Below are 57,671 nucleotides of genomic sequence, written 5' to 3'. Positions count from 1 at the left end.
GGATGTGAGCAACGTTAGTACGCATCTGCTTATCAACGTTGATGAAACCGCGCTCATCAACTTCGATGCCCGCTTTCTCTGCGTCGATCAGCTTACCGTTTGGTACACGGCCGATAGCAACAAGAACAGCGTCGTAACGTACGGCTTCAGAAGGTGCTTTCTTGCCTTCCATTGACACGTAGATACCGTCTTCTTTCGCTTCAACTGCCGTGACTTTCGTCTCAAGCATCAGGTTGAATTTCTTCTTGATGCGTTTTGTGAAGACTTTGATGATGTCTTTGTCAGCCGCAGGAATAACCTGGTCAAACATTTCAACCACGTCAACCTGAGAACCCAGTGCGTGGTAAACCGTACCCATTTCTAGGCCGATGATACCGCCACCCATGACAAGTAGCTTCTCTGGTACTTCTTTCAGCTCAAGTGCGTCAGTTGAGTCCCAGATGCGTGGGTCTTCGTGCGGGATAAACGGTAGCTCGATAGGACGAGAACCTGCCGCAACGATAGCGTTGTCGAAGTTAACAGTTGTTGGACCGTCTTCGCCTTCAACAACGATAGTGTTAGGGCCAGTAAATTTACCGTAGCCGTTAACAACGTTAACTTTACGCATCTTAGCCATGCCGCCAAGACCGCCAGTAAGCTGGGTAATTACTTTTTCTTTCCAAACACGGATCTTGTTGATATCGGTTTGAGGTTCACCGAATACAACACCGTGCTCAGCCATTGCTTTAGCTTCTTCGATCACTTTAGCAACGTGAAGCAGCGCTTTAGATGGGATACAACCCACGTTCAGACATACACCACCAAGTGTGCTGTATTTTTCGATTAGAACCGTATCCAGACCTAAGTCGGCGCAACGGAACGCCGCAGAGTAACCAGCAGGGCCTGAACCCAACACCACTACCTGGGCTTTAATTTCTTTACTCATCATGACCTCGTTGTAAGTCTTTTATCCCTAACAGGCTAAGTATTCGTGTTCTACTTCTTGTTTCAGCTAGCTAACGATTTTACAGAGGTGTTAACAAACTGAAAAGAAAATTACCATAGCCTGTGAGCTACACAACACTTCCATGCCCGCTTTTACGGGCATGGAGGTTGGGTTAGGAAACCTTAAAGTACCAGACGGCGAATGTCAGACAGACACGCGTTCAGGTATGTAATGAAGCGAGCACCTTCCGCGCCATCGATCACACGGTGGTCGTATGATAGAGACAGTGGAAGCTGTAGGCGTGGTTCGAACTCTTTGCCGTTCCACACAGGCTTCATTTCAGACTTAGATACACCCAGGATACCCACTTCTGGTGCGTTCACGATTGGCGTGAACGCAGTACCGCCGATACCGCCAAGGCTTGAGATAGTGAAACAGCCACCCTGCATATCAGAAGCCGTCAGCTTACCTGCACGTGCTTTCTTAGAAATGGCTTTCAGCTCATCAGATAGCTCGTAGATACCTTTCTTGTTCACGTCTTTGAAGACTGGAACAACAAGGCCGTTTGGCGTATCGACTGCGATACCAACGTTCACGTACTTCTTCAGAATTAGGCTTTCACCGTCTTCAGATAGAGAAGAGTTGAACGCAGGGAAAGCTTCAAGTGCTTTCGCTACCGCTTTCATGATGAACACAAGTGGCGTGATCTTCATGCCAGTGTCTTTCTTCGCTTCAATCGCGTTCTGCTCTTTACGGAATGCTTCCAGAGCTGTGATATCGGCGTTGTCCCACTGTGTAACGTGAGGGATCATTACCCAGTTACGGTGTAGGTTGGCACCAGAGATCTTCTTGATGCGAGAAAGCTTCTGAACTTCGGTCTCACCGAACTTGCTGAAGTCAACTTTCGGCCATGGTAGTAGGCCAAGCGCAGAACCGTCGCCGCTGCCAGATGCTGCTGCACCAGACTCAAGACGCTTAAGTGCATCTTTAACGAAGGTCTGAACGTCTTCTTTCAAGATACGGTTCTTACGACCAGTACCTTTAACCTTAGATAGGTTAACGCCGAATTCACGAGCTAGGCGGCGAACAACTGGAGACGCGTGTGCGTACTCGTTGTTTTCCTGGAAATCACCCGTTGAAGCTGGAGCTGCCGCCGCTGCTGGAGCAGGAGCCGCTGCAGGTGCTGGAGCTGCTGCCGCTGGTGCAGGAGCCGCTGCAGGTGCTGCACCCGTTACTTCGAATACCATGATTAGTGAGCCAGTTGACACTTTGTCGCCAGCTGCAATCTTGATTTCTTTAACCGTACCCGCGAATGGTGCAGGAACTTCCATAGAAGCCTTGTCACCTTCAACAGTGATCAGAGATTGCTCTTCTTCCACTGTATCGCCAACAGCAACCATGATTTCAGTAACTTCTACTTCATCACCGCCGATGTCTGGAACGTTTACTTCTTTTGCTGCTGCCGCCGCAGGAGCCGCCGCTGGCGCTTCTACTGCTGCTGGAGCTGCTGCCGCAGGTGCTGAACCTGCAGTTTCGAAGATCATGATTAGAGAGCCAGTCGATACTTTATCGCCTGCTGCTACTTTGATCTCTTTTAGCGTACCGGCAAATGGTGCTGGTACTTCCATTGATGCCTTGTCGCCTTCAACAGTAAGAAGAGACTGCTCTTCTTCGATGCTGTCGCCAACTGCAACCATGATTTCAGTTACTTCAACTTCGTCGCCACCGATATCCGGTACGTGAACTTCTTTCAGTTCAGCCGCTGCTGCTGGAGCTGGAGCAGCAGGTGCTGCTTCAGCCGCAGGAGCAGGTGCTGCAGCTGCAGCACCCTCGGCTTCGAAAATCATGATTAGAGAACCGGTAGAAACAGTGTCGCCTTCAGCAACTTTGATTTCTTTAACGATACCCGCCTGAGAAGCTGGAACTTCCATAGAAGCCTTGTCGCCTTCTACAGTGATCAGTGACTGCTCTTCTTCAACCTTGTCGCCAACGCTGACAAGAATCTCAGTTACTTCAACCTCATCCGCACCGATGTCAGGTACATTAATTTCGATTGCCATGTTTAATTTGCCTCTTACGCGTATAGCGGGTTGATCTTGTCTGCGTCGATGTCGAACTTAGCAATTGCTTGTGCAACTACTGATTTCTCAACATCACCACGCTTAGCCAGTTCAGTCAGTGCAGCAACAACTACGTAGCCAGCATTAACTTCGAAGTGGCGGCGTAGGTTCGCACGGCTGTCAGAGCGGCCGAAACCGTCAGTACCAAGTACTTTGAAAGACTCAGAAGGCATGTACGCACGAACTTGTTCTGCGTAGTTCTTCATGTAGTCAGTCGCAGCGATAGCTGGCTCAGTACCCATCACTTCAGTGATGTAAGGTACTTTAGCTTCCGCTTCTGGGTGAAGCATGTTGAAGCGCTCAGCGTCCTGACCGTCACGTGTTAGTTCGTTGAACGAAGTCACAGAGTAAACATCAGATGCAACACCGTAGTCATCGCTCAGGATCTGTGCAGCTTTGCGTACTTCGTTCATGATAGTACCAGAGCTCATCAGCTGAACTTTCTTATCGCCCGCGTAAGATTCTAGCTTGTAGATACCCTTACGGATGCCTTCTTCAGCGCCTTCCGGCATTGCTGGCATGGCGTAGTTTTCGTTCATTACCGTTAGGTAGTAGAACACGTTCTCTTGGTTCTCGCCGTACATGCGACGGATACCGTCTTGCATGATTACCGCTAGCTCGTAAGCGAACGTTGGATCGTAAGAGATACAGTTCGGGATAGTGTTCGCTTGGATGTGCGAGTGGCCATCTTCGTGCTGTAGACCTTCACCGTTCAGTGTTGTACGACCAGCTGTAGCACCTAGTAGGAAGCCACGAGCTTGTTGGTCACCTGCTAGCCATGCCATGTCGCCAATACGTTGGAAACCGAACATTGAGTAGTAGATGTAGAACGGGATCATTGGCAGGTCGTTGGTGCTGTATGACGTTGCAGCAGCAACCCAAGAAGCCATTGAACCTAGTTCGTTGATACCTTCCTGAAGAACCTGACCAGAAGTCGCTTCTTTGTAGTAAGAAACGATGCCTTTATCTTCAGGTGTGTATTCTTGACCGTGTGGGTTGTAGATACCTACCTGGCGGAATAGACCTTCCATACCGAAAGTACGCGCTTCGTCACAGATGATAGGCACGATGTTCTTACCGATGCTCTTATCTTTCAGAAGGATGTTTAGCGTACGTACGTAAGCCATTGTGGTAGAGATATCACGCTTCTGCTCTACAAGTAGAGAAGAGAATGCGTCTAGCTCAGGCACTTTGAACTCTTGAGTGAACTTCGGCAGACGCTTAGGCGTGTAACCGTGCAGCGCGTTACGACGAGCGTGCATGTATTCGTACTCAGGCGTACCTTCTTCCAGTTTCAGGTAAGGAAGCTCTTTGATCTTCTCGTCTGAAAGGATGTCTTGAAGGCCCAGGCGATCACGTAGGTGCTGAACATGGGTCATGTCCATTTTCTTCACACCGTGAGCGATGTTCTTACCTTCAGCTGCTTCACCCATGCCGTAACCTTTAACAGTCTTAGCTAGGATCACAGTTGGCTTGCCGCCTGTTTCTTTAGCATTGTTGAATGCCGCGAACAGTTTAGATGAATCATGACCACCACGCTTAAGTGCGAAGATTTCGTCATCAGTCATGTCTGCAACAAGTGCTGCTGTTTCTGGGTACTTACCAAAGAAGTGCTCACGTACGTAGGCGCCATCTTTAGACTTGAATGTCTGGTAGTCACCGTCGATAGTTTCATTCATTAGCTGAAGAAGCTTACCGGAAGTGTCTTTAGCTAGCAGCGAATCCCAGTTGCTACCCCAGATAACTTTAACAACATTCCAACCTGCGCCTTTAAATAGGCCTTCAAGTTCTTGAATGATGCTGCCGTTACCCATAACAGGGCCGTCTAGGCGCTGTAGGTTACAGTTGATTAGGAAACATAGGTTGTCTAGCTTCTCACGCGCAGCGAAAGAAATAGCACCGCGAGATTCTGGCTCATCCATCTCACCATCGCCAAGGAACGCGTAAACGCGTTGCGCTGAAGTCTCTTTCAGGCCACGGCCTTCAAGGTACTTAAGGAAGCGCGCTTGGTAGATAGCAGAGATTGGACCCAGACCCATAGATACCGTCGGGAACTGCCAGAATTCAGGCATTAGTTTAGGGTGCGGGTATGAAGGGATACCTTTACCGTCTACTTCTTGGCGGAAGTTGTCTAGCTGCTCTTCAGTCAGGCGGCCTTCAACAAATGCGCGAGAATAGATACCTGGAGAGATGTGACCTTGGTAGTAAACCAAATCGCCGCCATCAACATCGTTTGGTGCACGGAAGAAGTGGTTAAAACATACTTCGTAGAATGCAGATGCAGACTGGTAAGAAGCCATGTGGCCACCTAGGTCCAAATCTTTCTTAGAAGCACGCAGTACGATCATGATTGCGTTCCAACGGATAATGGAACGAATACGGCGCTCAAGCGTTGTATCACCTGGGTATGCAGGCTCTTGTGCTGCTGGGATCGTATTGATGTAGTTGGTCGTCATGCCAGTTGGCATATCTACGCCATCAAGACGAGCCTTGTCCAGTACTTGCTCAAGTAGGAACTGGGCGCGTTCTACACCTTCTTCACGAACCACTGACTCTAGGGCTGCTAGCCACTCTTGAGTTTCCAGTGCATCCACGTCATTTTTCATGACTTCAGACATGCGATCTATCCTTTCGTTGATAATCTACAAAACTAACAATGTCGCGACTGTTTACTAGCGCCCTCGGCTTATATGAGAGGTGCTAATCCAGCCCGTCCTTGCGTTGTTGAATGCGTCGAAGAGAGCGTTCTCGTCTACTGTCTTCACGCGATAAATCCAACAAGGTTTCCTCTATATAAGCCAAATGTGCATGCGATGCTTCGCGGGCCTGTTCGGGCTCACCCGAAACAATCGCCTGGACAATGTTGGCTCGATGATTGCGCACCTTTTCCACCACATCGGGGCGACGGTTCAGGAGCTCAAAGTTTTGTAATACGTTTTGCTCCAGCAAAGGGGCAAGGCTACGGATGATATGGAGCAATACCACGTTGTGTGCGGACTCGGTCACCGCTATCAGGTATTGCATCACAGCGGCGGCTTCGGCCGGCATATCACCTTGCTGCTGGGCTTCCTGTATCCGCGTATGGCAGTCACGGATACGGGTAAAATCTTCAGAATTGCCGCGCAGGGCAGCATAGTAAGCAGCCAGACCCTCAAGGGCGTGGCGCGACTCCAACAAGTCTAGCTGGGTCTCTGGGTGGGCGGAGAGAAGTTCCAACAGTGGCTCGGAAAAGCTCTGCCATAGCTTTTCGGTCACAAAGGTTCCGCCACCCTGGCGGCGCGTGAGCAGTTTTTTTGCCTCTAGGCGCTGGATAGCTTCACGGACAGATGGGCGAGAAACATCGAATTGCTTGGCCAGCTCTCGTTCAGGCGGCAGCTGCTGACCCGGGGATAGGATTCCCTCTAGGATCAGGTGCTCCAGTTCCTGCTCGATAGCATCGGAGAGCTTGGGTTGGCGAATTCGTTTATAAGTCATTAGTTATTTATTCTTGGTTGCACTTATTGCGTTTCAAGGGTGTCCGGAATGCGGATAATTGGTATTACCAATTTAACTATAGATGGAAATTTTACAGAAATAATTGAGGATGTCTACCGACAACTTGACTGAAATCATAGAACGAGGGGTGATTTAACAAAAATTTCAAATTATGAAAACTTGTTAAAACATGACAAACACTAGTCATCAACAGGGGTTAGGGCAAGTCTTGGCGAAAAAACAAACAATGGTCAGACCAATTGTTTGTTACACTTTCCCGCCAATTTCTTCATCAGCAACGGTGCTAACCGGCGATTATTTGAGCAAAATTGAAGATTTATAAGCAAGCCAATCAAATGCCAACCCTGGGTCGGTTTTTCGCCCGGGGGCAATAAACTCGTGGCCGGTGATCCGGCTGGCGTCCATGCGGGGATAGTTATCAAGCAGCACCAGGGTCAGTGCCGCGAGGGTGTCATACTGGGCCTGGGTATATGGCAGGGTGTCCGTTCCTTCCAGTTCAATTCCGATTGAGTAGTCATTGCACTTGTCACGGCCTGCAAATGTAGACACACCCGCATGCCAAGCCCGACTATCAAACGGAACGAACTGGATAATATCGCCATTTCGCATAATTAGACAGTGGGCAGATACCCGAAATCCGGAAATTAACTCGAAATAGGGATGCTCGTCAGGTTTTAGGGTACCGGTAAACAGCTGTTCGATGTACGGGCCGCCAAACTGGCCCGGTGGCAAGCTGATATTATGTACAACAAGCAGCGAAATATCGTCACCATCCGGCCTGGCATCGTGAAACGGTGAAGGGACATGCTTGACCCCTTCCAGCCAATGGTCTTGGTTTATAACTAACATTGTTTAGTCCTGGGGATGTGTTAGATCCTAGCTTCTAGATCCTGGCTCCTGGAGTGGTCCTTGGTCCTTGGTCCTTGGTCCTTGGTCCTTGGTCCTTGGTCCTGCTGAAGCATTTACTGATAGCGATAACACGTCAAGCTCTTCGCTCTTATTTTTTGCTCTTCCTGCTTTTCCTAGGAACTGCTCCTCCTAGGGCCTCGAACCATCTTTCCCATAAACAAGACACTCTCACCTAGGATCTCCGTCCGCATCGCGGTATGATCAGCACCAGTTAACCCGGGAGCGCCTCCCGCCCCGATTCAGCAGCCAAACCTTGCTACGGATTTGTCATGACTCAAATGGAAAAGAAGCACGACAGCGAATCGCGCTTGAATTACCTCAAACAGCAGCTTCCCCTCGAAATTACCCGTGCCGTTGCCGACACCCTGCGTGAAGATCTCGGCGGCGAGATTGATGCCGGCCGCGATATCACCGCCAGCCTGATCCCGGCGGACGCCCAAGGCATCGCCACCATCATTACCCGTGAGCACGGTGTTTTCTGTGGCCAGCTATGGGCCGAGGAAGTGTTCCGCCAGTTGGGTAGCGAAGTGAGCATTAAATGGCATGTTGAAGACGGCGACAACGTCGAGCCGAACCAGACCCTATGCACCCTGCGCGGCCCGTCTCGTATCCTGTTAACGGGTGAGCGCAATGCGATGAACTTCATCCAGACCCTGTCTGGTTGTGCCACCACGGTTGCCGAGTATGCCAAACAGCTAGAAGGCACCGATTGTCGCCTGCTTGATACCCGCAAAACCATTCCGGGCCTGCGCAGCGCACTGAAATACGCCGTGACCTGCGGTGGTGGCTACAACCACCGTATCGGGGTATTCGATGCCTACCTAATCAAGGAAAACCACATCATTGCCTGCGGTGGCATCAAGCAAGCTATCAGCACTGCCAAGCAGCTAAACCCGGGCAAACCGGTAGAAGTGGAAACCGAGTCACTGGACGAGCTTCAGCAAGCCATTGATGCCGGTGCCGATATTATCATGCTGGATAACTTCACCACCGACATGATGCGCCAAGCCGTGACAATCAACGCTGGCCGTGCCGCGCTGGAAAACTCCGGCAACGTCACGCTGAAAACGATTCGTGAGTTTGCCGAAACCGGTGTGGATTACATCTCTGTCGGCGCGCTGACCAAGCACCTCAAGGCGATGGACTTGTCGATGCGGTTTAAATAGGCGGTTTAAGTAACTCAGGCTAGAGGCAAGTGGCTATTGGCGCTCGGCGTCGCAGCACTGAACTTGGTATGAAGTCCTTGCCTCTGGCTTTCACTGTTATTTAAGAGACTCTAGTCTCACCTTCCATAACCATCAGCCCTCCCCTTACCTGATATTTTTCTCATTATTCCGGCGACTCTAAGCTCTTCTCCCCTGGCTCTTCTCCCCTGGCCCATCGCCACGCTCCTTCTCGCAAAATTTCCTGCAACCAATGTAAACCTCTGATCATTTTTTCAAAGTATTTCCAGCAACCTCTCGCATCCATTAAAACCCGTTTTATATCAAGCGTATGCTGAAGCCACAGAAAAATCATGGCATTAAACAAGGAAAAACAATGAAAGGACAAAAAGGCTTTACGCTGATTGAGTTGATGATAGTGGTGGCAATTATTGGTGTTTTATCGGCGTTTGCTATGCCTGCTTACCAAAATTACACCAAGCGAGCACATGCAACTGAGATGTTGAATGCAACCACAGCAATGAAAACGGCAGTGGGTGTTTGCTTACTTAGCGGAAGTATTAGTGTTTCAGGTTCGAATACAATAATTGACTGTAGTAGTGGTAGTAATGGTGTACCTTCCCTCCAAACATTTAGCAAAAATACGAATGATGCATTCCAAGTCGCTTCAGATGTAACAGGATTGATTAGTGCTAGCGGAGCCGTTTCTGTGCAATCAGGAAAGGTACTTGCTGACATTCCTTCAGGTAGCACTAAAGGCCCTCTTACAAATGCAGCAGTGCTCGTAACACCCACTGCAGATACAAGTGGTGTTATATGGAAAATCACTTGTACTGGTGACGGTAATACTGACTTCTGTCCTAAGAGCTAGTTAATGCACACCAACCTCGCATCTATCCTGCACCAGGCTGAGCTGATCAGCCCGGTGCAGTTGCAACAGGTGGTTGATCAGGTACAGGCAGAGAAACTGTCTGTACCTGCTGCCTTGATTGGGCTGGGTATCATGACCAGCCAGGACTTGGCACGGCAGCTGGAAGTGATTTTTTCTGTTGCGCTGGTCGATGCCCACCAGTACGACTATGCCGAATGCTGCAAAACCCTCAACCTGCGCGACTTGATCCTGCGCCATCGGGTGCTGCCACTTAGCGCCACCGACAATACCCTGTTTATCGGCCTGTGCGATCCGACCTACCTCGATGCCCTTGATGAATTCCGCTTTGCTACCGGCAAGCATGTCGAGCCAATGCTGCTCGAATACAAGCAGCTCGAAGCAGCCATACGCCGGGTGTACGGTAGCGAGCTCAAGGGCACCGAACAACATGCGCCGCAGCGCGGGATCAGCGACAGTGAACTGACCGAGCTGGTCGACCTCAGTGATGGCGAGCTGGTCGATGACACCACGGATCTCAGCAGTGACAGCGCCCCGGTCACCCGCTATATCAACCAGACCCTGCTCGATGCGCTGCGCAAACACGCTTCGGATATCCATTTCGAACCTTACGAGAAGCATTTCCGGATCCGCTTTCGTTGCGATGGTATCTTGCACCAGTACGCCACTCCGCCGGCCAACCTGTCGCGCCGGCTATCGACCCGACTCAAGGTGATGTCGCGACTCAATATTGCCGAGCGGCGGATCCCACAAGATGGCAGGATCAAACTCAAGCTGTCCGACACCGTCTCAGTTGACCTGCGGGTCTCTACCCTCCCCACCATGTGGGGCGAGAAAATCGTATTGCGGATCCTCGATGCCAGTAGCAGCAAGCTCGACATTGATCTCCTCGGTTACAACGACAGTCAGAAAAAAGCGTATCTTGATGCATTGAGTCAACCCCAGGGCATGATCCTAATGACCGGACCAACCGGTAGCGGTAAAACCGTATCACTCTATGCTGGTTTGCGGATCCTCAATACCGAAGCGCGCAATATTTCCACCGCCGAAGATCCGGTTGAGATCAACCTGCCGGGGATCAACCAGGTGCAGATAAACCCTGCAACTGGCTTGGGTTTTGCCGAAGCGCTGCGGGCTTTCCTGCGCCAAGATCCGGATGTGGTCATGGTCGGCGAAATTCGCGATATCGAAACCGGCGGTATAGCGGTCAAAGCGGCCCAGACCGGTCACCTAGTGCTCTCCACCCTGCATACCAACTCGGCCGCCGAAACCATCACCCGTCTGACCAACATGGGGATCGAGGATTTCAATTTGGCCTCATCGCTCAGTCTGATCATTGCCCAGCGCCTCGCTAGGCGGTTGTGCTCGCATTGCAAAGAACCGGACGACATCGAGCCATTGCTGGGTGCCAAGCTCGATATACCGCTGGATGTCGAATTGTTCAAGGCCAGCCCGAACGGCTGTGATGAGTGCAACAAGGGTTATTTGGGCCGAGTCGGTATTTATGAAGTCATGCCCTTCTCCCGTCCGCTGTCCCAAGCCCTGATGCAAGGTGCCAGTACGTTAGAACTCGAAGACATCGCCTGCCAGCAAGGCATGATCACCCTCCAGCAGGCTGGGATAGAAAAACTATGCCAAGGCACCACCAGCTTGGCTGAACTACAGCGTGTACTCCATTTTTCTTGAGTCCACTTTGCCTGATCGCACCTTGAACAGCTAGAGAGTAAGCCATGGCCCTGGAAAGAAAAATACGCTACTACCGCTGGCGCGGGATCAACCCTACCGGCAAGCGCCTGTCCGGCATCATGGTCGGCTACCAGGAGCAAGAAATCCGCGCCAAGCTCAGTGAGCAACAAATCCAGGTCAAGAAAATCAAGCGCTACAAACCCTCGACGCTGAGCAAGCGGCGCAACCAATTTACCGCCAAGGATGTCACCGCCATCACCCGCCAACTGGCAACCATCGTCAACTCGGGAGTCCCGGTGGTTCAGGCGCTCAAGCTGATTGCCCATAGCCACAACAAAGCCGAGGCCAGAGCCACGCTAAGCATGGTCAGCAACCAGGTTGAAGCGGGCTCAAGCCTGGCCAGAGCCTTGAATACCAGCTCGCCGCTGTTCGATAACTTCTATTGCGATCTGGTCGCTACCGGTGAGCAAACCGGTCATTTAGCGCAAGCCTTTGAACGTCTTGCGACCTATCGGGAAAAAAGCGAAGCCATGCGTAAGAAAGTCATCAAGGCGATGATTTACCCCACCACGGTTACCTTCACCGCCATTCTCGTTACCTTGCTGATGCTCATTTTTGTGATCCCGCAATTTGCCGCCATCTTCAAAGGTTTTGGTGCCGAACTACCGTGGTTCACCCAGAAAATCATTGATGTATCTAACTTCTTGCTTAGCGACGGTCCCCTTCTCGCGCTAGGCATGTTGGTAATATCCATGCTTGCCGTGATGGCTTATCGCAAGTCAGAGCGAAACAAGCTACGGGTACACCGCGTCATGCTCGCCTTCCCCATCGTCGGGCCGATCATGCTCAAGGCAGCTATTGCCCGTTTCGCCCGTACCCTTGCCACCACCTTCTCTTCGGGGATCCCGCTGCTGTCGGGTATAGAGGCGGCGGGCAAGACCGCGGGTAACCGCTTTATCGAGCAAGCAATTAAAGGCGCACACGGCAATACTGCCGCAGGCATGCCGCTTCACCTCGCCCTGCGCCACAGCGAGGTTTTTCCCGAACTGATGCTGCAGATGGTGATGATTGGCGAAGAGTCAGGCTCCATTGACGATATGCTCAACAAAATTGCTTATACCTACGAGAGTGATGTCGACAACACCGTTGATAATCTGGGCAAAATTCTCGAGCCCCTGATTATCCTATTCCTCGGCGGGGTCATCGGCGGACTGCTGATTGCCATGTATATGCCGGTGTTCAAGCTAATGAGTGCGGTTGGGTAAAACCTAGATCCTGGATCCTAGGTCCTAGGTCCTAGGTCCTAGGGCCATATCCTCCTAGGACCCGTCTTTGCCAGCATCTAGGATCTGGACTCTAGGATCTAGGCTCTGCTTTTCCTCGGATCTGCCTTTATCCTCCGGCATGATTCCCCTACAATATCCCCATTGAGTAATATGAGAGTTTTTTCATGACGCTGCTGTCTGTATATCCGTGGTTATTTCCTGTTTTTGCTGCAATTTTCGGATTGCTGGTAGGTAGCTTCCTCAACGTGGTGATCTACCGCCTGCCAATTATGATGGAGCGCCAATGGAGAGCCGACTGCAGTGAGTATTTTCCTGAACTCGGCCCGCAACAAGACACGGGAACCTTTAACCTCAGTATCCCGCGCTCGCGTTGCCCCCATTGCCAGCAACAGATCAGCATTTGGGATAACATCCCGGTTATCAGCTGGCTGCTGCTTAAAGGCCAGTGCCGCCACTGTAAGGCCAGTATCAGTGCCCGCTATCCGGCCATCGAAGTATTGACCGCCGTAGTAAGCACTACCGTCGCTCTCTACCTTCCTCCCACGGTATGGGCGCTAGCTGTGATCCTGTTCAGTTTTGCGCTTATCGCCCTGACCTTTATCGATATCGACAAGATGTTACTGCCGGATCAAATCACCCTGCCCCTGATGTGGGCGGGTTTGATGCTGTCGCTACTGGGGATCTCCCCTGTGAGCCTGCAAGATGCCATTATTGGTGCCATGGCGGGTTATTTATCGCTATGGAGTCTGTACTGGACCTTCAAGCTACTGACTGGCAAAGAAGGGATGGGATACGGTGATTTCAAGCTACTGGCTGCGCTCGGCGCTTGGCTGGGTTGGCAATTGTTGCCGTTTGTGGTGCTGTTTTCCTCTCTGGTCGGTGCCATCTGCGGGATTATCATGATGCGCCGCCAGCAGGCAGATGGCCAACAACCCTTTTCGTTCGGTCCTTATCTGGCGATTGCCGGCTGGGTGGCGATGCTATGGGGCGAGCCGTTGCTCAACTGGTATTTAACCTCGTATCTAGGGCTTTGATCTATGTCTCTTGTAATCGGATTAACCGGCGGGATCGGTAGCGGCAAAACCACCGTGGCCAATTTATTTGCCGCCCAGCACATTGATATCATCGATGCTGATATCGTTGCCCGCGAAGTGGTAGAGCCCGGTAGCGCCGGTCTGCAAGCCATTGTTGAGAAGCTGGGTTCTGACATCTTACTGACAGATGGGTCGCTCAATCGCAGTAAGCTGCGTGAAGCTATCTTCAGTGATAGTCAATTAAAAGAGTGGCTTAACCAATTATTGCATCCGATGATCAGGGAAAAGATGCAGCAGGATATCGCTGCCACCCAATCACCGTATTGCTTGCTGGTTGTCCCGCTCATGGTAGAGAATAACCTTCAGGCAATGACCAACCGCCTGTTGGTGGTCGATGTCGATGAAGAGATCCAGATCGCCCGGACCCAGCAGCGAGACAATGTCCCTGCCGATCAGGTTCGTCGCATTCTTGCTTCTCAGGCCAGTCGTGAACAACGTCTTGCTGCTGCCGACGATGTTATCTGCAATAATGGCAATGGTGACAACCTCGAGCAGCAAGTGGCCAAACTGCACCAAGAATATCTGGCGCTGAGCCGCCAGCAAAACAATACACCGCAGTGCTAACTAATTTGGGTAGGTTGATATGCAAGTAAACCGCTTTGAACACCCGTTGAACGAAAAAGTACGGATTTACCTTCGTTTGGAATACCTGATCCGTCAAATGCACCATGCCAGCGCACTCAGCGATCCTTGGCAGTATCAGCTCTTCTTCCGCGCTCTGTTTGACTTGCTGGAAATTCTCGATCAGATCCAACTCAAGGCAGAACTCGCCAAAGATCTTGAAAAGCAACGCGGGCGACTCAAGCACTGGCTCAACATTGACGGAGTGGATCAAACCGCCCTACTGGCCCTGCTAGACCAGTTGGAGCAGGCTCAACACCAATTGTTGACCGCCAACCGTCTGGGCCAGGCCCTGCGCGAAGACCGCTTCCTCGGCGGGATCAAACAACGCCTATCGATCCCGGGAGGTAGCTGCTGTTTTGATTTACCGGCCCTGCACCACTGGCTGCATTTGCCGCTTGCCCACAAGCAGAACGATCTGAACAACTGGCTACTGCAAATCAAAGAACTCAGTGTGGCCCTGAATCTCTGGCTCAAACTGGTGCGCGAAAGCGGCCAGTTCCAAAACCAGATCGCCCGTGGCGGTTTTTTCCAGCATGAAGCAGATGAAGCCAGCCTGATCCGACTGGATATTTGCCCCAGCCATGGTGTCTACCCTATGATATCAGGACACCGCAGCCGGTTTGCCATTCGCTTCATGCCATTTGAAGAAGGTACCGGTATTGCCGAAACAATTGAATTTAAACTAGCGATTTGCTGAGGTAACTAGTGACGCAATCCAACACACCAACCACACCGATCACCGTGGTGAAATGCCCGACCTGCCAAACCGATGTTGTGTGGGGAGAGCAGAGTCAATACCGTCCGTTTTGCTGCAAACGCTGCCAGCTAATCGACTTGGGTGAGTGGGCTGAAGAAGAGAAAGCGATCCCGGGTGCACCGGACATGTCAGATTCCGACGGTTGGTCGGAAGATATGGGGTATTGATGTCTGGCGAGGGCTAGAGGAAGAGCCTATAGAAGCATTACTCACTGATTAAAAAAGGGTGGCTTATCTTTTGATAAGCCACCCTTTTTACATCGAACTCACTCGCCAATCGCCTTTAGCCACTTGCCTCGCAAAGTCCCATCAACTTCTCTAGTACAACATCGTTAGCTTCCGGGAAGGCGTAATTGGTCAACTCGTCCAACCTAACCCACTCGCTTGGCTGGCCTTCTTTACCGAATGCCTTGCCTTCAAATGCGCGTACCAAGAAGAAATCAAACTTCAACGACTTCTCTGGGTAGTCATGTTCCAGTGCCATGAAGTGCTCCAGCGCTGTTGCCTGGATACCCACCTCTTCATACAGCTCCCTGACAACCGCCTGCTCGGCCGTTTCACCCACTTCGACCTTGCCGCCGGCAAACTCCCAGTACCCGCCCTTGTGAGCTTTGGCGGCGCGCTGGGTAATGAAAACTTTATCTTGTTCGGCATTGAGGATGATCCCCGCCGAGATCCATACTTGTTTCTTTTCCAAAGCTGTACCTTTTACTTTCTCATTGCCTGATCAACAGGTCTCTTTCTTTAGCATAATAAAAAGGCCGCGAATGCGGCCTTTTGTATGGGTTAAGCAGCCCGGTTAGTTGATTTTACCGTGGCATTGCTTGTACTTCTTGCCAGAGCCACATGGGCAAGGCTCGTTACGGCCTACCTTGCGTTCTTCACGCTGGTATGGCGCCGCTTCGTCGCTCTCCTGGCTTTCGTCGGCAATTTGATTTTCCGCATTCTGGTGCTGGAATTGCTGACGGCGAGCAAGCTCTTCGGCCTGACGGCGTCGCTCTTCTTCAACCCGCTCAACTTCTTCCTGCTGCTGAACACGGACCTTGCTCAAAATGGCAATAACGTCAGACTTCAGGCTCTCCAGCATACCTTCAAACAGTTCAAACGACTCACGCTTGTATTCCTGCTTCGGGTTCTTCTGGGCGTAGCCACGCAGGTGGATACCCTGTCGTAGGTGATCCATTGCCGCCAAGTGCTCTTTCCACAGCGTATCAAGGTTTTGCAGCATTACCGTTTTCTCGAAGTTACGCAGTACTTCCGCACCCACAACCTCTTCTTTATGACGGTAAATTTCAACAGCTTGCTCTACGATGCGCTCACGCAACGCTTCTTCGTAAAGCTTCTCTTCGCTGTCCAACCACTCCTGGATAGGCAATTCCATATCGTAATCGGCTTTCAGGCGCTCTTCTAGGCCCTGGATATCCCACATCTCTTCCAGAGACTGTGCAGGGATATAGCCATCAATAACGCTTTGGATAACATCTTCACGGTTCTGCTCGATCATTTCGCTGATGTCTTCTGCATTCATCAGCTCATCGCGCAACTCGTAAACCACCTTACGCTGGTCGTTTGCCACGTCATCGAATTCAAGCAGCTGCTTACGGATATCGAAGTTGCGGCCTTCAACCTTGCGCTGGGCGTTTTCAATCGCTTTGGTCACCCATGGGTGCTCAATCGCTTCGCCTTCTTCCATACCCAGCTTCTTCATCATGTTCGAAACACGATCCGAGGCGAAGATACGCATCAGGCCATCTTCCATCGATAGGTAGAAACGCGATGAACCGGCATCACCCTGACGGCCAGAACGACCACGCAGCTGATTATCGATACGGCGAGATTCATGGCGCTCGGTACCGATAATGTGCAGACCACCAGAAACCAGCACGGCATCGTGCAGCTGCTGCCAATCGGCTTTGATCTTGGCAATCTGATCGTCAGTTGGATTGTCCAGCTTCGCGACTTCGCTCTGCCATGAACCACCCAGTACAATATCCGTACCACGACCTGCCATGTTAGTTGCGATAGTTACCGCACGAGGCGCACCGGCCTGGGCAACGATATCGGCTTCACGCTCGTGGAACTTGGCATTCAAGACTTCGTGCTTGATACCTTGCTTCTTCAGCGCTTTGGAAAGTAATTCAGATTTTTCAATCGAAACCGTACCCACCAGTACCGGCTGGCCATTCTCGACACGGGCTTTGATGTCTTCACTGATCGCAGCAAATTTCTCTAGCTCGGTCATGTAAACCAAATCACCCATGTCATCACGGATCATCGGCTTGTTGGTTGGCAGAACAACCGTTTCCAGACCGTAAATAGACTGGAATTCGAACGCTTCGGTATCCGCCGTACCTGTCATACCTGACAGCTTGGAGTAAAGGCGGAAATAGTTCTGGAACGTGATAGACGCCAGCGTCTGGTTCTCGTTTTGGATCTTCACCCCTTCTTTGGCTTCAACAGCCTGGTGCAGACCTTCAGACCAGCGGCGGCCCGGCATGGTACGGCCGGTGTGCTCATCAACGATGATCACTTCGTCGTCTTTCACAATGTAGTCAACATCACGCTCAAACAGCACGTGGGCACGTAGGGCAGCATTGACGTGGTGTAGCAGGCTGATATTGGTTGGCGAGTAAAGCGTATCGTCCTCTTCCATCATGCCGTTTTGCTTAAGCAAATCTTCGACAAACTCCTGACCGTTTTCGGTAAGGTGGGACTGCTTCGACTTCTCGTCAACCGTATAGTGGCCTTCGCCGCGGAATTCTTCGCTGTCTTCCTGATCCTGCTTCACTAGCTGCGGGATCAGTGTATTGATCTTGGTGTATAACTCCGAGCTATCTTCGGCTGGGCCAGAAATGATAAGCGGAGTACGGGCTTCATCGATAAGGATGGAGTCGACTTCATCGACAACCGCAAAGAAGCGCTCGCGCTGTACGCGGTCTTCTGGGCGGAACGCCATGTTGTCACGCAGGTAGTCAAAACCGAATTCGTTGTTTGTACCGTATAGGATGTCGGCAGCGTAAGCTTCTTTCTTCGCCTGAGGCGGCATGTTTGGCACGTTAACGCCAACGGTCATACCGAGGAATTCAAATAATGCACGGTTGGTTTCGGCATCACGTGCAGCTAGGTAGTCATTCACCGTAACAATGTGCACGCCTTTACCGGTCAGGGCATTGAGGTAAGCTGGCAGGGTCGCAGTCAGGGTCTTACCTTCACCAGTACGCATTTCCGCGATCTGGCAAGCATTCAGTACCATACCACCGATCAGCTGAACGTCGAAGTGGCGCATGCCAAACACACGCTTAGACGCTTCACGTACGGTAGCAAAGGCTTCAGGTAGTAGCTCGTCAAGGTTTTCACCTTGCTCAATACGCTCACGGAATTCAACCGTTTTGGCCTTTAGTTCTTCGTCCTGCAAGCTTTCGAATTGAGGTTCAAGCTTGTTGATCTGGTCAACAATTTTGCGCATACGACGCAGTGTGCGGTCGTTACGGCTACCGATAACTTTGGTCAGTAGTTTTGATAACATGGCGTTGCCGTTTTCTCTTAGTTAGTTCAGCCCATCAGGCTGAATTCTTAATTTGAATTTTTCAACCGGGATTATATCAGCAAGACGCTAGGCTTAGACTTGCGATTAATCATCCCTGTCCCGTCTAAATTCGCCACTGGTGTGACTACGGAAGCCGATACGAAAAACAATGGTTAATGATGATATTGTGGTACGAGTTGACCATTTCAAGGGATAAATGAAAACAATACCAGAAATTGAGCACCATCGGCTATCCATGGAGGGGAAACCCAAGCAGACCTCAATCAGCCAAATACACTTGGTCCAAGCCTCTCCCAAGCTAGCTATAATAAGCCATATTGGCGGTGCCGCCTATGGCAAATGCCCTGACGATGTTTTTCATATTCGAAAAATTAGAACTTACCCGCCACTTTTAACCCAGAAAGCCAGGTGATGCGCGATCAACGCACCAAATACCGTTAGCCGAATAAAACCGAGGCATAAAAAAACGCCGGACAAGGTCCGGCGTTTTTAAAATCTTTGAGCGGGTGCAAGGCAATATTACGCCAGTACCATACCTGGTTGAGCAAAGGTAACAGGCACCTGCTGCTCGTCGGTGAAGGTTGACCATTCATACGCTTCTTGATCAGCAAGTACTGCACGCAGCAGCATGTTGTTAAGCGCATGGCCTGACTTGTAAGCCACCATTTCACCAATGATGTTATGGCCACACATGTAAAGATCACCAATGGCGTCCAATACTTTGTGGGTCACAAGCTCGTTGTCGAAACGCAGCCCTTCATCATTTAGGATACGGTAATCATCAAGCACGATAGCATTGTCAAAGCTACCACCCAGACACAGGTTCTGTGACTGAAGGTATTCAATATCACGCATGAAGCCGAAAGTACGGGCACGGCTGATATCTTTGACAAATGACTGGCTGGAAAAATCCAGAACCAAACGCTGCTGCTCTGATTCAATCGCCGGGTGATTAAAATCGATAGCGAAATCCAGACGGAACCCGTTATAAGGACGTAGTTCAGCCCATTTATCCCCATCTTCGACGCGAACAGTTTTCTTGATACGCAAGAAACGCTTAGGCGTATTCAAGGTATCGATGCCAGCAGACTGCAGTAGGTAGATGAACGGGCTCGCACTGCCATCCATAATCGGGATTTCAGGTGCATCAACCTCGATAATGACATTATCGATACCCATTCCCGCCAAGGCAGCGTTAAGGTGCTCAACCGTTGAGATACGTACGCCTTGCTCATTAACCAAGGCGGTACACAACATGGTGTCGCGAACCGAGTCTGCGTCTGCTGGAAAATCAACAGGCGGATTCAAATCGGTACGGCGATAAATCACACCAGTGTTAGCAGCAGCAGGACGAAGAATAAGCGTCACTTTACGGCCAGAGTGAAGTCCCACCCCAGTCGTTTGCACAATGCTTTTCAGTGTACGTTGTCTTATCATCTGCTTGTCTCAACTATAAAATTGCCATGATATCGGCCCCTACCCTTCGTCAAAAAAAGGGCAAGGACGAATATCTTATCACTTTTTAACCAGTTTCCCAAAATAATTTGCGCGCTTAGTCAGCTTGCTTGCGCAAAAATGCTGGGATATCCAGGTAGTCGTGATCCGCCTGAGGCTTAGGATTTGCCGCTGTAGCCGCCTGCTGGTTGGCAGAATCAGCTGCCGCAGCAGGCTGGTTCAATGGCGCAGCTTTGGCTTCTTCTGCCGGTGCAGGAGTTGCCGCTGGCTTCTCAGCTGCCACTGCCTGTACAGGCTTCGCAGTCCCCGTCACCAAAGTGATGTCAGGCTTGCATTCTTTGCCAATACCCGTTGCCACAACCGTTACTCGTAGCTCGTCAGACATTTCAGGGTCAAGCGAGGTACCGATAACAACCGTTGCGTTGTCAGAAGCAAACGCCTTCACGGTATTACCGACCGTTTCGAACTCATCCAAACGCATGTCCAGACCCGCTGTAATGTTAACAAGAACACCACGCGCGCCAGCCAGATCGATATCTTCCAGTAGCGGGCTTGAAATTGCCATTTCCGCGGCTTCTTCAGCACGGTCATCACCGGTTGCTACACCGCTGCCCATCATGGCATGACCCATTTCAGACATAACAGTGCGTACATCCGCAAAGTCGACGTTGATCATGCCCGGACGGGTGATCAGCTCGGCAATACCCTGTACCGCATTTTTTAATACGTCATTTGCTTTGGCGAAGGCATCCAATAATGTGATACCGCGGCCAAGCACTTTCAGTAGTTTTTCGTTAGGGATAGTGATCAACGAGTCAACGTGCTTTGACAGTTCCTCGATACCCTGCTCGGCAAACGCCATGCGCTTTTTGCCTTCAAAGCTAAATGGCTTAGTCACCACCGCAACGGTCAGGATCCCTAGTTCTTTCGCCACTTCGGCAATGATCGGGGCTGCACCAGTACCGGTACCGCCACCCATGCCAGCTGCGATGAAAATCATGTCAGAGCCATCAAGCTCTGCCTTGATCGCTTCGCGATCTTCCAATGCCGAGTCGCGGCCAACCTGTGGGTTAGCGCCCGCCCCCAGACCTTTGGTGATAGCCCCACCGATCTGGATCACTGTACTTACATTGGTTTTACGAAGTGCCTGAGCATCAGTGTTTACACTGATAAACTCAACACCCTCGATTGATTCACGTACCATGTGATCGACTGCGTTACCACCGCCGCCGCCAACGCCTATGACTTTAATTACTGCTTCGTCAGACATTTCCATCATCGGTTCAAACATGTGTTCTCTCCGTCCATCCTGTTCGCATCAGGTTTAAAATTCTTTTCTTAACCAGCCACTAAGCTTAGAGAAAAAGCCAGAAACAGAACGTTTCTGCTCAATTTCACTGTCGTCAAATGTCTGACTATCCTTTCCGTAATGCAGTAAGCCTACTGCAGTCGCATAATGTGGGAATTGCACATGTTCGGTTAGCCCTACCACGTTAAGCGGTAAGCCAACACGTACCTGGTTGCTGAATACGCGCTCGGCGCACTCCACCAAGCCTTCCATCTGTGCCGCACCACCGGTCAGGACAATGCCTGCTGCCAGTTGATGCTTCACGCCTGCATTACGCAGTTGATCTTGTACTTCTATCAGCTTCTGATTAACCAGACCCAACAGCTCGCTGTAGCGGGGCTCTATCACTTCGGCCAATGTTTGACTTTGCAGGCTGCGCGACGGACGACCTCCGACACTCGGTACATCGACCTTGGCATCTTTGCTGACCAGCTCGCTCAATGCACAGCCATATTTTACTTTAATTTCCTCGGCATCACCCAACGGGGTACCGAACGCATAGGCAATATCACTGGTCACGACATTACCCGCATAAGGAATCACGGCCGCATGACGCAAAGCGCCGCCGGTCCAGACAGCAATATCCATCGTACCGCCGCCAATATCAACCACACAAACACCCAGCTCGCGCTCATCAGGTGTCAATACTGCGTGGCTGGCAGCCAAACCGGAGAAAATGAGCTGATCGACTTTGAGATCACAGCGCTCTACCGCTTTGACGATATTTCGCGCCATGTCGTTATGGCAGGTGATCAAATGAACACTGGCTTCCATGCGTACCCCAGATAAACCAACAGGGTTTTTAATTCCCTCTTGATAATCAATAGCAAATTCCTGAGGAATTACATGTAAAACTTTATGTTCGTCACTAATTTTTACCGATTTAGCGGTGTGAATGACGTTATCAACGTCATCCTGAGTCACTTCTTTGTCGGAAATCGGCACCATGCCTTCTTCCGTCTGGCAGCGGATATGCTTACCTGACAGAGACAGAAATACCGAAGAGATCTGGCAATCCGCCATCAGCTCTGCTTTGTAGATCGCGCCCTGTACCGATTTGACTACAGACTCGAGATCATTCACTCCGCCCTTGTCCATCCCGCCGGACGGACTGCTACCTTCCCCGATGACGTTAACTTCGCCATCCGGTAGCACTTCACCGACTAAAGCACTGACTTTGGACGTACCAATATCCAGGCCTACTATCAGTTTTTTATCTGCCGCCTTCGTCATAGCGCCTACTCTTATAGTTCTCTTAAGCCAAACAGGCTGCGGCCGAGCCGATCTATTTGGTTTTGCTTCGATCTGGATCGGTGACCCAGCCTACAGCAGCCCCGGTATCATAGCGCAAGTCTATGTACTCGATAGCCTGTCCTTGCTGTTCTAATTGCGGGGATAAGGCAATGAAACGTTCGATCCGCTCCATTCGCTCCTTACGCCCTAATTCAAGCCTGACGCCGTTGGTTAACCAAACCCGCCAAGCCCGACGTTCATTTAATGCCAGCGTAGCAATTTCAAAGCCTGCATGCTGTAACCTCGGTTGCATTTCGCGCAACGCAGACAATACTTCCAAGCTGGTCCCGTCTGGTCCGGCTAAGCCCACCAGCAATTGGCCAGCCTGTTCAGGCGATGCCTCGAACACCTCACCGTTATGGTTGACCAAGTCACGGCCATTCCAAGACGCAGCAGGATCTTGCTCGACAAGAAATACCTTGAGGGTATCAGGCCACTGCTTGCGCACCGCTGCCCGTGCCACCCATGGCATGGCCTCTAGCGCATGCTGAATGTCATCAACATCCTGGGTCATGAAACTGCCAAGCTGCTCAAGGTGCATAATACCTTCCCGAACATCGCCGGGAGTCAGGTAGTGTAACTCACCTTGAATCACCAACTGTGACAACGGCAGCCGGTTGGCATCTGTCATCCAGTTAATTGCCGCGCTGAACAGCCAGACAACAAACCCGATCACAAAGAGAAAAAAAGCCAAGCCCCCGCGGTTGTGTAACGATGCCGCAGGAGAAAACGATATTCTTTTTAGGACACTATCAGCCATAAATAGTTTAATCCTGATGTCATAGCCGATACCTAACCAGCAAAAGCGGCAAGGTCATTCCCTCACCCCTTTCCGCTTTTCACGTAAAGTTGACAGATTATAGCGAGCAAGATGCAGCTCTCCAACATCTGATAGCCGATTCCTCGCAGATCCTTGGCTATAAGCTTAAATCAAAGCAAAAAACAAGCCAAATATATATTTTTTATACAGCCAAAAATTACTGTTGGCTCATCTGCTCAATATTCAGTTGCATATCTGCTAACTGACGAGCAATTTTGCCAACATCACCCGCCCCCTGTGTCAGAACCAAATCATCATTTTGTAGAATATTGGCTAAAGCAGACGGCAATGCATCGATATTCGGGACAAAAATCGGATCCAATTTACCACGACCACGAATAGTACGGCACAAAGCGCGGCCATCCGCGCCAGCAATTGGCACTTCACCGGCAGAATACACGTCCAGCATGACAAGTACATCCACTTGCTCAAGAACATGGGCAAAATCGTCATACAGATCACGGGTACGGCTATAGCGGTGCGGTTGGAACACCATGACCAGACGCTTGTCTTCCCAGCCTGCACGGGCAGCCTGAATGGTCACATCCACTTCGCTTGGGTGGTGGCCGTAGTCATCAACCAGCATCACTTTACCGTTACCTGTCTCGAAGTCACCGAGATGATCAAAACGTCGGCCTGTTCCTTCAAACTCAGCCAGAGCCTGAATAATAGCTTCATCGGCAACGCCTTCTTCAGACGCGACAGCGACAGCTGCCGTTGCGTTCAGGGCGTTGTGCTTGCCTGGAATGTTCAATTTAATTTCCAGCGCCGGCTTGCCTTTACGTAGTATCGAGAAATGTCCCTGCTGGCCGCGCTGATCATAATCAACCAAACGCACATCAGCGTCTTCTGAGAAGCCATAAGTGATAACCTGACGGCCAATTCTTGGAAGCAGCTCACGCACCACAGGATCATCGATACACATCACTGCCAGACCATAGAACGGCAGGTTGTGAAGAAAATCAACAAATGTCTGCTTCAGCACTTCAAAATCACCACCGTAGGTATCCATGTGATCAGCTTCGATATTCGTCACCACGCACACCATCGGCTGCAAGTGCAGGAATGATGCATCACTTTCGTCAGCTTCGGCGATCAAGTAACGGCTCGAGCCTAGACGGGCATTGGTACCGGCACTTTTGACCAGGCCACCATTGACGAACGTTGGATCCAAACCGGCTTCAGAATAAATCTGGGTAACCAGTGCGGTGGTTGTCGTCTTACCATGGGTACCCGCAATCGCGATACCGTGGCGGTAGCGCATCAGCTCCGCCAGCATTTCCGCACGACGAACCACTGGGATACGCAGTTCACGGGCAGCCGCCAATTCTGGGTTGCTCTGGTCAATGGCGGTCGAAGCTACCACCACACTAGAGCCTTCGACATTGCTGGCAGCATGGCCGAAGAAGATCTCCGCCCCTTTTGCTGTCAACCGGTTGGTCACCGCATTAGGTGCCAAGTCTGAGCCACTGACATGGTAGCCTTCGTTAACCAATACTTCCGCGATACCGCTCATGCCGGCACCGCCAATTCCAACAAAGTGGATACGCTCTACGCGGCGCATCTCTGGCACCATGGTTCTAATTTTTGCTAATTGCTGGTTATCCAGTTTACTCATCACTTTGTCTCGTCTTATTGCTTTGCCAGCGACTTGATCACTTCCGCCACCCGGCGGTCGGCATCGACAATCGCTGCGTCACGTGCAGCCTGTGCCATCTTGGCCAGCTGTGCACGATCTAATTGTTGTAAGGTGTCGGCCAGTCCTTCTACGGTCAATTCTGGCTGCTCAATCATTTTCGCGGCACCGCATTGAACCAGATGGTCAGCATTCAACGCCTGCTGGCGATCCTTGTGCATGAAAGGCACAAACACCGCGCCAAGGCCAGCTGCCGATAGCTCAGAGACCGTCAGGGCACCCGAGCGGCAAACAACGATGTCGGCCCAAGCATAGGCTGCCGCCACATCGTCGATAAATTCTGTTACTTGGTAATTGATGGCCGGTCCATTGGCATACTGAGCATAATCCTGTTCAGTCTGGGCCTGGGCACCTTTACCCGCCTGGTGCCACACTGTGACGTTATCGCCCAATAGGCCCGCAACTTGAGGCAAGGTTTGATTGAGGATCCGCGCCCCTTGGCTGCCGCCCATGACCAATACCCGAATCGGGCCATCACGCTCAGCAAAACGTTGCGCAGGCGCTGCCAGTGACACGACGTCCTGACGCACAGGATTACCGACAACCTCACGGTTCGGGAAGGCACCGGGGAACGCCTGCAGCACAGTGGCTGCAATGCGGGACAACCATTGGTTGGTCAAGCCAGCAACAGCATTTTGCTCATGCAGGATCACCGGTACACCAGCCAACCAAGCGGCAACACCGCCCGGGCCACTGACATAGCCGCCCATACCCAGCACGGCATCTGGCTGCCACGCCTTGATGTATTTCCTTGCTTGCATAATCGCGCCGACAATTTTGAAAGGCGCAGCCAACAAGCGGGAAATTCCTTGGCCTCGAAGGCCTTTGACCTTGATAAAATCGATATCAATGCCGTGTTTCGGCACCAATTCTGCTTCCATACGATCGGCAGTGCCTAGCCAGCGGATGTCCCAACCTTCTTGTTGTAACCGCTTGGCGACCGCCAGCCCCGGAAAGACATGTCCCCCGGTACCGCCCGCCATCACCAGCAAGCGTTTATTCTTGTTCATTGTCATTTTCTTCTACTTCCGGATCCGGCATCGCTCTAGCAGCTATCCGCTGCTCATAATCAATCCGGATCAAAATGGCAACCGCGGTAGCCATAATGAATAAACTTGAGCCACCGTAACTGATCAGCGGCAGGGTCAGGCCCTTGGTCGGCACCATCCCCGCGGCGGCACCCACATTAACCAGTGTCTGGAAGGCAAACCAAAAGGCAAAACCAAAAGCCAGAAAACCGCCAAACAGCTGTTCAGTCTGCAGGCAGCGTCGGCCAATCATCAGGGCTTTGAAAACCAATGCGAAGATAAGCAGCAAAACGACCGTGACCCCAATAAGACCAACTTCCTCGGCCAGTACGGCAAATACAAAATCGGTATGCGCCTCGGGCAGGTATTCCAGTTTCTGGATTGAATTACCAAGGCCTTGCCCTAGCCACTCACCGCGACCGAAGGCCATCAGGGACTGGGTCAACTGGTAACCACTACCAAATGGGTCTTCCCACGGATCCATAAACGAGGTCACCCGTCGCAAACGGTAGGGCTCGAAGACGATCAACAGGCCGATGCCAAAGCAGGCCGAACCGATCATCACAATAAACTGCCACAATTTGGCGCCGGCAATGAAAAGCATGCCGACCGTGGTAACGAACATCACCACGAATGAGCCGAGATCCGGCTGCTCAAGCAACAACACCCCCAGCAAGGCCAAGACCACCAAGGGCTTGGCAAAACCGACAAACGACTGCCGAACCTGTTCGTACTGGCGAACCAGATATCCCGACATGAAAAGGAACAAGGAAAGCTTGGCCACTTCGGCTGGCTGAAGGTTGAAAATCCCCAGCGGGATCCAGCGCGATGCACCATTAACCGAGCGGCCAATCCCGAGCACCACCACCAGCAGCACAATGGAAAGGATCAGCATCGGCACACTGTACTGACGCCACTTTTCGAGCGGGATCATCAGGACAAAACTGGCCAAGACCAGCGAGCAAAAGAGGAAAAAACCATGGCGTAGGGCAAAGTAGAACGGCATTTCCGTCAAACGGGTCGCAATCGGCACCGAGGCAGACGTCACCATCACCAAACCCGTCACCATCAGGGCCAACGCAATCCAAACCAACTGTCTGTCATACGGGCTCTGTGCCGCCGGCTTTGTCATCCAATCAAAAAACTGCCCCATCCCTTCCTTTACCGCTCCTGCCATCAGCTATCCTTGCCTACTTGGTGCTGTAACGATTGTGCCAATTCGACAAACGTATCACCACGTACCATAAAGTTAGCAAATTGATCGAAGCTCGCACAGGCCGGTGATAACAAGATCATATCTCCAGCTCGGGCTGATTGCGCAGCGTGTGACATGGCTTGCTCCATGGTCTCGACCATTACCGGTTGGGAGACTAGCGGGGCAAACTGATCGCCATCACGGCCAAAACAATATAATTGGCTATCTAATGTAGCCAAGATCGGGGCCAACTCGGAAAAATCCGCCCCCTTACCGTCACCACCGACCAGCAAGTGAAGCTTGCCGTTGAGCTGCAAGCCGTTAAGGGCTGCCAGGGTGCTGGCTAAGTTAGTCGCCTTGGAATCATTGACCCACTTCACGCCATGTTGCTCGGCGACGAGCTGGCAGCGGTGGGCCAGACCGTTATAGCGGCGTAGCGCTCGGCAGGCGGCCTCGCGTTCGATGCCAACAGCATCGGCCAACGCCAGTGCGGCAAGGCTGTTAGCCACATTGTGGCGCCCCACCAAGGCGATATCGTTGCTTGGCATAATCGGCTCACCCGCCACGGCCAGCCATTCTTTGTCTTGGTGCATCACCAAGCCATAGCGGTCGGTGTGATTTGTTTGGCCACCATTGAGACCAAAACTCACCAGCTCACTGCTGAAGGCTTTCGATTCAGCGGCTAGATTATCAAGATCCGGCTTGGTCGCCAGATCTTCGCGGTTGAACACCGCCAACTCGGCGTGATCAAAGATGCGCATCTTAGCCGCACTGTACTGCACCAAGCCGCCTGGGTACCGGTCCATATGATCTTCGGACAAGTTCAGGTATGCCGCAGCGTTGAGAGATAGGCTAGAGGTGGTTTCCAACTGAAAGCTGGAAAGCTCGAGCACATAAAGATCATGATCTTGGGCCAGCATATCCAGCGCAGCGAAGCCGATATTGCCGCCGACACCGACGTTAATACCCGCTTCTTTAGCCATTTCACCCACCAAACTGGTGACGGTACTCTTGCCGTTGGAGCCAGTGATCGCTACCACGGGCTTATCGACCGCACGGGCAAACAACTCAATATCACCGACAATCTCTATACCGGCAGTAGCCGCTTGCTGCAGCTGCGGGGTCGCCAAGGCAATCCCCGGGCTTGAAACAATCAAGTCTGCTGCCATCAGCCAGTCCATCTGCCAATGGCCACTGCACAGTGCAACGGATTCGGGTAAGTGCTCGCGGCCTGGAGGGTGCTCGCGGGTATCAATGACCTTGATGTCCAATGGCTGAGGATTCCTCAACAAATGGTTTACCACCGACAGGCCGGTCATACCCAGCCCGATCACCACAACCTGTTTTACGCCTTCCAAGCCTTTCATCCTATCGTACCTTCAGGGTCGCCAGCGCGATCAATACCAGCATCAGGGTAATGATCCAGAAACGCACGATAACACGCGGCTCTGGCCAGCCTTTCAATTCATAGTGGTGGTGGATCGGTGCCATGCGGAAGATCCGCTGGCCACGCAGTTTGTATGAGCCAACCTGTAGGATCACCGATACGGTTTCCATCACGAATACACCGCCCATTACAACCAGTAACAGCTCTTGGCGAACCAAGACCGCGATGGTACCCAGTGCGCCGCCCAAGGCAAGCGAACCGACATCGCCCATAAAGACTTGTGCCGGATAGGTGTTGAACCACAGAAAGCCCAGACCAGCACCGACAATTGCGGTGCAGACGACAACCAGTTCGCTGGCGTCTTTCAGGTAAGGGATATGCAGGTAGTTCGCAAAGTTAACATTACCGGTCGCCCAAGCAATGAAAGCCATACCACCCGCGACCATGACGGTCGGCATAATCGCCAAGCCATCAAGGCCATCGGTCAGGTTTACCGCATTACTGGTACCGACAATCACGAAATAGGTAAAGACGATATAGAACAGCCCAAGCTGCGGCATGACATCCTTGAAGAAGGGCACCACCAACTGGGTTGCAACGGTATCTTGACCGTGGATATACAGAGCGAAGGCCACGCCCAGCGCAATCACTGACTGCCAGAAATACTTCCAGCGTGCGATCAAACCATCGGTGTTCTTACGTACCACCTTGCGGTAGTCATCGACAAAGCCAACCGCGCCATAGCCCAGCATGACGGTAAGCACCGCCCAGACATACGGGTTGCTCAGATCAGCCCACAGTAAAACGGTAATCGCAATCGCAGCCAGGATCATGATCCCGCCCATCGTCGGGGTGCCACGTTTGCTAAAGTGCGACTCAGGGCCATCATGGCGGACCACCTGGCCGATCTGCAGCATCTGCAGGCGGGCGATCAGGCGAGGTCCCATCCACAACGAAATCATCAATGCAGTCAAGATACTGATGATGGCGCGGAAAGTCAGGTATTCAAACAGTCGAAAAAATGGAAATGTCGATTCCAGTAAATCAGCTAACCAGTAAATCATTATTTATGTTCCTGCAGTGCAACAATCACATCTTCCATGCGGGAGCTACGCGCTCCTTTTGCCAGCACTGTCACTTGGATGTTGTCTTCATTGAGCAAAAGATCAAGCTGCTGCTGCAGCGTCTCAATCAATGCTGTTTTATCGTTAAAATGTTGGCCATTGTTCAGCGTACTGACGATTTGGCTGGCATTACCAAAGGTCATAACCTTATCGAGGTGACGTTCAAGGGCATACTCTGCCACTTCCCGGTGCAGTAATGCACTGTCATCGCCCAGCTCGGCCATATCCCCCAACACGAACCAGCGCTGACCGTCAAAGCCAGCCAGCAGATCGATAGCGGCCTTAACCGACGCGACGCTGGCATTGTAGGTATCATCAATCAACCTTAAGTTGTGGCACGGCTCAGTGACATCAACACGGCCCTTAACATTGGCCACTCCGCCCAAACCAGCTTGTACCTGCTCCGGCGTCGCCCCCATAGCCATTGCCAGTGCTGCGGCGGCAAGGGCATTGGCAACATTATGGCCACCAGCCAGCGTCAAGCTAACCGGAAATGTTGCGGTGGGGGTGCGCATTGTAAAGCAAGCACGGCCCATACTGTTAATACTTATGTCAACCGCGTGAAAATCTGCTTCAGGCTGAGTGGCAGAAAACGTCTGCAATTGATGCTTTTCCAGCATTGGGTGCCATTTTTCCTGGGCATTAGAGTCAAGGTTAATAATGGCGACCGCCTCTTTACCACGCTCCTCCAAGCCTTCGAAGATTTCCCCTTTGGCCTTCGCCACCCCGTCCAGCGAGCCAAACCCTTCAAGATGGGCAGCAGCTAGGTTGTTAATCAGTGCTACCTGCGGCTTGACCAAGTTGCTGGTGTAGGAAATTTCCTGCTGATGATTGGCACCCAGTTCAATCACCGCAAATTCATGCTCAGGTTCAAGTCGAAGCAAAGTCAGCGGCACACCAATATCGTTATTGAAATTGCCCGCCGTCGCCAGCACCTTGCCTTTTTGCAACAAAATAGCAGCGACCATTTCCTTCACCGTGGTTTTACCGCAGCTGCCGGTCAGCGCTACCGTTTTCAAACCATGATGCTGCTCCATCTCTGCCTTGAGCCATGCGCCAAGCAAGCCAAGCGCTTTGTGGGTATCGTCAACCACTAACTGAGGCAGTTCAACCGGTAAGTGCTTGCTCACCAACAGGGCTGAGGCGCCTTGTTGTTTCGCGTTTTGGCAGAAGTCATGGGCATCAAAACGTTCGCCAATCAGGGCAATAAACAAGGTATCATCCGCGATTTGGCGGGTATCGGTCGATACCGCTGAAACGGTGGTGTCATCACCGATCAGTTTGCCACCCAATACCTCGGCCAATTGGGATAGTTGTACCGGGATCATGCCTTTGCCTCCAGCAGTTCGGCGACCGTCTCGCGGTCAGAATAATGAATAGTGCGGTCAGCCAAAATTTGATAGTCCTCATGGCCTTTACCCGCCACCAGCACGATATCATCGGAACCCGCTTGGGTAAGTGCCCACTGACACGCCTCACGGCGTTCATGGATAGTCTTAGCCTGCTCCGGTTTTGTCAGCCCAGCCAGCATATCCGCCATGATTGCCAACGGCGACTCGCTACGCGGATTGTCATCAGTCAGGATCACCCGATCAGCCAGGCTTTCCGCTGCAGCCGCCATCAACGGTCGCTTGCCGCGGTCACGATCGCCACCACAGCCGAAAATACACCAGAGTTTGCCGTGGCAGTGCACTCGCAATGCCTGCAAAGCCTTCTCCAGCGCATCGGGGGTGTGAGCATAATCAACAACCATCATAGGTTTGTCAGGCGTTTGAAAAACTTCCATCCGGCCAGTAACGGCCTGCAACTGCGGCGCAACGGCCAGCAACGCTGGCATCTGATGGCCTGTCGCCAACAGGGTGGCCAGTGATAGCAGCAAATTGGTGACATTAAACGCCCCAACCAACGGCGCGGTAAACTGTCCTTTCCCCCAGCTTGAATCAAAGGCCACGCTCACGCCCTGGGCGCTGTACTCAACCGATTCCAGCCATAACTGCTTGCCTTTATGGGTCGCTAGGTGCTTCTGCTCCATAGCAACCGCTACAGCATTTGGTAGATCTGCCAACCATTCACGGCCAACGACATCATCAGCGTTAATCACCGCTACACCACACTGGTGCTGGGTAAACAGGGTTTTCTTGGCCTCGGCATAGCTGGCCATATCACCGTGGTAATCAAGATGATCACGGCTGAGGTTGGTAAAAATACTGGCTTTGAATGCCAGCGCTTTCACCCGCCCCTGTACCAAGCCATGGGAAGAAACTTCCATCGCCGCAAAGCGGGCTCCCTGAGTCGCCATCTGCTGCAGTACACAAGGGATTTCAAGCGCACTGCCGGTGGTATTGGTCGCCGGTTGGATTTGATCTAACAGGCCATTGCCCGTTGTTCCCATCACGCCTGCCGGCTGACCCAGCAGCATCGCCCATTGGGCTAGCAATTGGCTGATGGTGGTTTTGCCGTTAGTGCCTGTTACGGCTACAACATCTATCTGCTCATCCGGTGCTCCATAGAAGCGCTTGGCAATGGCCGACAACAGGTCACCAAGGAGAGGGAGATAAATCACGGCACCATCTGTGCATTGTTCGATATAAGGCTGTTTGGTGTCTGCTTGTGCCAACACCAATGCCGCACCGGCCTGCTGCGCCTTGGCAATAAACCGCCGGCCATCGACACTGTGGCCCTTAACGGCGACAAACATCTCACCCGGCTTGATCTGCCGGCTATCGAGGGTCATCCCCGAAATGGAAACAGCGGCCAATGATTCCGGTAGGCAAAGGCCCTCTAGCCATGGCGATAATAACTCGCCAACAGCGTGTAATACTTTAGGTTCCGGCATGGGTATTGCCTCTGTGGTTCACAACGTTTAATTCTTCAAGCGTTCCCGCATCCGGCGGGATATTCAAAATCTGCAATGCGCTCTTCATCACTTCGGAGAAAATCGGCGCAGCAATGGCACCACCATAGTAGGCATCGCCCTGAGGTTCGTTGACCACCACCACCATCGCCAACCTTGGGTTGCTGATCGGCGCCAGTCCAGCTGTCATCGCCACATATTCATCACTGTAGCCACCTGCAACCGCTTTTTTCGCCGTACCCGTTTTCGCCCCGACACGGTATCCCGGTACCGCAGCACGACGGGCACTGCCCCCTTTGTGGGTGACCAGTTCAAGCATATTGAGTAATGCGCGGGTGTTCTCGGCCGAAACCACCTGACGTCCAGGTACAACCGCTTCGGTCTTCAGAATAGAAAGCGGTCGGTTGACGCCCATCGCGCCCAGTGTGGCATAAGCGCGCACTAACTGGATTGGGGTGACCGAGATGCCGTAGCCGAAGGAGAGCGTCGCCCGTTCAAAGTCGGACCAACGGCGGCGGTCGGGGAAGAAACCTTGCGCCTCACCGATCAGGTTGATCCCCGAGGCATCGCCCATTCCAACACTGCTGTACATACCCAGCACCGCATCGACCGGCATCGCCAGCGAGAGCTTACTCACCCCGATATTACTGGACTTTTGTAGGATCTTGGCGAGGTTCGCCTTGCCAACCCGCGAGACATCTCGTACTCGGCTACCACCGATTTGCATCAGACCGTTGCCGGTGTCGATAACGGTATTTTCATCCGCAACGCCATTTTCCATCGCTGCCAGTACCACAAATGGCTTGATGGTCGAGCCCGGCTCCATGGCATCGGTGATCACCCGGTTACGCATCCTAAAGCTTTGCAGCTGATCGCGGTTGTTCGGGTTGTAGGAAGGGGCGTTAACCATCGCCATTATTTCACCGGTTCGTACATCAACCATCACCACCGATGCTGATGTGGCCTGATAATCGGCAACCGCTTGTTTCACTGCGCGGTAAGCAACAGCCTGAAGGCGTTGATCGATACTTAAGCTGAGCGGCTTACCCGGTTCACGTTTTTTAAGGGAGATATTCTCAACAACTCGGCCGTAGCGGTCTTTGCGCACGGTACGGCGGCCCGGTTCACCGGTCAGCCAACCATCATAGGTTCGCTCGACACCTTCCAGACCGTGACTGTCAATGCCGGTCACACCGATCAGGTGCGCACTGACTTCACCGGCCGGGTAGAAGCGGCGGGATTCGTCTTTCAGGCCAATGCCGGGTAGCTTGAGCTTACCGACATAGGCGGCCATGGCCGGACTCACCTGCCGTTGCAGATAAATAAAGCGGCGCTTGCTGTTTTTCTCGAGGCGTGCCAGCAAGCCCTGACGATCAATACCCAGTACATCGGCAAGGGCATACCAGCGCTCGGGCTGGGCCAAGCCATTATTTTTGAAGATCTGTACCGGGTCAGCCCACACAGCCTGAACCGGCACACTGACAGCCAGCTGCTCGCCATTGCGGTCGGAGATAATGCCGCGGGCAGAAGGCAGAGCCTTGACCCTGAGCGAACGTAAATCCCCTTCCTGGATCAACTTGCCGGGCTCGAGGACCTGGATATAGGCCGAGCGTCCGACAAGGGCTACCAGAGCCAATAAAATACATCCGCAAATAACACCAAAGCGCCACGGGATAAATGCCGGTGGCGCTTTCTGTCGACGTTGATTCTGCTTATCAGAACGCTTGATAGGTTTTGTTTTTTTCATTATTTAACAATAACTTCGCTATCACGTGATGGACGTTGCATGTCCATATCCTGTTCGGCTAAACGTTCAATCCGGCTGTGCTCGGCCAGTGAGCTCTCTTCAAGGATCTGATTGCGCCACTCGATATCGAGCTGATCCCGCTCGATCAGCAGCTGCTCCTGCTTGGCAATCATTTGCCGGGAATGGTGGGTGATCAAGACCACCCCCAGTGCAGAAACCAGCACCAGAACCAATAATATCATCGGAATACGACCGACAGATAACAGATCCCGGCCGATTATCTGGGCCAGGTTATCTGTTGGTTCCGGTTGTTGCTTCATAGGCGTTCGGCCAAGCGCAGTACAGAACTGCGGGAACGAGTATTACCGCTCACTTCATTTTGCGACGGTTTGATTGCCTTGCTTACCGGCTTAAGATCTGCACTACCCAGCGCCTTGATCTGCTCTTCGGTCAACGGCAAACCTGCCGGCACTTCCGGCCCTTTGCTCTGTTTGCGGATAAAGCGCTTGACCATACGGTCTTCCAACGAGTGGAAGCTAATCACCGACAATCGGCCACCTGTAGCCAGAATACTGACCGCCCCTTTCAGCGCAGTCTCGATTTCTTCTAACTCACTGTTAATATAAATACGGATAGCCTGGAAGCTACGCGTTGCTGGGTGCTTGTGCTTATCCTTGAACGGCGAAACATTGGCAATCAACTTCGCCAGCTGGGTCGTACGGGTCAGCGGCTCGTTCTCCGGATCCTCTCGGTATTCCACAATGCCACGAGCGATACGCTTGGCAAAGCGCTCTTCCCCGAACTCTTTCAGTACCCAGGCAATATCATCAGCCTCTGCTTCAGCCAGCCAATCCGCCGCCGAGATCCCTGATGTTGGGTCCATACGCATATCAAGCGGCCCATCACGCATAAAACTAAAGCCGCGTTCGGCATCATCCAACTGCGGGGAAGACACACCCAGATCCAGCAGGACGCCGTCCACACGGCCGATCAAGTCACGCTCTTCCATATATTTTTCCATGCCAGAAAACGGGCCATGGATAATATTGAACCGAGGATCATTAATTTTCTGGGCTTCGGCAATCGCCTGAGGATCACGGTCAATACTGTAAAGGCGCCCGTTTTCACCTAGCTGGGAAAGGATCAGACGGCTGTGTCCACCACGGCCAAATGTCCCATCGATGTAGATACCATCTGGTTTGATGGCCAAACCATCAACAGATTCATGAAGTAAAACCGAGACGTGCTCAAACTGTTCAGACATAAGTATTTATTCAGCTCTTGTGAAACCGTACAGTCCGTTATCAACGAACTGGCATAAAATCCAGTAACAGTGGAAATTCATCGACTTAGGTCATTAAAACACTGTTTTAAAAGCCTTTTCTGAAAATTCCCACTGCAAAGTGTACGTATTTGATAAAAAAGATGTCAAGCCGAGGGCCGCAATTCTAACAATCACTTGATATTTATTGCGGGGCTAAAACGACAAAAGGTGATGCAAAGCCTCGCAAGAGACCTCACATCACCTTTTATACTAAAGGGGGTGAGTTGGCCGATGAGCCGGGTTCTGTCCCGCTTACGCGGTGGTAACCATTCCTCTAGGCCTGCAATCACTCACAGGCTCAAGCAACCTACCCGTCCCCAACGCGGGCCACGCCATTAGGGACCTATTTGGTCTTGCTCCGGGTGGAGTTTACCGTGCCACGAACTATTACTAGCCGCGCGGTGCGCTCTTACCGCACCCTTTCACCCTTACCTGTGCACCACTCCGAAGAATGGGCCATCGGCGGTTTGCTCTCTGCTGCACTGGTCGTAGGCTCGCGCCTCCCAGACGTTATCTGGCACCCTGCCCTGTGGAGCCCGGACTTTCCTCCCCCCCGTCAGTATCCCGAAGGACATCAACGAGGCAGCGATTACCTTGGCCAACTCAGGCGGGCGATTGTATAGGACTTGGCTCACAGTTACCAGTGAAAAATCCTACAAACTCCAGAAGCGGTGGAAATAGCAACAGCGTGGCTATGGGCGATTGGCATGGGGCACTAGGCGAAGAGCACAATCCGCCTAGCCTCTAGCCTCAGTCTAGATTTTCTAGGCCCCACTTATACAGCGCGTTCTTCTTCACGCCGTGGATTTCTGCGGTCAGAGCCGCGGCCTTTTTCAATGGCAGCTCTTTGACCAGCAGGCCCAGTGTACGCAGGGCATCTGCCGGCAGTGCTTCTTTCTCGGCGCGGTGACCGGCAACCAGCAAGACCATCTCACCACGGGTACGGTTGCTGTCTTCACCCAGCCAGTCAATCAGCTCACCCAGCGGGGCGCCGTGGATTGTCTCGAAGGTTTTGGTCAGCTCACGGGCCAACACCACCTGACGCTCAGGGCCCAGCACGGCCAACATATCGGCCAGAGAGTCCGTGATGCGGTGCGGTGATTCATAAAAAATCATCGTACGCTCGTCATCAGCCAGCTCCTGGAAGCGGTCACGACGGCCCTTGCTCTTCGGTGGCAGGAAACCTTCGAAGCTAAAACGATCAGATGGCAAGCCAGCACCGCTAAGCGCAGTAACAACGGCACAAGGACCCGGAAGCGGGACAACTTTAACACCCGCCTGACGACAACGATTGACAAGATGGTATCCTGGATCACTGATCAGCGGCGTACCAGCATCGGACACAAGTGCGATACTGGTACCGGCCTGAAGTTTTTCGATCAGATAATCAGCTTTTTGCTGTTCATTGTGATCGTGAAGCGCAAAGGTGCGGGTCGAGATCGAAAAATGGGTCAGAAGGCGCGATGTATGTCGCGTATCCTCGGCGGCAATCAGATCGACATTTGCCAATACGTCCAATGCACGCTGCGTAATGTCCGCCAAATTACCGATTGGAGTAGGTACGATGTACAAAGTTGCGACATCTACCGTGCATGAATTGGTCTCACTCATTTGTCTAAGATCTCATCTGCAATTAATATAGAGAGTAATTTGTCACAGTTGAATGAATTCAATGCTCAATTTTACCCATAAGCGTAAAAGTGTATCACGACTGTTAGCCCCTGTAGCCCTTGCCGTGCTTCTGGCAAGCTGTAGTACCTCTAACCAGCCTGTCGTGGCCACCGATATTACAGCTGCCGCTACTGATAGCGCAGCCAATTATCTGATCAAAGCCGAGTCAAGTGAAGGTGCCGAGAGCATCAACTGGAATATCCTGGCGCTCAAGGCGCTAATCAAGGAAGGCCAGTGGAGCCAAGCCGAACAACTTGCTACCCGCCTTAGCCGGATGAACATGGATCCGCTGCAGATGGCAGAGTGGCAGTTGGCACGGGCGACCCTGCGCTACCAGCAAGGCCAGCCTAAAGCCGCACTTGATTCACTCAACTTCCAGCCATGGTGGACACTGGCCGACAGCCAGTACCTGCGTTACCACATGCTGCGTGCTGAGCTTTACCGTCAGACCAACCAGCCGCTTAACGCAGCCCGCTCGCGTACCGCTCTGGATCAGTATCTGAACAATGACCAGAAAGCCGCGAACTGGCAGAACCTGTGGCAGGACTTGTCCAACTACAGCAATAACCAGCTCCAATCCGTTACCCTTGCTGGTGACGAAGAGGTTCTGCGTGGCTGGATCCAGCTGGCGGTATTGAAAAACACCTACTCCCAGCGCCCGGCTAAGCTCAAGGGCATGGTTGAAGATTGGCTGGCCAGCAATCCTTACCACCCGGCGAACCAATATCTGCCAACCGATCTGGACAGCATTATGTCGCTGGAAATTGCCCAGCTCGATAATGTTGCTCTGCTACTGCCGTTAACTGGCCGTTTCGAGCAATCAGGCAAAGCAGTCCGCGATGGCTTTATCAATGCCATGCTCGACGACACCGGCCGTGAGGCCCAAACCGAGCTGACCGTCTACGATACGGAAGCCGAAAGCATGGCGACGATTATGGCCAAGCTCGAGCAAAGCGGCGTCGAGATGGTGATCGGTCCTCTGCGCAAAGACAAGATTACCGAATTCCAGCGTTCCAACAGCAGCAATATTGCCCTGTTAGCGCTCAATGAGCCGGAACCAAGCCAACTGACCCAGGATAATGCCTGTTATTTCTCGCTCTCGCCTGAGCAGGAAGCCGAGCAGGCTGCTCGCCACCTCTTTGCCAAGGGTCACCAATACCCAATGGTATTGGCACCGGGCAACAGCTTTGGCGGACGTGTCAGCAAAGCCTTTATCGAACAATGGCAGCAACTGACCGGTAAGACACCGGCCACCCGCCAGTTCAGCTCACGCAAGCAGATCCAGCAGGAAATTGCCGCGGTATTCGGTTTGACCGAGAGCCAAGCCCGCATCAAGCAGATGCAGCAGGTGCTGGGAATGGAGCTCGAAGCCGAACCACGTAGCCGCCGTGATACCGACGCGGTGTACCTGATCGCCAATGTCAACGAGCTGACCCTGCTCAAGCCGTTTATCGAAGTGGCCATCAACCCGGATGCCTCGCAACCGAAACTGTACGCCAGCTCACGCAGCTACCCGGATCGTGATGCCAACACATCTGAAATCCGAGGTATCGAGTTCAGCGATATCCCGTTGCTTATCGATGCCAACCACAACTTCATGAACCGCTATGAAGAACTGTGGCCGGATAGCAAGAATACCGACGTTCGCCTCCATGCCTTCGGAATGGATGCCTACAAAATGGTGTCCGAGCTGCCACAGATGCGTGTCGTCGACAATTATTCGACCCAGGGCAATACCGGCCAGCTCAGCCTCGATGACCAGTGTGTGATCCAGCGTAAGCTAAGCTGGGCTATCTATACCGGGAACGGTATTGAGCCCGCTCAATAGGCGCCAGCAAGGGCAAACCTACGAGGCCATGGCCGAGCAGTATCTCTGCCGCCATGGCCTGCAATCCCACACCCGTAACTTCCAGTGCCGCAGCGGTGAAATAGACCTGATCATGCGTCATCAGCAGTGCTGGGTCTTCGTTGAAGTTAAATTCCGCAAAAACAACCATTACGGTTCGGCCGCAGAAGCGGTAAACTGGCGCAAACAACAACGCGTTAAACGTGCAGCCTTGTTTTGGCTAAAGAAAAATGGCTTCGCCATTGAACACACAGAGTTTCGATTTGATGTGGTATCGCTCGAAGGCACACCCCCACAGATCGAATGGTTTACCAACACCCTAGTAGAAGGTTAATCCATGCTAGAGAGCATCAAAGAAAGTTTCACTGAAAGCATCCAAACCCAGATTGCCGCCGCCGAGGCCCTGCCAGACGCAATTTCCCAGGCAGCCCAGGTCATGGTGCAAAGCCTGCTCAACGGCAACAAAATCCTCTGCTGCGGTAATGGTGGTTCGGCTGCGCACTCGCAGCATTTTGCTTCCTGCCTGATCAACCGCTTCGAGACCGAGCGTCCAAGCCTGCCAGCCCTTTCCCTGACGGCTGATACCACCACCCTGACGGCAGTGGCGAACGACTATCACCACGATGAAATTTTCTCCAAGCAAGTCAGGGCTCTAGGCCAAGCCGGCGATATCCTGTTCGTGCTGTCGACCAGCGGCAACAGCAAGAATATCATCAAAGCCATGGAAGCGGCTCTGACCCGAGACATGACCATCATTGCCCTAACCGGCAAAGACGGCGGCGAAATGGCTGGCCTGCTAGGCATCCAAGATGTCGAGATCCGCATTCCGTCACAGCGCACAGCCCGAATCCAAGAAGGTCAGCTGTTGGTGCTCCACTGCCTGTGTGATCTGATCGACAAGGTCCTGTTTCCCCATCACGAAGGATAAGTTCAACAAGGAAGGTAAGCATGAACTGGCGTTCGCTATTTGTTCTCCTGCTGGCATTCGGCCTGCAGGCTTGTGCAGCTTTAGATCCGGCCGATACCCGCTCGACCAAGCAGCAATGGTATGACCAAGAAATCGAGATGGAAGTCGGTGGCCTCGCCAACAAGCCGCCTTACCGGCAACATGCCCGCATCAATGCCATTGCAGTCGATGGCAAAGTATTGCTGGTCGGTCAGGCGACCGAGCAGACCTACAGCCATCAGCTGGAACAGCAGGTCCGTGAGCTGAAAAACGTCAACACGGTATACAACCAGATCCAAATCCGCCCACTGCCCCAGATGGGTGAAGTGGGCAAAGACAGCTGGCTGACCACCAAAGTAAAGGCCCAGCTCATCGGCAGCAAACAGTTACGGGATGCAACCATCAAAGTGGTCACCGAAGGCCAGGAAGTGTTCCTGCTCGGCTATGTTAGCCGTGAACAGGGCAACGTGGCCGCCGATATCGCCCGCAATGTTTCCGGTGTCCAGAAGGTGGTTAAGGTGTTTGAGTACCCTGAAAATTAGGTAGGAAGACAGGCTTTACCCAAAAAAGAAAAACGCAGCGAAAGCTGCGTTTTTTATGCGTTTAATTCACCACGTTTACGGCGCGATTACTTCACCACGCGCAGGCTTGGCCGGCCGCGAGGACGCGGTGGCTCATCATCGGGTTCGGATTCAGATACGGCTTCAGTCACCGCCTCAACAGGCGCAAGCGCTTCCTGAGGTTGATCTTCAACAATACCTTCCACGTCTTCAATGTCAGCCATATCGGTTGCATAAGCAGGCTCAGGCTCGAACATAGTACCAGCACCGTTTTCACGGGCATAGATAGCCATAGCAGCATAAAGCGGGACAATCACCGTATGAGGGCGGCCACTAAAGCGAGCACTGAAGCTGATAGCCTCGTTACCCAGCTCCAAATTACCGACCGCACGCGGGGCAACGTTCAGGACAATCTGCCCATCACTGACAAATTCCATCGGAACCTTGACACCCGGTAGCGTTGCATCAACCACCAAGTGCGGGGTCAAATCATTATCTACCAGCCAATCATAGAAAGCGCGCAACAAATACGGTCTACGCGGTGTCATGTTGTCGATGTCCATCATTAATTGCCAGCCAAACGCATTTCGCGCTCTGCTTCGGTCAATGAAGCCAAGAATGAATCACGCTCGAAAACACGAGTCATGTAATTTTTGACTTCTTTGGCACCAGCGCCAGTCAGCTCGATACCCATTTCAGGCAGACGCCATAACAGCGGTGCAAGGTAACAGTCAACTAAGCTGAACTCTTCGCTCATGAAGTATGGGAACTCAGCAAATACAGGGGCAAGAGCCATCAGCTCTTCACGCAACTGCTTACGGGCTTTATCAGCCTCGTCAGCCGTGCCTTTATTTACTTTTTCAGCCAGTGTGTACCAGTTACGTTCGATACGGTACATCATCAAACGGCTGTTACCACGAGCAACAGGATAAACAGGCATCAATGGTGGATGAGGGAAACGCTCATCCAAGTACTCCATGATGATACTTGCTTGGTAAAGTGCAAGCTCACGGTCAACCAAAGTCGGCACTGAGTTGTACGGGTTTAGGTCTAGCAAGTCTTCAGGCAGGTTGTTTGGGTCAACCAGCTCGATTTCAACACTCACACCTTTTTCTGCTAGTACGATACGCACCTGATGGCTGTAGATGTCAGAAGCATCAGAATACAGAGTCATCACCGAGCGTTTATTGGCAGCAACAGCCATTAACCCCTCCAGTATACTTAAATACACAAAAAGCAACGGGGGCACCGGCCCCCATTGCGAGATTCTAACCCACTAGATTACCTGATCAGTGGACATCACGCCAATATTCTTTCTTCAACAGTAATGTTAGTACAAAGAATACCACGATAAAACCCATTACCCAGTAACCCAGACGCTGGCGTTCCAACTTCATTGGTTCTGCTGAATATTCGAGGAAGTTGACTAGGTCACGAACTGCCTCGTCATATTCTTCATCATTCAACTCACCAGTGCCGTCAGACTTGATGCCAACATATTCCTGTACTTCTTCACCGTCAATCAGGCGGGTTTCGTACACTTTACTCGGCACACCTTGCAGCTCTTCCAACACATGGGGCATACCCACACTTGGGAAGACCACGTTGTTCACTCCAAACGGACGGTTAGGATCCGCATAGAATGAACGCAGGTAGGTATATAGCCAGTCACTGCCGCGAACTCGGGCGACCATGGTCAAGTCCGGTGCTGGTGCACCAAAAGACGCCGCCGCATATTCAGTCGGGATAGCATTGACCATCAGATCACCAATCTTGGCTTCAGGATCAAAGATCATATGCTCCTTCATCAAGTCACTCGGGATCCCAATATCGGAAGCCACTCGCTCGTAACGCTGGTATTGAGTTGCGTGACAGCCAAAGCAGTAGTTCATGAAAGTCTGCGCACCGCGCTGCAGCGAAGCATTGTCGGTCAAATCATTGTTGGCTTTGTCCAACGGTACCGATGGACCCGCTGCCATAACCAGAGACGGCAGCAGGGCAAATAGCATTACAATCAACGTTTTCATTTGAATGTTACCCTCTCTGGTAGCGGTTTGGTTGCTTCATTCTTGCTGTAGAAGAACAGCAGGACGAAGAACATGAAATACGCAAAGCTGAAGATCTGCGCCAGAAGGGTGTACGTCGGCGTCGCCGGCAATGCACCCAGAATCCCCAATGCAACGAAGCTGATAGTGAACTGGACGATATTGGCCAGGTGCAGCTTGCTGCGGTAGCGGTATGAACGCACCTTACAGCGATCTAGCCATGGCAGTAGGAACAGCACGACAATCGAGGCCCCCATCGCAATAACACCCAGCAGCTTATCCGGTACCGCACGCAAGATGGCGTAGAACGGAGTGAAATACCAAACCGGAGCAATGTGCTCAGGGGTCTTCAGCGGGTTGGCAGCTTCAAAGTTAGGTGGCTCAAGGAAATAGCCGCCCATCTCTGGGTTGAAAAAGATCACGTAGCTGAACAGGAAGGCAAACACCGCAACCCCCACCATATCTTTCACGGTCCCGTAAGGGTGGAAGGGTATGGAGTCGATAATGTCGTACTTCTTGCTGTAGTAAGAATGGAACGGGAACTGGGTCTTATAATCCTCACCCTTGCTGCCTTTCGGTAGCTTGGTTTCGATACCGTCCGGGTTGTTTGAGCCCACTTCGTGCAATGCAAGAATGTGTAGTACAACCAGCAGTAGCAGCACGATTGGCAGCGCAATCACGTGAAGGGCGAAGAAACGGTTCAGTGTCGCACCGGAGATCACGTAGTCACCACGGATCCACAGTGTCAGATCATCACCGATCACTGGAATGGCACCAAACAGGGAAATAATAACCTGTGCACCCCAGTAAGACATCTGGCCCCATGGCAATAGGTAACCCATAAAGGCTTCGGCCATTAGCACCAGGAAGATCAACATCCCGAACAGCCACAACAGCTCACGGGGTTTTTGGTAAGAACCGTAGATCAAGCCACGGAACATATGCAGGTAAACCACGACAAAAAATGCCGAAGCCCCCGTCGAGTGCATGTAGCGAAGTAGCCATCCATACTCGACATCACGCATGATGTATTCGATCGAGGCAAACGCCCCGTCGCCGGAAGGCACGTAGTTCATCGTCAGCCAGATCCCGGTAATGATCTGGTTAACCAACACCAGCATGGCCAAAGAGCCAAAGATATACCAGAAGTTGAAGTTCTTCGGCATCGGGTATTCTGACAAATGCTTCTTGTAAGCATTCATCACTGGTAGACGTTTTTCAATCCATCCAACTAATGCATCCATTAGGCATTCTCCTCGTCCTGACCAACCACAATGGTATTATCATCCAGGAATGTATGAGGCGGCACTACCAAGTTCAATGGCGCAGGCACCCCTGCAAAGACCCGGCCCGCCATATCAAATTTCGACCCGTGGCATGGGCAGAAAAATCCAGACGAAATACCACTGACCTGCTCACTGAAGGTATTGGGTAAATAGGTAGGTGAACAGCCTAGGTGGGTACAAATACCTACGGCTAAAAAGATTTCAGGTTTAACTGAACGAAATTCATTCTGGGCATATCCGGGCTGCTGCGGTTCCGCCGAAGACGGATCACGAAGCTGGCCATCATGGCCACCCAATTCTTTCAAAACAGCATCGCTACGGCGGACCACCCAGACAGGTTTACCACGCCACTCGACGCGGACCATCTGGCCTTCTTCCAACTTGCTGATATCAACTTCAACTGGTGCACCCGCGGCTTTTGCTCTCGCGCTCGGGTTCCATGATTTGATAAAAGGCACGGCTACAGCGACTGCACCCAAGCCTCCAACAACCGAAGTCGTCGCAGTCAGGAAGCGGCGTCGGCCGTTACTTACTGGCGCATTGCTCATCCAACATTCTCCCATGTGCTCCCGCTCTGGATTATTATTATGTCCTTGTGCGTCCCTGGAGCTTACGGCTAACTTTCAACGGAAAGAAACAACAGCTCCCTTCCAATCCGGAAGGCCAAAATGGTGGTATAAAGCTGTTGCTTATCACGCCAAATGATAAAGAAAACCCTACTTTTTGACAAGACAAAGCTACCTTTTCGCAACAAATGTGAGAGGTATGTTCTTTTTGTTACGTCTAATGGTGCAAACGGCTGTTGTATAGCTGATTTAATCTGCCAAAAGGATCAAGGAAAGGCACGATTTTAGGGCTTTGCAGGGAGGGATTGTTGCTTAGATGTGATAGAGAGGCAGGTTATGCAGGCAATAAAAAAGCCCAACCCGAAGGTTGAGCTTTTGCACACAGTTTCCAGAATAAATTCTGAAGCGTAAAATTAACGCTTAGAGAACTGTGGACGACGACGTGCTTTACGTAGACCAACTTTCTTACGCTCAACTTTACGTGCATCACGAGTTACATAACCCGCTGCGCGTAGTGCTGGACGTAGAGTTTCGTCATATTCCATAAGTGCACGAGTGATACCGTGACGGATAGCACCAGATTGACCAGTGATACCACCACCTTTAACAGTGATGTATAGGTCAAGCTTCTCAAGCATTTCAACTAGCTCTAGTGGCTGACGAACAACCATGCGAGCAGTTTCGCGACCGAAGTATTCTTCGATGCTACGCTTGTTGATTACGATGTTGCCAGTACCCGGTTTAATGAAAACGCGAGCAGCTGAGCTTTTGCGGCGACCAGTGCCGTAGTATTGATTCTCTGCCATTGTCATATTCCCAATTAGATGTCTAGAACTTTAGGCTGTTGTGCAGCGTGATTGTGCTCAGTACCAGCGTAAACTTTCAGTTTACGGTACATAGCACGGCCTAGAGGACCTTTAGGAAGCATGCCTTTAACAGCAGTCTCAATAATCATCTCTGGTTTCTTGTCAAGAAGCTTGTCGAAGCTGATAGACTTCAGACCACCGATGTAACCAGTGTGGTGGTGGTACATCTTGTCAGTGCGCTTAGCACCAGTTACTGCAACTTTTTCAGCGTTGATAACTACGATGTAGTCACCAGTGTCAACGTGCGGAGTGTACTCCGGCTTGTGCTTACCACGTAGACGAGATGCGATTTCAGTTGCTAGACGACCAAGAGTTTTACCTTCAGCGTCAACAACATACCAGTCACGTTTTACTGTTTCTGGTTTAGCAACGAAAGTTTTCATGCTAATTCTTACCCAAAATTAAATAGTTTCACTTTACAGGAGCAGTATGCTCCCTCTGTACAGAGCCCCCTCATCACCCCTTCGAGTGGTTGGCACTCCCGGCTTTTGCCGTTACAGGTACGGTGGGTCGCAAGATTATAGGGAAGGGTGGAGAAAAAATCACCTTTTTTTGAAAAAAAATTACGATTTTTTCACTTTGCGGGGTTAAGGCCCGAAACTACAGATTATCCACCCCTACTTGGAGCCTTTTTCACTACGATAACCCACCACACCTCAGCGACATCATGGAATATGTGCGCTGGCCAAATAGTCATGGCTCTGCATTTCGATAAGCCGCGAGCAACAACGCTTGAACTCAAACGCCAATTGTTCCCCCAGATACAGCTGCGCCAAGTCCACTTCAGCAGAAATGATTAATTTGACGTTGCGTTCATAGAATTCATCGACAAGGGCGATAAAGCGGCGAGCGGTGTCACTATCATCTTCCTGCATCTGGGTTACCCCGGACATCAATACGGTATGGTAGATCTGTGACAGCTCCATATAGTCGCTCTGACTACGGGCCGTTTGGCACAGGGTGGAAAAATCAAAATGGATCACCCCCTCCCCTTCATGCCGGATCGGCAGGGCCCGGTTATTGATCTCAATCGTCCCCCCCGTTCGTTGCTCGCCAGCGGCCAACTGCTCGAAATAATGCAGCATATTGTGTTCCGCCTGCTCGTCGAGCGGGAAATGGTATATTTCAGCCTGCTCCAGCGTCCGTAACCGATAATCAATACCGGAATCCACATTTACCACCTCGCAGTGGGTATTAATAAGTTCGATAGCAGGGAGAAAGCGGGCCCGCTGCAAACCATTGCGATAGAGCGCATCGGGTGGAATATTCGACGTTGCTACCAGCGTGATGCCCCGGCGGAACAGTGCTTCGAACAAAGTGCCGAGGATCATCGCATCGGTAATATCTGAGACAAAAAACTCATCAAAGCAGATAATGTCGGTTTCTGCGCAAAACCGGTCGGCGACGACTTCTAACGGATCCGTTTGCTGCTCCAGTTTTTTCATCTCATCGTGAACCCGATGCATAAAACGGTGGAAATGGACCCGCATCTTGCGTTCTGTCGGTAAGCAGTCAAAAAACGTATCGACCAGATACGTTTTACCGCGTCCTACCCCGCCCCAGAAATAGAGCCCTTTCACCGGTGCTGGCGGTTTGGCTGGGCGGCGCATCAGGCGCTCCATCCAGCTTCTTTCGGCTATTGATCTTGGGGCCTGAAGGCGGTGATACAGGTCATCAAGGTGGCCAACGGCCATCGCTTGAGCCGGGTCAGCAACGAAGTCACTACGTTCAAGATCGTGTTGGTATTTTTGTTGAGGGGTCATCCTTGTTAAGCCCAAACCGTCATTCTCCATATGCGAGATAGTACCATGCTGCTCCATGTACATGTATAGTATCTAGACAAGTTGATGAGCAGATGAAGTTGGTGATCTATTCAGCACCAATTAAATCTCGGTGTTATACAACAGGGATGATGATAAGCGCTCACCGTTTCATCCAGCAGGCTCGCCTGTCTCACGGTGCCGTTATTCCCCTGTCCCTATAAAAGAGCAAAAGGAGTTTTTCATGGCTTGGATTTATGCGCTGCTGATTTTCATTGCCGGTGCCATTGTCGGTGCCTTTGCCACGCGGCTGAGCAATAAAGGCTTGAAACAGCAAAAAGAACTGAAAAAAGAGCTAGATAAGTCAAAATACGAACTCGAGCAGTTCCGCCAGGAGCTGGTTGACCATTTCGCCCAGAGCTCAGATCTACTGGATAACATCGCCAAAGACTACAGCAAGCTTTACGAGCACATGGCGAAAACATCGACCGAGCTGATGCCGAACCTACCGGAGCAAGATAACCCATTTGCCCGTCGCATCAGTACACTGGAAGCGGTGAAAGACGTCAAAGAGGCTCAGGACGAACAACCACGCGATTACGCCAACGGTGCAACGGGCCTGCTAAAAGACCAAAAACCAGAACCGGTTGCCGAAGAGCCAAAGCCTGAAACTGAAGAGTCAAAAGCGAGCTAAGAAAATTCTTAGGAACTAAACACCCGTTTTCAAGTCTGAGATAAAGCAGGTATATCAACACACTAGGAAGTGTGCCTGCGCTTGGACTTGAAAACCGGAGTTTAGTAATAATGAAAAAAACATTACTTGTTTTAAGTGCCCTGACTATCGGCATCAGCTCAGTTATTACCCCAGTGACGGCAGCCGCCGCCCTTCCCCAGTCAGTTAACAACCAGCAGGTACCCAGCCTAGCTCCGATGCTAGAGCAAGTTACCCCTGCAGTCGTCAGCATTGCCGTTGAAGGTAAACAAGTATCCAAACAGCGTTTACCCGAAACGTTCCGCTTCTTTTTCGGCCCTGACTTTCCTGAGGAACAAATTCGCGAGCGCCCTTTCCGCGGTTTAGGCTCGGGAGTGATTGTCGACGCCGACAAGGGCTATATCGTGACCAACCACCATGTGATTGGTGGCGCTGACAAGATCATGGTCCAGCTCCATGATGGCCGTGAGGTTACTGCCGAGCTGATCGGCAGCGACGAAATGTCTGATATTGCCCTGCTCAAACTGAAAGACACCAGTGACCTGACCCAAATCAAGCTTGCCGACTCCGACAAGCTGCGCGTCGGTGACTTTGCCGTTGCCATCGGTAACCCGTTCGGCCTCGGCCAGACTGTTACCTCAGGGATCATCTCCGCCCTTGGCCGTAGCGGCCTGAACATTGAAAACTTCGAAAACTTCATCCAGACCGATGCCGCCATCAACAGCGGTAACTCCGGTGGTGCCCTAGTCAACCTCAACGGCGAACTGGTCGGTATCAATACCGCTATCCTTGGTCCTAACGGCGGCAACGTCGGTATTGGCTTTGCTATCCCGGTCAACATGGTGAAAAACCTAACCGAGCAAATCCTCGAATTCGGCGAGGTCAAGCGCGGTATCCTTGGTGTACAAGGCGGTGAGCTGACCTCCGAGCTGGCTGAAGCCTTTGGCTACGAGACCAATCATGGTGCCTTCATCAACCAGGTGATGCCAGATTCCGCCGCCGAGAAAGCCGGCTTGAAAGCCGGAGATATCATCGTCTCAGTCAACGGCAAGCAGATCCGCACTTTCGGTGAGCTAAGGGCGAAGATAGCCACTCTGGGTGCAGGCAAAAGCGTGACCTTAGGTATTGTCCGTGACGGCAAAGAGCTTGATGTCACCGCCGAGCTTCAGGAAGCCTCCGCCAACAAGGTGAAAGCAGAGAGTTTACATGACGGCCTGGCCGGTGCTGAATTCGCCAATACCACATCGAGTGATGGCGCCAAAGGTGTCAAGGTCACCAGCCTGCAGGAAAACTCCGAAGCAGCCCGTTTCGGCCTGCGTGAAGGGGATATTATCCTCGGCGTCAACCGCCAGGCCATCCGTAATTTGGGTGAGCTGAGAAAAACCCTTGATAAAAAGCCAAGTGTACTGGCCCTTGAGGTGAAACGGGATAATAGCGTCCTCTACCTCATCATCCGCTAATCTTCACTACCGGCAGCCGGCCAGCCTGGCTGCCATGTTCCTTTTCTCCCACCACTGACCCAACTTGGCTCCTGCTCAGCTTTCATTCCTTTATTCAACAAAATACACAGCCAACATTTGGTATCTTGTCTAAGGTAATGATACCCTCTTCGACTATTATCAGTAGTTTATTCATTCAAGGGAGCGAACATGCTGGCTTTTTTGGCTAGATCCATTTTGCTTGGTGTCGTAACAGCCATCGCCCTGCTGCTTATCTTCCCTGATCTCCGCACCCAAATGTTCAATACGCCTCAGGTATTGGCGCCAGTTGAAGTTAACCAGACCCAAGTTTCCTTTAATTATGCCGTCCGCCGCGCGTCTCCGGCAGTCGTTAATATCTACAACCGCCGCTACAATGCCGAAGACCGGCTGCAACTAAGCACCCAAGGTTTGGGCTCCGGCGTGATCATGAGTGACAAAGGTTATATCGTAACCAACTATCATGTTGTGGCAGAAGCCGATCAGGTTATTGTTGCGCTGCAAGACGGCCGTATCCTCACCGCCCAACTGATCGGTAAAGATCAGCGTACCGACCTCGCGGTGTTGAAAATCCAAGCTGATAATTTGCCAGTGATCCCAACTAGCCCCGACTACCGTCCTGCTGTCGGTGATGTGGTACTGGCAATCGGCAACCCATACAACCTCGGCCAGACCACCACTTACGGTATCATCTCCGCTACCGGCCGCCCGGGCATGAGCTTCTATGGTCGGCAGGATTTCTTGCAGACCGACGCTGCCATTAACGAAGGCAACTCCGGCGGTGCCCTGGTCAATACTCGCGGCGAGCTGGTCGGGATCAATACGGCTTCGTTTCAGCAGACAACAGATTTTGAAACTTACGGGATCTCGTTTGCTATTCCCTATGAGCTAACCCAGAAAATCATGGACAAGCTGATTGCCGACGGACGGGTGATCCGCGGTTATATCGGCTTGGAAGCGCGGGATATCAACCCGGTCATGGCAAGACTTTATGATGCCGAGCAAGTCAGCGGGATCATCGTAATGGGTATGGATCCCAACGGCCCAGCCGCCAAAGCGGGCTTCAAAGTACAGGATATCCTGATTGAGATTGACGGCAAACGGGTCACAGACCGCCGCAATGTGCTGGATATTGTCACCGAGCTTCGCCCAGGCACCGAAGTCGAGATGAAAGTACTGCGTAACGGCGAGCCGACCAACCTTACCGTGAAGATTGGCAATGAGCCGAATGGGTATTAAAAACTCAGGCTAGGGGCGATAGGCTAACGGCGAGAAGTCATTGGCTCTAAGAGCCTAAAAAAAGACACAAAAAAACCAGCCGAAAGGCTGGTTTTTTTATCGCATTCAAACGGTAATAAAGATTACTCGCTAAAGCGCTCGATGCTCATGCCAAGGGCGCTGAACTTGTCTTCGATATGCTCGTAGCCACGGTCGATGTGATAGATACGGTCAACAATCGTCTCGCCCTTCGCGATGCTACCGGCAATCACTAGGCTGGCAGAAGCACGCAAGTCCGTTGCCATAACCTGAGCACCGCTCAGACCATCGGTATCACCACAGATCACCGTATTACCTTCGATTTCTGCGCGAGCGCCCATACGGATCAATTCAGGGATATGCATGAAACGGTTTTCGAAAATCGTCTCGGTAATGATCCCCGTACCTTTCGCCATCAAGTTCAGTAACGAGAACTGCGCCTGCATGTCCGTAGGGAAACCTGGGTGCGGAGCGGTACGGATGTTAACGGCTTTTAGCTCACGGTCAGTCATGTCCAAGCTGATCCAGTCATCACCGGTTTCAATCTCGGCACCGGCTTCTTCCAGCTTGGCCAACGCCGCTTCCATCAATGATGGACGGGTGTTACGGCACATGATCTTACCACCAGAGACAGCTGCAGCAACCAGGAACGTACCGGTTTCGATACGGTCAGCGACCACTTCGTGGTAACCGCCGCCCAAACGCTCAACACCTTCGATAGTGATGGTATCGGTCCCGGCACCCGTAATCTTCGCCCCTAGCGTATTAAGGAAATCAGCCGTATCGACAATTTCCGGCTCGCGGGCTGCATTTTCGATCACGGTTGTGCCTTCGGCCAGTGTCGCCGCTGACATGATAGTCACAGTCGCACCCACGCTGACTTTATCCATCACGATGTGGGCACCTTTCAGGCGACCATCAACCGAGGCTTTTACATAGCCTTCTTCCAGGGTGATATCAGCCCCCAGCTGCTCAAGGCCGTGGATATGCAGATCCACTGGACGAGCACCGATCGCACAACCGCCCGGCAGAGAAACTTGTCCCTGACCAAAGCGTGCCACTAGCGGGCCCAGCGCCCAGATTGACGCACGCATGGTTTTCACCAAGTCATACGGCGCACAGAACTCATTGACCGGACCGGCATCTACATGGACAGAACCATTACGGGAGACTTTGGCGCCCAAGCGGCTCAGCAGTTCCATGGTGGTGTCGATGTCACGTAGCTTTGGTACATTCGCCACTTCTACCGGTTCTTCGGCCAGTAGGGCTGCGAACAAAATAGGCAATGCTGCATTCTTAGCACCAGAAATGGAGACTTCGCCACTCAATGGGCCACCGCCCTGGATTCGAAACTTCTGCATCATTACCTCTTAAGACAGGGACATCAATTTTTTGTCACGCGCCCATTCTTCAGGCGTGTACGTTTTGATGCTCAACGCATGAATTTCATTCGCAGCGATCTGTCCCATCAGCGGACCGTAGATAGCCTGCTGTTTTTTAACACGGTTCATACCTTCAAATATGGCGCCAACAGCAATCACTTCGTAGTGGCTGCCATCGCTCTTGACGATCACTTCGTCAAGTTCCAGAGCATTTTCTAGAATGTCTTTAATTTCAGAGATTTCCACAAGCTATCCTCTTTCGCTGCTCATTCAATGCAAGCAGCTAACATTGACTCAACGTGACTCAGACGAAGCAGCGTGACAAGCTGCTCTGGCACATTTAATATTTTCAGCTCAGACCCATTCAGGCTCAGCTGTTGGTATACATGTAGCAACATCACCATTCCGGCAGAGTCGATCCGCCCAACCGCAGCCAAGTCCAGCAACACAGTGCTGTCCTGCGGCATCCATTCATGGCGCTGCTGCCAAAAAGCTGGAACTGTGTCACGTTCCAATGCCCCTGACAAGCAGTAAAGACCATTTTCCTGAGCTTGCCACCCAATCTTTAGCTTAGTCATTGTTTTCTGACTCGCGGCGGATTGGCTTGGCGGCCAAGCGCTTCAAATCTTGGGTCACAGCATCAACACCTTGGCTACGCAGTTGCCCGCTCCACTCACTTTGTTTGGTCGAGATCATGCTGACCCCTTCGGCTACCATATCGAAACCCTGCCACTCGCCGGTTTTCTTGTTCTTACGCAACTTGAAATCCAGGCGGATTGGCGGACGCTTAGTATCGACAATATCCACCCGGACAGACACCACAGTGCGGTTGGCCGGGATCGACTTTGGCGACTCGATTTCAATGTCCTGATCCGTGTACTGAGTCAGCACCTGGGCATAGGAGGCAACCAAATAATCAGTGAACGCCGCAACAAACTCATTACGCTGCTGCGCCGAGGTTTTTTTCAGCTGAGGGCCCAATACCTTGTAGGCGGCATAGCGGGTATTGATATAAGGCAGCAACTCTTCCTTCACCACCCGGCGCAAGTGCTCCGGATTTTGCTGGATCAGGCTTTGCTCTGATTTCAGCCGGGAAAATGCCTGCTGCGATATCAGATCCATCATGGTGTAGGGGTTGGTCTTGTCGACCACCGCGGCCTGCGAAACCAGCGGCAGGCAGACGAACATCATAAGTACATAGCGAAACCATTTCATAATCGTGCTCTCTTAGTTATTGTCTCCGCCGATGCTATACAGCACCTGGCCAATCATATCTTCCAAAACAAGTGCCGATCGGGTGTCTTCAATCAAATCACCGTCCCCGAGCATATCAATGTCTTCGTCAACAAAGCCTGGAGAGATACCAAGGTACTGCTCACCCAAAAGGCCGGAGGTCAAAATAGCGGCCGAACTGGTCTCAGGGAAATAGCCGAATTTTTTTTCTATTGCCAAAGTCACCACCGGCACATAGGTTTCCGTGTCTAAGGTGATATTGGCAATTTTACCGACCGTAACCCCACCGACTTTGATCGGCGAGCGGACTTTCAAACCACCAATATTGTCGAAATGCGCCTCGAGGGTGTAGGTTTCCGAACCACCCAAATTCTGGACATCGGCAACCTTGAAGATCAACACCAGCAGGGCAGCAAGGCCAGCCAATACAAAGCTGCCTACCCATAATTCTAGTTTTTTCGTTTGCTGCATCAGTTTTTTCCTGTTGTATTACCGCATTGCGGCTGTATCAGTTGCCAAACATCAAGGCAGTAAGGACGAAATCCAAGCCCAGTACTGCCAAAGACGAATTCACCACGGTACGGGTCGTTGCGCGGCTGATCCCTTCGGATGTCGGTACCGCATCGTATCCATTGAATACCGCAATCCATGTGACGGTAATTGCAAACACCACGGACTTGATAATGCTGTTACCAATGTCATAGCCAAGGTCGACCGAAGATTGCATCACCGACCAGAAGCTGCCGTGATCAATACCTTTCCAATCCACGCCCACCAGCTGTCCCCCCCAAATACCAACAGCACAGAACAGCATCGTCAGCAGCGGCATTGAAATGACCCCGGCCCAGAAACGCGGTGCAATCACCTGACGCAAGGGGTCCACCGCCATCATCTCCATGCTCGACAGCTGCTCGGTCGTTTTCATCAAGCCGATCTCAGCGGTCAACGCCGAACCGGCTCGTCCGGCAAACAGCAAGGCGGTCACCACCGGCCCAAGCTCACGCAGCAAGGATAAGGCCACCATTTGGCCAAGACTGGTTTCAGCCCCAAAGTCCACCAGCACAATATAGCCCTGAAGGCTCAGCACCATCCCGATGAACAGGCCTGAGACCAGAATAATCGCTACCGACAGTACGCCAACCGAATACAGCTGACGCAGCAACAGCGGGAACATCTTGCCGGGCTGAGGCCGACTAACCAGCGCGCCGTAAAGCACCAGCGTGGCCCGCCCCATGGTCTGGAACATATCCAGTGCCCGTCGGCCCTGACGGGAAACAAACTCAGTGATCATGCTTGTTGCTCCTTGCCATCACTCGCAAACAACTCCTGCTCCATTGGCTGAGCGGGATAGCGGAACGGCACCGGCCCATCGGCGTGGCCATCGATAAACTGGCGAATACGCGGGTCAGGATTTGCCAACAACTCCTGCGGCGTACCCTGACCGATGATTTGGCTGCCTGAAAGAATATAAACATGATCGGCAATGCTCATCACCTCGGGTACATCGTGGGAAACGATCACCGACGTGATACCGAGCGCTTTATTAAGATCGCGGATCAATTTCACCAGTACACCCATAGTGATCGGGTCTTGGCCGACAAAAGGCTCATCATACAAGATAAGATCAGGGTCAAGGGCAATCGCCCTTGCCAGTGCTGCCCGCCGGGCCATACCACCAGAGAGTTCACTCGGCATTAGCTGAGCGGCTCCGCGAAGGCCGACGGCCTCAAGCTTGAGCAGCACCAAGGTGCGCAATAAATCGTCCGGTAACTCAGTATGCTCGCGCAGCGGAAAAGCCACATTGTCAAACACCGTCATGTCTGTAAACAACGCCCCGGACTGGAACAGCATGCTCATTTTCTTACGCGCTTGATATAACTCGCTGCGCCCAAGGGTTGGAATATTCCAGCCTTCAAACCAGATATCACCGCAATCCGGCAAAATCTGTCCTCCGATCAGCCTCAGCAAGGTGGTCTTACCGATCCCCGATGGCCCCATGATCGCCGTCACTTTGCCCTTGGGCACATCCAGCGACACATCATCGAAAATTTTTCGCTCGCCACGGGAGAAGGTCATATGCCGGATGGAAACCAGCGCCTCTGTCTGCTCCATAGTTACCTTATTTGGCAGTCCTGCCTGTCAAATTGTCGCCCTGTTTACATAACAAGCGACATTATATTAATAGAATTAATTAGTTATCTTTATGCCTTTGATGATAGGTAGATTATGCAACCAACTCAAGAGATGAACTGTAAGAAGTCTGTGATTTCTCGGCCCGATTGACAATAACGGTATCCGCCAAGCCAAAAAAATCCCCCTTGCTTGGGTCGGATCTGTCCCGCCCCGTTCCGGTGCTTCTCCAAGGTCATAAAAATCCCCCCCTATTAATGAATTTCTCATCCCTTTTGCTTTCTTTTTCATGGCCGAACCGTCAAAATTGGTCTCTTATATTTATCACCCCAATTGGATCACTGTCCCACATCCGGCATGCAATAGTGATTCAGTCCAGCACACTTTTACAAAAGGGATAACAATGCTCGAAGCCATCGTGTTTCTCTGTATCGGCCTGACCTTACTGGTATGGAGCGCAGATCGACTTGTTTACGGCGCTGCGGCGCTTGCGAAAAATCTTGGTGTCACTCCGCTTGTCATCGGTATGACCATCCTGGCTATGGGCTCTTCTGCTCCTGAAATGATGGTCTCGGCAACCGCCGCCTTGGAAGGCAAAACAGACACTGCTGTCGGAAATGTGCTGGGCTCCAATATCGCCAATATTGCCCTTATCCTCGGTATTACTGCGCTGATCAAGCCACTGTCAATCAGCTCAGGTATCATCCGTCGTGAACTGCCGCTAATGATGGCAGTGACCCTTATTGCTGGCGTTCTGCTGTGGGATAACCACCTTGGCTTCTTTGAAGGTGTGCTACTCGTTGTCCTGTTTGTTATCTTTTTGCTGGCAATGCTTAAAATCAGCCGCAACGCCAAAGCAACCGGTGGCGATCCACTTGTCGATGAGCAAGAGTCGGACATTCCTGACGGTGTCAGTAACCCGAAAGCCATCATGTGGACCCTGATAGGTTTGGTCCTGTTGCCGTTTGCTGCCAGCATACTGGTTGATTCGGCCGTGACCATTGCCAAGTATTTCGGTATGAGCGATCTGGTGATCGGCCTGACGATTATCGCCATCGGCACCAGCCTGCCGGAGTTAGCAGCATCCATTGCCAGCCTGTTCAAAGGCGAAGATGACATGGCGGTCGGTAACATTATCGGCTCTAACGTCTTCAATATCCTGGCAGTCATGGGGATCCCGGGATTGCTTAATCCATCCACCCTCAGTCCGCTGGCGATGGGCCGTGACTACTACGTCATGTTGGGTGTATCGATAATGCTAGTGCTAATGGCACTTGGAAAACGTCGCCGAATCAACCGCGTAGAAGGTTTTATCCTGCTGGCAACCTTTATCGCCTATCAAGGTTATCTGTTTTATAATCTAGCGGCCTAACGGAGAGGAATATTATGTCTACAGCGTTTGATTATTGCGAAATTGGCCGAAAAGTTATTGAAATTGAAGCTGATGCACTTAAAGGACTGACCCACTATATCAATGGCAGTTTCACCGAAGCATGCCAATTGATCAGCGAATGCAATGGCAAAGTCATTGTCATGGGGATGGGGAAATCCGGCCATATCGGTAATAAAATGGCAGCAACCCTGGCCAGTACCGGCACACCGGCCTTTTTTGTCCACCCGGGAGAAGCCAGCCATGGCGACTTAGGGATGATCGAGAAAGGCGATGTGGTGCTGGCTATCTCCAACTCAGGGGAAGCCTCTGAAATTCTGGCCCTACTGCCGGTGATCAAACGCTTGGGCATTCCATTGATCAGCATGACCGGTAAGCCGGAATCAAGCATGGCAAAACTGTCGCAGATCCACTTGCAGATCACCGTCAACCAAGAAGCCTGCCCGCTCAACCTGGCGCCGACATCCAGCACCACCGCAACGTTGGCGATGGGGGATGCCCTGGCCATAGCCCTGATGGAAGCCCGTGGTTTTACCGCTGATGACTTTGCTCTATCCCACCCGGGTGGTGCACTGGGCCGTAAGTTACTGCTGCGTATCAGCGATATCATGCACACCGGTGAACGCCTGCCGGTTGTCAGCGAACAGGCGCTGATCAAAGATGCTTTGCTGGAAGTCTCTCGCAAAGGCTTGGGAATGACAGCTATCATTGATAAAGACCAGCAACTGCTTGGTATCTTTACTGATGGTGACCTTCGCCGCCTGCTCGATAACCGCGT

General features: G+C 51.9%; 55 protein-coding genes and 1 other RNA gene (2 of these 56 cut by a window edge). 17 read left to right on the top strand and 39 right to left on the bottom strand.

What is annotated here, in order from left to right; all coding sequences use genetic code 11:
- The 5 genes from lpdA to ampD all read right to left on the bottom strand — a co-directional run.
- Positions 1–925: the 5' portion of a dihydrolipoyl dehydrogenase gene (lpdA, locus tag L4D79_RS24545; protein WP_428655405.1), read on the bottom strand. Its footprint begins 503 nt before the window's first position; the window shows 925 of its 1,428 coding nt (coding positions 1–925); its start codon is at positions 923–925; its stop codon lies beyond the left edge, outside the window.
- Between the two features lie 182 nt (positions 926–1,107).
- Positions 1,108–2,985 carry a pyruvate dehydrogenase complex dihydrolipoyllysine-residue acetyltransferase gene (gene aceF / locus L4D79_RS24540; protein WP_428655403.1) on the bottom strand — a complete coding sequence of 626 codons (1,878 nt, stop codon included), beginning with the start codon at positions 2,983–2,985 and terminating at the stop codon, positions 1,108–1,110.
- Between the two features lie 14 nt (positions 2,986–2,999).
- Positions 3,000–5,663, bottom strand: a complete 2,664-nt coding sequence (gene aceE / locus L4D79_RS24535) for a pyruvate dehydrogenase (acetyl-transferring), homodimeric type (RefSeq protein WP_428655401.1) — start codon at positions 5,661–5,663, stop codon at positions 3,000–3,002.
- An 82-nt stretch (positions 5,664–5,745) separates the two neighbouring features.
- Positions 5,746–6,519 (bottom strand): pyruvate dehydrogenase complex transcriptional repressor PdhR, encoded by a 774-nt coding sequence (pdhR, locus tag L4D79_RS24530; RefSeq protein WP_428655399.1) that lies wholly within the window; start codon positions 6,517–6,519, stop codon positions 5,746–5,748.
- 315 nt (positions 6,520–6,834) lie between these two features.
- Positions 6,835–7,389, bottom strand: coding sequence for a 1,6-anhydro-N-acetylmuramyl-L-alanine amidase AmpD (gene ampD / locus L4D79_RS24525; protein ID WP_428655397.1), 555 nt, complete (start codon positions 7,387–7,389; stop codon positions 6,835–6,837).
- Positions 7,390–7,727: 338 nt separating this feature from the next.
- On the opposite strand from ampD, the gene nadC reads away from it, so the two are divergent.
- The 8 genes from nadC to yacG all read left to right on the top strand — a co-directional run bounded on the left by nadC (position 7,728) and on the right by yacG (position 15,115).
- On the top strand, positions 7,728–8,615 hold the full coding sequence (gene nadC / locus L4D79_RS24520; protein ID WP_428655473.1) for a carboxylating nicotinate-nucleotide diphosphorylase: 888 nt from the start codon (positions 7,728–7,730) through the stop codon (positions 8,613–8,615).
- A gap of 373 nt (positions 8,616–8,988) precedes the next feature.
- Positions 8,989–9,483 (top strand): pilin, encoded by a 495-nt coding sequence (locus tag L4D79_RS24515; protein WP_428655395.1) that lies wholly within the window; start codon positions 8,989–8,991, stop codon positions 9,481–9,483.
- Positions 9,484–9,486: 3 nt separating this feature from the next.
- Positions 9,487–11,187 carry a type IV-A pilus assembly ATPase PilB gene (gene pilB / locus L4D79_RS24510; RefSeq protein ID WP_428655393.1) on the top strand — a complete coding sequence of 567 codons (1,701 nt, stop codon included), beginning with the start codon at positions 9,487–9,489 and terminating at the stop codon, positions 11,185–11,187.
- A gap of 44 nt (positions 11,188–11,231) precedes the next feature.
- Positions 11,232–12,452 (top strand): type II secretion system F family protein, encoded by a 1,221-nt coding sequence (locus L4D79_RS24505; protein WP_428655391.1) that lies wholly within the window; start codon positions 11,232–11,234, stop codon positions 12,450–12,452.
- A gap of 185 nt (positions 12,453–12,637) precedes the next feature.
- Positions 12,638–13,507: a prepilin peptidase gene (locus L4D79_RS24500; RefSeq protein WP_428655389.1), complete on the top strand. Its 870-nt coding sequence runs from the start codon at positions 12,638–12,640 to the stop codon at positions 13,505–13,507.
- A 3-nt stretch (positions 13,508–13,510) separates the two neighbouring features.
- Complete coding sequence (gene coaE / locus L4D79_RS24495; protein ID WP_428655386.1) at positions 13,511–14,131, top strand: dephospho-CoA kinase; 621 nt, start codon at positions 13,511–13,513, stop codon at positions 14,129–14,131.
- A 19-nt stretch (positions 14,132–14,150) separates the two neighbouring features.
- On the top strand, positions 14,151–14,888 hold the full coding sequence (zapD, locus tag L4D79_RS24490) for a cell division protein ZapD (protein ID WP_428655384.1): 738 nt from the start codon (positions 14,151–14,153) through the stop codon (positions 14,886–14,888).
- An 8-nt stretch (positions 14,889–14,896) separates the two neighbouring features.
- On the top strand, positions 14,897–15,115 hold the full coding sequence (yacG, locus tag L4D79_RS24485) for a DNA gyrase inhibitor YacG (protein WP_428655382.1): 219 nt from the start codon (positions 14,897–14,899) through the stop codon (positions 15,113–15,115).
- A 115-nt stretch (positions 15,116–15,230) separates the two neighbouring features.
- On the opposite strand, the gene mutT is transcribed toward yacG, so the two are convergent.
- The 18 genes from mutT to rsmI all read right to left on the bottom strand — a co-directional run bounded on the left by mutT (position 15,231) and on the right by rsmI (position 37,376).
- A complete protein-coding gene (mutT, locus tag L4D79_RS24480; RefSeq protein WP_428655379.1) occupies positions 15,231–15,644 on the bottom strand; it encodes an 8-oxo-dGTP diphosphatase MutT in 414 nt (137 codons plus the stop codon).
- 102 nt (positions 15,645–15,746) lie between these two features.
- Complete coding sequence (gene secA / locus L4D79_RS24475; protein ID WP_428655377.1) at positions 15,747–18,473, bottom strand: preprotein translocase subunit SecA; 2,727 nt, start codon at positions 18,471–18,473, stop codon at positions 15,747–15,749.
- A 540-nt stretch (positions 18,474–19,013) separates the two neighbouring features.
- Complete coding sequence (gene lpxC / locus L4D79_RS24470) at positions 19,014–19,931, bottom strand: UDP-3-O-acyl-N-acetylglucosamine deacetylase (protein WP_428655374.1); 918 nt, start codon at positions 19,929–19,931, stop codon at positions 19,014–19,016.
- A gap of 115 nt (positions 19,932–20,046) precedes the next feature.
- The gene (ftsZ, locus tag L4D79_RS24465) at positions 20,047–21,240 is read right to left on the bottom strand and encodes a cell division protein FtsZ (RefSeq protein ID WP_428655372.1); all 1,194 of its coding nucleotides are present in this window, start codon (positions 21,238–21,240) and stop codon (positions 20,047–20,049) included.
- 33 nt (positions 21,241–21,273) lie between these two features.
- Entirely contained in the window at positions 21,274–22,530 is a 1,257-nt protein-coding gene (gene ftsA, locus L4D79_RS24460) for a cell division protein FtsA (protein ID WP_107350023.1), read from the bottom strand.
- A gap of 52 nt (positions 22,531–22,582) precedes the next feature.
- On the bottom strand, positions 22,583–23,350 hold the full coding sequence (locus L4D79_RS24455; RefSeq protein ID WP_428655370.1) for a cell division protein FtsQ/DivIB: 768 nt from the start codon (positions 23,348–23,350) through the stop codon (positions 22,583–22,585).
- 217 nt (positions 23,351–23,567) lie between these two features.
- The gene (gene murC, locus L4D79_RS24450) at positions 23,568–25,028 is read right to left on the bottom strand and encodes a UDP-N-acetylmuramate--L-alanine ligase (RefSeq protein WP_428655368.1); all 1,461 of its coding nucleotides are present in this window, start codon (positions 25,026–25,028) and stop codon (positions 23,568–23,570) included.
- A gap of 14 nt (positions 25,029–25,042) precedes the next feature.
- Positions 25,043–26,116, bottom strand: a complete 1,074-nt coding sequence (murG, locus tag L4D79_RS24445) for an undecaprenyldiphospho-muramoylpentapeptide beta-N-acetylglucosaminyltransferase (RefSeq protein WP_428655366.1) — start codon at positions 26,114–26,116, stop codon at positions 25,043–25,045.
- Positions 26,103–27,311 (bottom strand): cell division protein FtsW, encoded by a 1,209-nt coding sequence (gene ftsW, locus L4D79_RS24440; RefSeq protein ID WP_428655364.1) that lies wholly within the window; start codon positions 27,309–27,311, stop codon positions 26,103–26,105. Before ftsW ends, murG begins: the two co-directional genes overlap by 14 nt.
- Entirely contained in the window at positions 27,311–28,696 is a 1,386-nt protein-coding gene (gene murD, locus L4D79_RS24435; RefSeq protein ID WP_428655361.1) for a UDP-N-acetylmuramoyl-L-alanine--D-glutamate ligase, read from the bottom strand. The genes ftsW and murD overlap by 1 nt, the downstream gene beginning before the upstream one ends.
- Position 28,697: 1 nt before the next feature.
- Positions 28,698–29,780, bottom strand: a complete 1,083-nt coding sequence (gene mraY / locus L4D79_RS24430; protein WP_107350029.1) for a phospho-N-acetylmuramoyl-pentapeptide-transferase — start codon at positions 29,778–29,780, stop codon at positions 28,698–28,700.
- A complete protein-coding gene (gene murF / locus L4D79_RS24425; protein WP_428655357.1) occupies positions 29,780–31,168 on the bottom strand; it encodes a UDP-N-acetylmuramoyl-tripeptide--D-alanyl-D-alanine ligase in 1,389 nt (462 codons plus the stop codon). The genes mraY and murF overlap by 1 nt, the downstream gene beginning before the upstream one ends.
- Positions 31,165–32,676 carry a UDP-N-acetylmuramoyl-L-alanyl-D-glutamate--2,6-diaminopimelate ligase gene (gene murE, locus L4D79_RS24420; protein ID WP_428655355.1) on the bottom strand — a complete coding sequence of 504 codons (1,512 nt, stop codon included), beginning with the start codon at positions 32,674–32,676 and terminating at the stop codon, positions 31,165–31,167. Before murE ends, murF begins: the two co-directional genes overlap by 4 nt.
- Complete coding sequence (locus tag L4D79_RS24415; RefSeq protein WP_428655353.1) at positions 32,663–34,441, bottom strand: penicillin-binding transpeptidase domain-containing protein; 1,779 nt, start codon at positions 34,439–34,441, stop codon at positions 32,663–32,665. The genes murE and L4D79_RS24415 overlap by 14 nt, the downstream gene beginning before the upstream one ends.
- Positions 34,441–34,761: a cell division protein FtsL gene (gene ftsL / locus L4D79_RS24410; protein ID WP_428655351.1), complete on the bottom strand. Its 321-nt coding sequence runs from the start codon at positions 34,759–34,761 to the stop codon at positions 34,441–34,443. The genes L4D79_RS24415 and ftsL overlap by 1 nt, the downstream gene beginning before the upstream one ends.
- Positions 34,758–35,705, bottom strand: coding sequence for a 16S rRNA (cytosine(1402)-N(4))-methyltransferase RsmH (rsmH, locus tag L4D79_RS24405; protein WP_428655349.1), 948 nt, complete (start codon positions 35,703–35,705; stop codon positions 34,758–34,760). The genes ftsL and rsmH overlap by 4 nt, the downstream gene beginning before the upstream one ends.
- A 276-nt stretch (positions 35,706–35,981) precedes the next feature.
- Positions 35,982–36,371, bottom strand: an RNA gene (rnpB, locus tag L4D79_RS24400) — RNase P RNA component class A.
- Between the two features lie 144 nt (positions 36,372–36,515).
- Entirely contained in the window at positions 36,516–37,376 is an 861-nt protein-coding gene (rsmI, locus tag L4D79_RS24395; RefSeq protein ID WP_428655346.1) for a 16S rRNA (cytidine(1402)-2'-O)-methyltransferase, read from the bottom strand.
- Positions 37,377–37,437: 61 nt separating this feature from the next.
- Between rsmI and L4D79_RS24390 the strand changes: the two genes are divergently transcribed.
- Genes L4D79_RS24390 through L4D79_RS24375 form a run of 4 tightly spaced genes read left to right on the top strand, consistent with a single transcriptional unit; the run spans position 37,438 to position 40,770 of the window.
- On the top strand, positions 37,438–39,264 hold the full coding sequence (locus L4D79_RS24390) for a penicillin-binding protein activator (protein WP_428655344.1): 1,827 nt from the start codon (positions 37,438–37,440) through the stop codon (positions 39,262–39,264).
- Positions 39,248–39,616, top strand: a complete 369-nt coding sequence (locus L4D79_RS24385) for a YraN family protein (RefSeq protein ID WP_428655341.1) — start codon at positions 39,248–39,250, stop codon at positions 39,614–39,616. The genes L4D79_RS24390 and L4D79_RS24385 overlap by 17 nt, the downstream gene beginning before the upstream one ends.
- A gap of 3 nt (positions 39,617–39,619) precedes the next feature.
- Entirely contained in the window at positions 39,620–40,210 is a 591-nt protein-coding gene (locus L4D79_RS24380; RefSeq protein ID WP_428655339.1) for a phosphoheptose isomerase, read from the top strand.
- 20 nt (positions 40,211–40,230) lie between these two features.
- Positions 40,231–40,770 (top strand): BON domain-containing protein, encoded by a 540-nt coding sequence (locus tag L4D79_RS24375; RefSeq protein ID WP_428655337.1) that lies wholly within the window; start codon positions 40,231–40,233, stop codon positions 40,768–40,770.
- Positions 40,771–40,856: 86 nt separating this feature from the next.
- Here the strand turns inward: L4D79_RS24375 and sspB are convergent, their stop codons facing one another.
- The 8 genes from sspB to zapE all read right to left on the bottom strand — a co-directional run bounded on the left by sspB (position 40,857) and on the right by zapE (position 47,314).
- Positions 40,857–41,351 carry a ClpXP protease specificity-enhancing factor gene (gene sspB / locus L4D79_RS24370; RefSeq protein WP_428655335.1) on the bottom strand — a complete coding sequence of 165 codons (495 nt, stop codon included), beginning with the start codon at positions 41,349–41,351 and terminating at the stop codon, positions 40,857–40,859.
- 2 nt (positions 41,352–41,353) lie between these two features.
- Positions 41,354–41,992 carry a stringent starvation protein SspA gene (gene sspA / locus L4D79_RS24365; protein ID WP_428655332.1) on the bottom strand — a complete coding sequence of 213 codons (639 nt, stop codon included), beginning with the start codon at positions 41,990–41,992 and terminating at the stop codon, positions 41,354–41,356.
- 85 nt (positions 41,993–42,077) lie between these two features.
- A complete protein-coding gene (locus L4D79_RS24360) occupies positions 42,078–42,815 on the bottom strand; it encodes a cytochrome c1 (RefSeq protein WP_428655330.1) in 738 nt (245 codons plus the stop codon).
- Positions 42,812–44,077 (bottom strand): cytochrome b, encoded by a 1,266-nt coding sequence (locus L4D79_RS24355; protein ID WP_428655328.1) that lies wholly within the window; start codon positions 44,075–44,077, stop codon positions 42,812–42,814. Before L4D79_RS24355 ends, L4D79_RS24360 begins: the two co-directional genes overlap by 4 nt.
- Complete coding sequence (gene petA / locus L4D79_RS24350) at positions 44,077–44,667, bottom strand: ubiquinol-cytochrome c reductase iron-sulfur subunit (protein ID WP_428655326.1); 591 nt, start codon at positions 44,665–44,667, stop codon at positions 44,077–44,079. Before petA ends, L4D79_RS24355 begins: the two co-directional genes overlap by 1 nt.
- A gap of 431 nt (positions 44,668–45,098) precedes the next feature.
- The gene (gene rpsI, locus L4D79_RS24345) at positions 45,099–45,491 is read right to left on the bottom strand and encodes a 30S ribosomal protein S9 (protein ID WP_107350045.1); all 393 of its coding nucleotides are present in this window, start codon (positions 45,489–45,491) and stop codon (positions 45,099–45,101) included.
- A gap of 14 nt (positions 45,492–45,505) precedes the next feature.
- Entirely contained in the window at positions 45,506–45,934 is a 429-nt protein-coding gene (gene rplM / locus L4D79_RS24340; protein WP_107300019.1) for a 50S ribosomal protein L13, read from the bottom strand.
- A gap of 282 nt (positions 45,935–46,216) precedes the next feature.
- The gene (gene zapE, locus L4D79_RS24335) at positions 46,217–47,314 is read right to left on the bottom strand and encodes a cell division protein ZapE (RefSeq protein ID WP_428655470.1); all 1,098 of its coding nucleotides are present in this window, start codon (positions 47,312–47,314) and stop codon (positions 46,217–46,219) included.
- Positions 47,315–47,555: 241 nt separating this feature from the next.
- Between zapE and zapG the strand changes: the two genes are divergently transcribed.
- The 3 genes from zapG to degS all read left to right on the top strand — a co-directional run bounded on the left by zapG (position 47,556) and on the right by degS (position 50,740).
- Positions 47,556–48,005 (top strand): Z-ring associated protein ZapG, encoded by a 450-nt coding sequence (zapG, locus tag L4D79_RS24330; protein WP_428655322.1) that lies wholly within the window; start codon positions 47,556–47,558, stop codon positions 48,003–48,005.
- Between the two features lie 110 nt (positions 48,006–48,115).
- The gene (locus tag L4D79_RS24325; protein WP_428655320.1) at positions 48,116–49,483 is read left to right on the top strand and encodes a Do family serine endopeptidase; all 1,368 of its coding nucleotides are present in this window, start codon (positions 48,116–48,118) and stop codon (positions 49,481–49,483) included.
- 189 nt (positions 49,484–49,672) lie between these two features.
- Positions 49,673–50,740, top strand: coding sequence for an outer membrane-stress sensor serine endopeptidase DegS (degS, locus tag L4D79_RS24320; RefSeq protein WP_428655317.1), 1,068 nt, complete (start codon positions 49,673–49,675; stop codon positions 50,738–50,740).
- A gap of 122 nt (positions 50,741–50,862) precedes the next feature.
- On the opposite strand, the gene murA is transcribed toward degS, so the two are convergent.
- The 8 genes from murA to L4D79_RS24280 all read right to left on the bottom strand — a co-directional run bounded on the left by murA (position 50,863) and on the right by L4D79_RS24280 (position 55,794).
- The gene (murA, locus tag L4D79_RS24315) at positions 50,863–52,119 is read right to left on the bottom strand and encodes a UDP-N-acetylglucosamine 1-carboxyvinyltransferase (RefSeq protein WP_428655315.1); all 1,257 of its coding nucleotides are present in this window, start codon (positions 52,117–52,119) and stop codon (positions 50,863–50,865) included.
- A 9-nt stretch (positions 52,120–52,128) separates the two neighbouring features.
- Positions 52,129–52,386 carry a BolA family iron metabolism protein IbaG gene (gene ibaG, locus L4D79_RS24310; protein ID WP_428655313.1) on the bottom strand — a complete coding sequence of 86 codons (258 nt, stop codon included), beginning with the start codon at positions 52,384–52,386 and terminating at the stop codon, positions 52,129–52,131.
- 20 nt (positions 52,387–52,406) lie between these two features.
- Complete coding sequence (locus L4D79_RS24305) at positions 52,407–52,718, bottom strand: STAS domain-containing protein (protein WP_428655311.1); 312 nt, start codon at positions 52,716–52,718, stop codon at positions 52,407–52,409.
- Positions 52,711–53,355 carry a phospholipid-binding protein MlaC gene (gene mlaC / locus L4D79_RS24300; RefSeq protein WP_428655308.1) on the bottom strand — a complete coding sequence of 215 codons (645 nt, stop codon included), beginning with the start codon at positions 53,353–53,355 and terminating at the stop codon, positions 52,711–52,713. Before mlaC ends, L4D79_RS24305 begins: the two co-directional genes overlap by 8 nt.
- Before the next feature lie 12 nt (positions 53,356–53,367).
- Positions 53,368–53,844: an outer membrane lipid asymmetry maintenance protein MlaD gene (gene mlaD, locus L4D79_RS24295; RefSeq protein ID WP_428655306.1), complete on the bottom strand. Its 477-nt coding sequence runs from the start codon at positions 53,842–53,844 to the stop codon at positions 53,368–53,370.
- 37 nt (positions 53,845–53,881) lie between these two features.
- Entirely contained in the window at positions 53,882–54,664 is a 783-nt protein-coding gene (gene mlaE / locus L4D79_RS24290; RefSeq protein ID WP_428655304.1) for a lipid asymmetry maintenance ABC transporter permease subunit MlaE, read from the bottom strand.
- Positions 54,661–55,485 (bottom strand): phospholipid ABC transporter ATP-binding protein MlaF, encoded by an 825-nt coding sequence (mlaF, locus tag L4D79_RS24285; RefSeq protein WP_428655301.1) that lies wholly within the window; start codon positions 55,483–55,485, stop codon positions 54,661–54,663. The genes mlaE and mlaF overlap by 4 nt, the downstream gene beginning before the upstream one ends.
- Positions 55,486–55,560: 75 nt before the next feature.
- The gene (locus tag L4D79_RS24280; RefSeq protein ID WP_428655299.1) at positions 55,561–55,794 is read right to left on the bottom strand and encodes a hypothetical protein; all 234 of its coding nucleotides are present in this window, start codon (positions 55,792–55,794) and stop codon (positions 55,561–55,563) included.
- Positions 55,795–55,906: 112 nt separating this feature from the next.
- On the opposite strand from L4D79_RS24280, the gene L4D79_RS24275 reads away from it, so the two are divergent.
- Both L4D79_RS24275 and L4D79_RS24270 read left to right on the top strand, forming a co-directional pair.
- The gene (locus tag L4D79_RS24275) at positions 55,907–56,875 is read left to right on the top strand and encodes a calcium/sodium antiporter (protein ID WP_428655297.1); all 969 of its coding nucleotides are present in this window, start codon (positions 55,907–55,909) and stop codon (positions 56,873–56,875) included.
- Between the two features lie 14 nt (positions 56,876–56,889).
- Positions 56,890–57,671, top strand: the 5' portion of a protein-coding gene (locus tag L4D79_RS24270; RefSeq protein WP_428655295.1) for a KpsF/GutQ family sugar-phosphate isomerase. Its footprint extends 190 nt past the window's final position; the window shows 782 of its 972 coding nt (coding positions 1–782); the start codon lies at positions 56,890–56,892; its stop codon lies off the right edge, out of view.

This window comes from Photobacterium satsumensis, from assembly GCF_050336935.1.
GTDB lineage: Bacteria > Pseudomonadota > Gammaproteobacteria > Enterobacterales > Vibrionaceae > Photobacterium > Photobacterium satsumensis.
This window is presented reverse-complemented; position numbering and strand designations above follow the sequence as displayed.

What these genes read in the sequence shown, in the direction of transcription:
- rpsI (WP_107350045.1), bottom strand. Translation starts at nt 45,491, where the DNA reads ATGGCAGAGAATCAATACTACGGCACTGGTCGCCGCAAAAGCTCAGCT.
- aceF (WP_428655403.1), bottom strand. Translation starts at nt 2,985, where the DNA reads ATGGCAATCGAAATTAATGTACCTGACATCGGTGCGGATGAGGTTGAA.
- degS (WP_428655317.1), top strand. Translation starts at nt 49,673, where the DNA reads ATGCTGGCTTTTTTGGCTAGATCCATTTTGCTTGGTGTCGTAACAGCC.
- rsmH (WP_428655349.1), bottom strand. Translation starts at nt 35,705, where the DNA reads ATGTCTGAACAGTTTGAGCACGTCTCGGTTTTACTTCATGAATCTGTT.
- murE (WP_428655355.1), bottom strand. Translation starts at nt 32,676, where the DNA reads ATGCCGGAACCTAAAGTATTACACGCTGTTGGCGAGTTATTATCGCCA.
- mraY (WP_107350029.1), bottom strand. Translation starts at nt 29,780, where the DNA reads ATGATTTACTGGTTAGCTGATTTACTGGAATCGACATTTCCATTTTTT.
- L4D79_RS24455 (WP_428655370.1), bottom strand. Translation starts at nt 23,350, where the DNA reads ATGGCTGATAGTGTCCTAAAAAGAATATCGTTTTCTCCTGCGGCATCG.
- L4D79_RS24280 (WP_428655299.1), bottom strand. Translation starts at nt 55,794, where the DNA reads ATGAAAAAGAAAGCAAAAGGGATGAGAAATTCATTAATAGGGGGGGAT.
- aceE (WP_428655401.1), bottom strand. Translation starts at nt 5,663, where the DNA reads ATGTCTGAAGTCATGAAAAATGACGTGGATGCACTGGAAACTCAAGAG.
- zapE (WP_428655470.1), bottom strand. Translation starts at nt 47,314, where the DNA reads ATGACCCCTCAACAAAAATACCAACACGATCTTGAACGTAGTGACTTC.
- L4D79_RS24355 (WP_428655328.1), bottom strand. Translation starts at nt 44,077, where the DNA reads ATGGATGCATTAGTTGGATGGATTGAAAAACGTCTACCAGTGATGAAT.
- L4D79_RS24375 (WP_428655337.1), top strand. Translation starts at nt 40,231, where the DNA reads ATGAACTGGCGTTCGCTATTTGTTCTCCTGCTGGCATTCGGCCTGCAG.
- murA (WP_428655315.1), bottom strand. Translation starts at nt 52,119, where the DNA reads ATGCAGAAGTTTCGAATCCAGGGCGGTGGCCCATTGAGTGGCGAAGTC.
- sspA (WP_428655332.1), bottom strand. Translation starts at nt 41,992, where the DNA reads ATGGCTGTTGCTGCCAATAAACGCTCGGTGATGACTCTGTATTCTGAT.
- ftsW (WP_428655364.1), bottom strand. Translation starts at nt 27,311, where the DNA reads ATGGCAGGAGCGGTAAAGGAAGGGATGGGGCAGTTTTTTGATTGGATG.
- rsmI (WP_428655346.1), bottom strand. Translation starts at nt 37,376, where the DNA reads ATGAGTGAGACCAATTCATGCACGGTAGATGTCGCAACTTTGTACATC.
- murF (WP_428655357.1), bottom strand. Translation starts at nt 31,168, where the DNA reads ATGATCCCGGTACAACTATCCCAATTGGCCGAGGTATTGGGTGGCAAA.
- L4D79_RS24505 (WP_428655391.1), top strand. Translation starts at nt 11,232, where the DNA reads ATGGCCCTGGAAAGAAAAATACGCTACTACCGCTGGCGCGGGATCAAC.
- coaE (WP_428655386.1), top strand. Translation starts at nt 13,511, where the DNA reads ATGTCTCTTGTAATCGGATTAACCGGCGGGATCGGTAGCGGCAAAACC.
- murD (WP_428655361.1), bottom strand. Translation starts at nt 28,696, where the DNA reads ATGAAAGGCTTGGAAGGCGTAAAACAGGTTGTGGTGATCGGGCTGGGT.
- mlaC (WP_428655308.1), bottom strand. Translation starts at nt 53,355, where the DNA reads ATGAAATGGTTTCGCTATGTACTTATGATGTTCGTCTGCCTGCCGCTG.
- zapD (WP_428655384.1), top strand. Translation starts at nt 14,151, where the DNA reads ATGCAAGTAAACCGCTTTGAACACCCGTTGAACGAAAAAGTACGGATT.
- sspB (WP_428655335.1), bottom strand. Translation starts at nt 41,351, where the DNA reads ATGGACATCGACAACATGACACCGCGTAGACCGTATTTGTTGCGCGCT.
- pilB (WP_428655393.1), top strand. Translation starts at nt 9,487, where the DNA reads ATGCACACCAACCTCGCATCTATCCTGCACCAGGCTGAGCTGATCAGC.
- murC (WP_428655368.1), bottom strand. Translation starts at nt 25,028, where the DNA reads ATGAGTAAACTGGATAACCAGCAATTAGCAAAAATTAGAACCATGGTG.
- ampD (WP_428655397.1), bottom strand. Translation starts at nt 7,389, where the DNA reads ATGTTAGTTATAAACCAAGACCATTGGCTGGAAGGGGTCAAGCATGTC.
- mlaF (WP_428655301.1), bottom strand. Translation starts at nt 55,485, where the DNA reads ATGGAGCAGACAGAGGCGCTGGTTTCCATCCGGCATATGACCTTCTCC.
- secA (WP_428655377.1), bottom strand. Translation starts at nt 18,473, where the DNA reads ATGTTATCAAAACTACTGACCAAAGTTATCGGTAGCCGTAACGACCGC.
- L4D79_RS24380 (WP_428655339.1), top strand. Translation starts at nt 39,620, where the DNA reads ATGCTAGAGAGCATCAAAGAAAGTTTCACTGAAAGCATCCAAACCCAG.
- lpxC (WP_428655374.1), bottom strand. Translation starts at nt 19,931, where the DNA reads ATGATAAGACAACGTACACTGAAAAGCATTGTGCAAACGACTGGGGTG.
- L4D79_RS24325 (WP_428655320.1), top strand. Translation starts at nt 48,116, where the DNA reads ATGAAAAAAACATTACTTGTTTTAAGTGCCCTGACTATCGGCATCAGC.
- L4D79_RS24515 (WP_428655395.1), top strand. Translation starts at nt 8,989, where the DNA reads ATGAAAGGACAAAAAGGCTTTACGCTGATTGAGTTGATGATAGTGGTG.
- pdhR (WP_428655399.1), bottom strand. Translation starts at nt 6,519, where the DNA reads ATGACTTATAAACGAATTCGCCAACCCAAGCTCTCCGATGCTATCGAG.
- zapG (WP_428655322.1), top strand. Translation starts at nt 47,556, where the DNA reads ATGGCTTGGATTTATGCGCTGCTGATTTTCATTGCCGGTGCCATTGTC.
- mlaE (WP_428655304.1), bottom strand. Translation starts at nt 54,664, where the DNA reads ATGATCACTGAGTTTGTTTCCCGTCAGGGCCGACGGGCACTGGATATG.
- L4D79_RS24360 (WP_428655330.1), bottom strand. Translation starts at nt 42,815, where the DNA reads ATGAAAACGTTGATTGTAATGCTATTTGCCCTGCTGCCGTCTCTGGTT.
- mlaD (WP_428655306.1), bottom strand. Translation starts at nt 53,844, where the DNA reads ATGCAGCAAACGAAAAAACTAGAATTATGGGTAGGCAGCTTTGTATTG.
- petA (WP_428655326.1), bottom strand. Translation starts at nt 44,667, where the DNA reads ATGAGCAATGCGCCAGTAAGTAACGGCCGACGCCGCTTCCTGACTGCG.
- nadC (WP_428655473.1), top strand. Translation starts at nt 7,728, where the DNA reads ATGGAAAAGAAGCACGACAGCGAATCGCGCTTGAATTACCTCAAACAG.
- rplM (WP_107300019.1), bottom strand. Translation starts at nt 45,934, where the DNA reads ATGAAAACTTTCGTTGCTAAACCAGAAACAGTAAAACGTGACTGGTAT.
- L4D79_RS24500 (WP_428655389.1), top strand. Translation starts at nt 12,638, where the DNA reads ATGACGCTGCTGTCTGTATATCCGTGGTTATTTCCTGTTTTTGCTGCA.
- L4D79_RS24305 (WP_428655311.1), bottom strand. Translation starts at nt 52,718, where the DNA reads ATGACTAAGCTAAAGATTGGGTGGCAAGCTCAGGAAAATGGTCTTTAC.
- ftsA (WP_107350023.1), bottom strand. Translation starts at nt 22,530, where the DNA reads ATGACGAAGGCGGCAGATAAAAAACTGATAGTAGGCCTGGATATTGGT.
- L4D79_RS24275 (WP_428655297.1), top strand. Translation starts at nt 55,907, where the DNA reads ATGCTCGAAGCCATCGTGTTTCTCTGTATCGGCCTGACCTTACTGGTA.
- L4D79_RS24415 (WP_428655353.1), bottom strand. Translation starts at nt 34,441, where the DNA reads ATGAAAAAAACAAAACCTATCAAGCGTTCTGATAAGCAGAATCAACGT.
- ftsZ (WP_428655372.1), bottom strand. Translation starts at nt 21,240, where the DNA reads ATGTTTGAACCGATGATGGAAATGTCTGACGAAGCAGTAATTAAAGTC.
- L4D79_RS24390 (WP_428655344.1), top strand. Translation starts at nt 37,438, where the DNA reads ATGCTCAATTTTACCCATAAGCGTAAAAGTGTATCACGACTGTTAGCC.
- murG (WP_428655366.1), bottom strand. Translation starts at nt 26,116, where the DNA reads ATGAACAAGAATAAACGCTTGCTGGTGATGGCGGGCGGTACCGGGGGA.
- ftsL (WP_428655351.1), bottom strand. Translation starts at nt 34,761, where the DNA reads ATGAAGCAACAACCGGAACCAACAGATAACCTGGCCCAGATAATCGGC.